This window comes from Methanosarcina sp. UBA5, assembly GCF_002505485.1.
Lineage (GTDB): Archaea > Halobacteriota > Methanosarcinia > Methanosarcinales > Methanosarcinaceae > Methanosarcina.
On record NZ_DAVG01000130.1, the window covers coordinates 1 to 42,535 of the forward strand.

The following is a 42,535-nucleotide window of genomic DNA, read 5'->3' on the forward strand; positions in this document are numbered from 1 at the left end:
TAAACATGGGAAACAGATACCAAACAATAGATCTTGAAACCTGGAAAAGAAAAGATTATTGTCAAATATACAGGAATGCAGTGCAGCCTCAATATTGTGTGAGTTTTGAACTTGATGTAACGAATTTTAAAAAGCGCGTTAAAGAAAATAACTGGTCATTTACGATGGCATTCATATTTGCTGTTACGAAATGCGCAAATGAAATCGAGGAGTTTCGGTATCGTTTTCTTGACGGTGAAGTTGTGTTATATGAGTCCATTGATACCTCATTTACATATCTGGATAAAGAAACAGAGTTATTTAAGGTAGTAAATGTTCCCATGCAGGATACGATTGAGAAGTTTGTACAACTGGCAACCATAACGGCAGAAAATCAAAAAGAACATTTTACAGGACCTGTAGAAAACGATGTTTATCAATTCTCTGCCTTGCCGTGGATAACGTTTACGCATATTTCGCACACGGATTTGGGAAACAAAGAAAAAGCGCAACCCATATTTGATTGGGGAAAATATCAGGAAAGAGAAGGCAAATTTATGATGCCGTTTGAAGTCCAGGTTCATCATGCATTTGTTGATGGTATTCATATTGGCAAACTTGCGGATAAGCTGCAGAGATACCTAGATGAAGTGTAATTAGCACTTCACTAATTTTTACATTTCTTAAAGTTATGTGTTCAGAATTCATAGGTTTTATAACTTTATTGAGATACAAAGGTTCCTCTCTATTCTCTAAAACCAAAAAGGAAAATTTTTAAACACCAACTTGATATGATTTTACGGTGTTTGGTAGTTGGTCGACCAAGAGAAAATTCATAATCAATGTCTAAGTGATGATCCAAAAGAGCGTATACATGCGCTAGAGCAATTAGAGAATTTCTTCTCATCTATGCCAGATAAGCAACAGGCATGGGATGATTTACTTAGACTNNGATTTTTTTATTAGGTTTGGTGTTACCTCTGTTCTTGGTTCTGCGTTTTCTCAAATACCAGATAAACAACAGGCGTGGAATGATTTACATAGACTGACTAATGATGAAAACAATGTTGTTAGGTTTGGTACTGCCTCTGCTCTTGGTTCTGCGTTTTCTCAAGTACCAGACAAACAACAGGCATGGAATGATTTACATAGACTGACTAATGATGAAAACAGCTCTGTGAGATCCTCTTCAAATCATTCTCTTGGAAGAGTTTCAATATTCATGGCTTCCCAAGCAGAAACAGATGAAGATTACAAAAAAGAATTAGAGAAGGCAATTGAATTTTTTGAGAATGCAGCAAAGGAAGTGTCTCACAATAATCCTGCTCAATTTTGTCTTCCTTTTTATCGCTCGTTTCATTCAATAATTTTCAAAAAACAGGAAGCTAGAGAAGAAGTGAACAAATATCTGGAAGAAGCTAAATCTGCAATTGAAGGCTCAGAGAGCAAAAAACAGCTTTTTGAAGCTGTTCAAAACCTCGCAGAAGCATTAAAAGAAGTTCAGAATTTGGGCAATCTAGATTTGTCTGGGATGAAAGATGAGCTTAATTTCTATAGGAAATACTGTGATCATGCTGCAGAAATAATGAAATACACTGACGAAAAAGCACCATTTGCGACAGAAGTTCTGAGAACAGGGCTACCCATTTTAGATAGAAATCTAAAAGAGCTTATTGAAGAGATCAAGGAAAAAGCAGAAACTGCATGTAAGTTATCTCAAGGAACTGCTACCAAAGAAATTGCATGCACTGTTAACAAAGAAATCCAAAAATGGGAAATCGGCAGTCAGGAAGAAATGAGTTGGTATGTAAACAATCTTGTTACAGTTCTTAAATCAAAGATTCCTCATAATACTGAAAACAAAGAAATTCTTGATATGATTGAGTACATGAAGTTTGAAAAAAATATTATAAAACAGTATAGAACTCTATCTACCGTTATTGGGCTAATACCTACAGTTAACGTGGTTGCAGTAGATCTTATTATTGAAAATATTAACAAAGTAGGTCACGAATTAGGGACAAAATTAGATGATATTTCACAAGAAATGAATGAGATAAGGATTAGCTTAAGCCCTGGCATAACACAAGAAATTGAAATTTCTTCAGGAATTGAGATTTTAGGAACAGGTGCAGCGCTAATAACAACAATTCCGTTACAAGAAATTTCTTACGCTGAACTTAAAGAAGACTTGCAAAGCATAAAAGGAGAACATATTAGCAAATTGTCTGAACTTCCAACAAGATTAGCTAACAAAATTAAAGGACATTTGTTACTGAAAGATAGAGGAGGATATCGTTGAGCAGTAAACTTGAAGTGGTTAATCTCTAATGATCAGTTAACGAGGTATCTATTTAATGAGCTCATTCCAAAACCTATTTTTAATTAAATTCCAAAGATATCTTTTAAGTTTCCTCTGAGCGTGTTTCCTTCACTTATGATATTGAATTTATCAGGAGCTGTAACAGCGATTGCATACCCTGCATACGCATCTCTATTAAAAGAAGCCACAGTATTCTTTATTTCATTGCTTGTAAGACGCACAACATACCCGGATCCTGCAGAAGTAGTTATGTAGGTTCCTATTCGGATACCGTTACAGTTACCATCCAGGACATTTTCCTGAATGTCAACCTCTGTCCATCCATCCAGGCATATTCCAGCGACGGCTGAAAGTCTATCAGCAGTTTCTTTGTCTGCAAATACAGGCATCTGCCCACAGTTTGTTATGGTATTTCCTTTAATTGTAAGTCCTGTTGCTGCATCTAAAGCAGGTGCAGTATGACCAGCCGCCCAGATTCCCGGACCCTGGCACTCATCAATAACATTGTTGAGTATCTGGACATTCGATGTAGTTTCGTTTGCCCTGGAGTTTTCAACCTGAATACCCGGGCCTGTACGAGGTTTGTACTTCTTAGTGCTCTTTATTATGTTGTCGTGGAAAATTACATTTCTGGAACCTTTAGAGCGCAGACCTGAATTGATCCTTGTATAGATCTCATTTCCTGAAGCTTCTACGTCAATACACCTTTCACAATAGAAACCGTCATGCCCGACGCCATATATTTTGTTTCCAGCGAAAGTTACATCTCTTGAGTCCAGAATCCTGACACCATCACCCATTGAATTTTGAATTTTCACGTTCCGGATTGTGACTTTTGAAGCCCTGTTTCCTCCAAATAGATTATGGTAACCTTTCCCATGAAGCACATTCTGCTTATCAGCCAGCCCATCAAACGTGAACCCTTCAAAAAGATAATTTTCGCCAGAGAAACTGAAAACTGGTACCTTAGGCTTCCAGAGGCATGTCGAAGCATATGGTATTAGCTGGATGATTGCTTTTTCATCTCCGGTTATGGTCGTGCCAGGATGTAGCTGAATAGGAGTTTTGGCCGTAAATGTTGTCTTCGTTCCTGTTGTTTTGAGCTCTACTTCTTCGTATTTCCGGCCATCGCCTACTTTATCAAAACTACTCTGAAGAAATGTTCCTGGTGTTAGAGTCAGTACGTTTGTCATATGTTATGCAGGTTCCCTTGATGTTGAAAAAGAAAAGTTGAATTCTTATTAAGGTCTTTTAATTTTAAGACATTTATTATACATGATCAGTTACGATAGATCTATTTATTATATAATTTAAACTGATAATACGAAAGTTGTTAAATCTGCTTTTCGATGTATTACCTATCAATAGTTAAATTAGTAAAAAAATTAAATAAGTTAATCTGTTAAGATATACATAGAAAGTAAATATGGAAATAAGTCCAGAAATAAAAGAAATGGCATTGTATGTCACAATTGCCTTAGCTTTAGTAATGATAGCTCTATGTATAGGACCAATAATTTCAGGATTAGCAGGATATATACCAGGAGTAAAAATAACAAGTTCAGAAGCAACAAGTTATTACATACAAGCACTACTTGCCGTAGTGATTGCTTTTATTACCCTCAAAAAAAGAGAAATAAGCTAAACCAATAAGTAAAAAAGAGAAATATAACTATTATAGGACTTACGCATTTGGTGTACAAAGCTCAGTTAAACTGATATAGGTTTGAAATTTGCTTTACGTTTTATCAAAGAAAGTAACATTGAGAATAATCACTTTTCCCTCTTTCACACAAGCCGGAATAAAAAGGAATTTTCAGGCACAATTGAACTTTTACAGGACAAAATATCAAAATATTTATCCATTTAACCAGATACTTCCCTCTTATGAACAATCATAGCGAAACAAACAGTTCAGGTCATAATTCAGTTCACTATGACGTCGATAAAATTCCAGGATAGAATAAAGATCTTGAACTGGCTTTTTCTGCCTACAAAGGTCCCTACACTCCCGGAAGAGTTGCATCAAGGCATAAAACGGTCTGCGAAGTCCTTGTCCCTGGAGCTGTCGTGCAGGCTGGAGTCTCCGGTGCACTTCAGAAAATTGGGAAGCAGCCGGTTGTAGGGGATTTTGTCGTTTTGCTTGACCAGCCTGAACTGGGCTCACGCATGGTTGTGAATATTCTGCCCAGGAAGACCTGTCTCTCAAGAGGAGCAGCAGGAGATGCGGGCGGGGAGCAGGTAATTGCTACAAATCTTGATACCATTTTTATCGTGACTTCCGTTGGTAAGGATCTCAACCTTCGAAGGCTTGAGAGGTATCTTGCAATTGTGTATTCTTCAGGGGCAAACCCTGTAATTTTACTTAACAAAATCGACCTTGAAGATAACCCAACCCGGCTGGTAGAGAAAATCCGGTCCATTGCAGGTGACGTGCCGGTTATTCCATTAAGCGCCCTTTCAAAAACAGGGCTTGATGAACTTAGCCCTTACCTCAATCCGGGGGAAACAGTTGCATTAATAGGTTCTTCAGGCGTTGGAAAATCCACGCTTATCAATGCTTTTCTTGGAGAAGCCATCCAGAAAACCGGAGATATCCGGAAAGATGATAAAAAAGGAAGGCATACAACTACAGTCCGCCAGCTGTTCCTGCTTCCAAACGGAGCAGTCCTTATAGACAACCCGGGGGTAAGGGAAATTCAGCTCGGAGACTCTGCAGACGGGCTTGAAAAAGCTTTTTCCGAGATCGTTGACGCAGCCCGCAATTGCAGGTTTAAAGACTGCACTCACCGCGACGAGCCGGGCTGTGCTGTACTGAAGGCGGTTGAGGACGGGCTTATTCCTGAAGAACGACTTGCCAGCTATCACAGATTAACTGGAGAACTCATATTCCAGTCAAAAAAAGCAGAAATTGGGCTGAAACGGCTTGAAAAGGAGAAATGCAAGAAAATAGCGGTGGATATTAAAAAATATAAGAAATCTACGGGGAAAATATGAAATAAATCGTATATTTTCAGGCAGGATTTTATCAGGATTTTATCAGAAATTTATCAGTCTCTTAGCATTCGTTTTTCAGCATTCGTTTTTCGTTCTCTCCAAACAGCGCAATGCCTAAAAATAAACAACACTTTTTTAACTGCATAGTTTTCGTGGATTAAAGCATTAATCCAGATTTAGGAGGCACTTACATGGCAAGTAAAGTTTATTTTGCAGATATCAGAGCGAGAAATCCGCAGGAGAACACGATCAGCAAGATTCAGAGACTTTTTGATGAGGCAGGATTTGCTGAACTCCTTGGAGAAGGTGATCTGACTGCGATTAAGATCCATTTTGGAGAGTACGGAAACGATGGATACATAAATCCTGTTTTTGTGCGGCAGGTTGTGGAAAAGATCCGGGAAGCAGGAGCAAAGCCGTTTGTTACGGACACGAATACTCTTTACTCAGGCAGCCGGCATAATGCAGTTGACCACCTGACTACTGCGATTGAACACGGTTTTGATTATTCTGTTGTCCGGGCTCCACTAATCATATCTGACGGTTTGAGGAGCCAGAACGCTGCAGATGTGGAAATAGGGAAGAAGCATTTTAAGTCCGTAAAAATAGGGTCGGATATTGCTGCTGCCGATTCTATGATTGTGATGTCTCATTTCAAGGGGCATATAGTAGCCGGTTTTGGAGGGGCTATCAAAAACCTTGCTATGGGCTGTGCTCCTGCAGTCGGCAAGAAGGAACAGCATTTCAGGACAAGCCCGCATGTTATTCAGGATAAGTGTATAGGCTGCCAGAAATGTGTTAAAATCTGTCCTGTCGGAGCTTCGTCTCTTCTTGGAGAGGTTTCAATGATTGAGCCCACTATCTGTATAAGCTGCGGACAGTGTATGGAAGTTTGTCCTGCCGGAGCTATAACTATAGATTGGGAACATGACATTCCGGAGTTTCTGGAGAGTCTTACTGAGTATGCTTATGGGGCAGTAAAAGGAAAAGAAGGAAAAGTAGGTTACATAAATTTCCTGCTTAAAGTTACACCTGACTGCGACTGTGTGCCCTGGAGTGATGCTCCTATCGTGCCGGATATAGGGATTCTAGCTTCAAAAGACCCTGTTGCCCTTGATCAGGCAAGCTACGACCTCGTAAATAGGCAGAAAGGGCTCATCGGCTCATCCCTTCAATGCAATCATGAAGCAGGAGCCGATAAGTTCAGGGGAGCGTGGCCAATGATCGATGGGACCCACCAGCTTATGTATGGAGAAGAAATCGGGCTTGGAAGCCGTGAGTATAAACTTGTTGAGGTTTGAGCTAATATAAATACAGATTGAGGCAGATTGAGGTTTTAGTTATTTTAAAGACCGGTTGAAATTTGACCTCATTTAAAGAAATTAACTCCAAAAGAAGTTAACTCTCAACAACTTTTATATTTTATTTTATTTTATTTTATTTTATTTTATTTATTCTTTACATAAAAAGTCCTGAATACAGATTTAATTATAGTTTGAACTAAGTCCATTTTCAGGTCAATTTTTAAATCAATACACAAATCAACTAAAGTTGATTTAATCGCAAATTTATTTTTTAAAAAGATAAATATAGCAGATGTCACCACTTAATATATAGGTTAATCTTACCCAACTTTACTGGAGATGAATTAGAGTGACCATCTGGGAATATGATGTTAAAGAGATAAGATTCAGTGAGTGGTCAAAGGCAAAAGAAGATCTTAACAGCCTTGGGACTGATGGCTGGGAGCTAATCAAGTTTGCGGACGAGATCGACGAAAACGGTATGATAGCAGCTGTTTTTAAAAGGCCGGTCGATTACGTTGACGCATCCTTTTAAAGTTCTTTTTTTAATTTATTGTTTTTTTGCCCTTTTTTCTATGAAAAGCATCTTTTTAAGTGTTGGGCCTACAGATTTTTTAGGTTTTCTCAGTTTTTTTTCATTTTAACTTTGGCCTGAGTCTAAAATATACTGTCTTTTGCTATGAGTAATAAATCTTTTTTCATGAGTAGTACAATTGGTTAACAATGTTTACCGATTTTGTTATAAGGTAAAACTTTAACCATATTAAATGTTACTATATTTTAGAAAATTAGTATCCAGACCGATAAAAACCAGAGTGAGATATGGAAAATTAAGAATCAAGAAGTAACAATCAGGAGCCAGGAAATGGAAAATCGAATTGGAAACAAAATAAAACCTGACACGGAAGTTCGTACACAAAAAATAGAACCTGATACAGAAATTCGTATACAAAACAGAGAGATAAATCTGGAACTCAAAAAACAAAATAAAGAGACAGACAAAGTAGAAAGCCAGTTAAATGCTGAAATAGGAATTAAAGACGGCAATAGAACTGAGAAAGCCACTGAATTGCTGCAAAAACCTGAGATTGATTCTGACCGCTTTTTCAAATTTATCGATTCTTCTATTCAGGGTTTAAAGGAGTACAGGTTGATTGTCTCGGCTCTTGAGCTCGGAGTTTTTGAAGCGCTTAGAACTCCTTTGCCAGCAGGGGATCTGGCTGAAAAGCTTGGCTGTGACCCTGTGCTTATGCCTCATTTCTGTGAAGCTCTCCTTAGTCTCGGGTTCCTTGACAGATTTGAGGAGGGAATAGACAAGGAAGGTGAAAAGGCGCAGATTGTAAAAAGAGATGAAGCCGTCAGTCAAGACAAAGGAAAATCCGAAATCGGATCTAAGAGCCATGATAACAGAAAAAAGAATGGCGGAGCAGTATACTTTGTTTCGGAACTCAGTGCAACTTATCTCCTGGAAAGTTCTACGTTTTCTCAGCAGCATTACCTTGCTGAAAGGCTCAGAAATGTTGAACGCTGGGCTCGCCTTCCTCAGATTATGAAGCAGGGACCCGATATTGTCGAGAAAGAGCCTTTTTTCGGGGAAATTGTCCACTGTATGGCTGAAAACGCACGCTGTGGTCTGCTTCAGGAAACTGTAAAGGTTGTCATGGAAAATGTTGATTTTACAAATGTCAAAAGGCTGCTTGACATCGGGGGAGGGCACGGGCTTTATGCAATCGCTTTTTCAAAGCTGAACGAAGACCTTCAGGCTTTTGTTTTCGACCTTCCTCCTGTTACTGGAAAAACAAGATATTTCGTAGATAAGTATGGGGCTTCAAGAGTGGATATAATCCCGGGAGATTTTTTTAAAGATGAAATCGGAAGTAACTATGACCTTATATTTTCTTCCTTTAACCCCGGAGGAAAAGTGCCTTCCCTTATCCCCAAGCTTGCTGAAGCCTTAAACCCTGGAGGCATTTTCGTAACCAGGCAGATGCCTGACGAGAAAATGAAATCCAGCCCGTTTCTCAGCCTTGACTGGAACCTCTGGACTTTTGAAGGTGTGAAAAAAGGAGGATCTGGTTACAGTTTTGAAAATAGCATTCCTTTCACCGAATATATCGAGGTGCTTGGCAATTACGGGCTTGAAGTCTTTCATCAACTTGATCTGAAGGATGGATCAAGAACTGTGTTTGCGCGGAAAACAACCTGAGCTTCTAGAGAGGTTTAACTTTTATTTATTACTCATTTATTGACTCAATTCTAAACTCTAGTGATAAAAATAAGTGTAACATCACTACATAGATTCATAATTTTGTAATTATGTAATGAGGTTACGGCACAAAAATGATAACTATAAATCTTACTCTTAATAACTTTTCGGAGCTTCCTTCCCTCTTAGACTTTTTTGATAGTTTTAGCAATGATTATGAATATACCACAAGAGGAGTTTTTCGTAGAAAAACTCCTCCAGCTTGTCCTATTTGTAGTACTTGTATGGTTCATAATGGCTATAATCCATACACCAAAAAAGATCTTGGAGGAATCAGCATTGGTCGATATAAATGCTTAAATTGTGGTAGTACACACGAAGAAGATCATAGTTTTTGGGAACATCTGAAAACTTTACTTTTTGATTCATTCAATGATTTTTACCAGATCCTCAGATACCATAACGTTTCATATGATGGAATTTCTGATATAATGGATTTCATATATCCAAGATCAAAAAGCACTATTTTAAGAGCATTTAACAAAAAAATGGAACTGGAAAATATTCCAATTTCAGAAAATATACGTATAGTGCATTATGACGAACAGCATCCAAAAGAAAGACGGTGTCAGAAATACCGTTTAACCTTATTGGATGCAAAAACTCAAAGAGCAATAGCGGATGAACTTTTCGAAGATAAAAGTCCAGAAACCATCACAAAATTTCTACGGAAAAATCTCGATGCATTAGAACCTGTGTTTATTGTTACGGATTTTGATAAGAGATATCCTGATATCTTAAAAGAAGTTTTTGGGGATAAGTTAGTGCATCAATATTGTTTGATGCATTTAAACAAGCTTATAGTTAGTGATTTCCCAAAGAAATCAACTATTGAACAGGAACTATTGAAATACAGGTTATTGAATATATTTTACAATCGTGAAAATGAGATCAAATTTCTGGAAGAACTTCTATCTGAAGAACTTTACGTAATTAATAATGAAGAAAAACATTTAGAATGGAGTAATAAGGCAAAAAAGGAATTTAATAAATTTAGACATAAATTAAAGCTGGAAAGAAGACGAAAAAAGGAAAATCTTCTGTTTAATAGTCTTGAAATGGCAAAATATAACTTCAATAAATTAATGGAAAGTATAAGAACATATGACGAAGTGATTCAAAAACGATTGTGGATGATTAATAAACACTGGTTAAATCTTACTTTGTTTTATCATCTTCCTGGAGCTCCAGCGACAAATAATCCTATTGAAAGTTACTATTCAAAAAGTTTAAAAACTGATAGCAAGAAGCAGTTCAGGACTGATAAAGGAATTGAAAATCAGATTAAACTTACTCAAATGAAAAGATTAAATTTACTTAAGAAACCACAAAAGTCATTTCTGGAATTGTTCAGGGTATTTACTCTATTTAAGCTGTAGTAGATGTTTTGATAACGGAATTCAAGTTAAAAAGTAGTGGAGTGTATCGATTTTAGTTAAAAAAGTCAGAAAAAATATCAAATGAATAAACAGATTCTTTGGCATTTTTGCCAAAGAATCTGTTTTTCAAGATTATCACAGCTTTTTGAGGTAGTTAGCAGAGAAAATTGTAGGTTTAAGGAAGCAACAATAAGAGAAATCACTAGATTATGGAATTGTGTCACCAGGATATTACATATATAAAATAATTCTGGATAATAGATCTACATTTGAACAAAGAGTAACAGCAAATTATGCAGCTAATTTAGGTGGTTCAGAAAAACTGCATCTCAATATCCGTGGCGATCCGGATAATCCTATTGAACGCGTAAGTGAAATTTTCTGAGTAAATATTTCTTTCTTCTCTCTTGCCGCAGTTGAAGAAAACTTTATTCCCAACACAAAGTTCCTTTATTCAGGAGTCCGAGATAATTATTTACCCTCCCTTATCCTATTTTTTCTCATGATTTTTGACCCTATCACTGTCTGCAACCTGGAACTCCAGAACCGCTTTGTAAGGTCCGCAACTCACGAATTCATGGCTGAAGAAGACGGGACGCCCACTTCCCGGCTTGGAGACCTTTATGAAGAGCTTGCAAAAAATGAGGCCGGGCTGATAATAACCGGCTATTCCTATGTTCTTCCGGGCGGGCAGAGTAATATCTACCAGCAGGGTATCTATGATGACCGTTTTATTGAACCCTACAAGAAGATAACCGAAAGGGTGCACAGGTACAAAAGCAAAATTGTGCTCCAGATAGTTCATGGAGGGCGCCAGGCAAGCGTTTCGGACGAATACCCGATTCCTATGGCTCCTTCGGAAGTAAAAGACAGCCATTCGGCAGTTGTGCCGAGGGAAATGACCGAACAGGAAATCCTGGAAATAATCGAAGCTTTTACAAAAGCGGCTGTCAGAGCGAAAAAAGCAGGTTTTGACGGGGTGCAGCTTCATTGTGCTCACGGCTTCCTTTTAAGTAATTTCATTTCTCCCTACACGAACAGGCGGACTGACAGATGGGGAGGCTCGATAGAAAACCGGGCAAGAATAGTCACGGAAATTGTCAGGCGCATAAAAGAGGAGGCTGGAGATTCTTTTCCTGTTCTGGTTAAACTAAATTCTACAGATGGTTTCCAGCCCTGTTGTTCAAAGGCTGAACTAGGACTTGATATTTTTCAGGCAGTAGAAATTGCAAAGCTCCTGGAAAAGGCTGGAGTCTGTGCAATTGAGGTAAGTGGAGGAATCGGTGAGGCAGGTGGGGTAACTATAAGAACCGCAATCAATACTCCTGCCAAAGAAGCTTATTTCAGGGATTGTTCTAAAGCAATAAAAAGTACAGTAGCAATTCCAGTCATTCTTGTAGGCGGAATCAGGTCTCTTCCGGTTATTAATAATCTCCTTGAAAACGGGTTTGCGGACCTGATTTCAATGAGCAGGGTATTTATCAGCGAACCCGACATTGTTTTGAAATTCAAATTAGGGAAGGTTAAAAAAGCAAGATGCGTATCCTGTAATCTGTGTTTTGATCCTGAGGGCATAAGATGCAATTTCCAGTTTGAGTAAGGATTAAATCCAACTTTTGGACTGGTAAAATCCTTCACTCCTGTATTCTTTACAATTCACGCTTTACTGTCTCTATTCTACCTTTTTCACTTTCTTTCTTTTATCTGTTTTACTGTTTTTATTCTATCTATTTTGTTTTCTCTATCCATATATCTTGATTTTATAGATATTTAAATCAAAGATTAACGTATATTTTTTATAATAGATAGATACAAAAGAGATAAGCCTTCTAGGCAATCAACAAGACTCTGGTTTATATTTTTGCCGGGTCTGCTACCTTAAAACATTCGTGAGGAAAATAAATAATGTCAGAAGAGAACCGTGTCGGTAGTAAGATACGCCAGCTTAGAGAAGCCAGGGAAATGACCATTGAAGAGCTGGCTGAAGCCAGTCAGAGCAGCGAGGAGTTAATCCAGCAGCTAGAAAATGGAGCACTTGTTCCTTCCTTAACACCTCTTTTAAAAATTGCCCGGGCTTTAGGCGTCCGTCTCGGTACTTTTCTGGATGATATGCCCCAGAGCGGACCTGTAATTGTTAGGACAGGGCTGTCAGATAATGTAGTTCGTTTCTCTGGGAAGACTGAGAGACCCAGGAAGAGTGCTCTTGAGTTTTATTCCCTTGCCTCCGATAAAGCAGACCGCAACATGGAGCCTTTCATTATTGATATTCATCCGTCTCCCGAGGAAAGCCACCAGCTCTCTTCTCATGAAGGAGAAGAGTTCATTTATATCCTTTCCGGGGAAATCGAGATATTCTACGGAAAGGATGTCCACAGGTTGAACGCCGGAGACAGCATTTACTATGACTCTATTATCCCGCATGATGTTCATGCAGCAGGAAAAGAGGACGCAAAAATTCTAGCTGTAGTCTATGCTCCTCTGTAAAGCCGAAGTCAGGCAGAGGAGAGAGTGAGCACTTAATTAACTGGCTGGAAGCTTCAGATTTTCAGTAATTTAAACACAAGTACTTGAGAGTTAAGGAATCAAAAATGTTCAGTACAATTGTTAGTCCACGTTTTGGGGACATAGACGGGCTTGGACATGTGAATAACACTGTTCTCCCGGTCTGGTTTGAAATTGGAAGAAACTCAGTGTTCCGGCTTTTTTCACCGGACCTTGATCTTAGCCCTGATGTATGGCATCTGATTCTTGTCAGGACTGAGTTTGATTTTCTGCACCAGATGTATTTCAGGTCGGATGTGGAAATAAGAACTTTCATTACAAGAATAGGGAACAGTTCCTTCACTGTCGGACATGAGGCATGGCAGGAAGGCGAGCTCAAGGTAAAGGGTCAGGCAGTGCTGGTTTATTATGACTTCAAGCTCCAGAAAGCAATGCCCCTTCCTGATCCAATCCGCGAAATTCTTACAGCGCATATGCTTCCTGCGTTGAATAATGCTGAAACGGATACGGATTTCCCTTGCTCGATTTGAATTTACTGACTGCCCACAAACCGAATTTTGGAGCATAAGAGACATTTCTGTTCGCAGTCCAGCAGCTCTTAATAAATGATAACGCAAGTGAGAGGCTAATACCATGCATCTTATAGAAGAGTCCCTCGGGAAATACTTTGAAAAACAGGTGTCTGTAGACCCTGACCACGAATTTATAATTTATCCTGACCGCAATCTTCGTTTTACTTATGGGCAGTTCAATGAAAGGATCAATAACCTTGCAAAAGGGCTACTAGCTATAGGAATAAAAAAAGGAGACCATGTAGGAATCTGGGCAAAAAACGTTCCTGACTGGCTTACTTTCATGTTTTCCACGGCAAAGATAGGAGCAGTTCTTGTTACTGTGAATACTGCCTACAAGAGCCATGAGGTCGAATATGTATTAAAACAGTCCGATATGAAGGCCCTGGCTATGATTGATAGCTTCAGAGACGTTGATTATCTTGAAATAATAAATGAGCTGGTCCCTGAGCTCAAAACCTCTGAAAGAGGAAGATTGAAAAGCAAAAACTTTCCCTATCTTAAGAGTGTAATTTACGTAGGACAGGAAAAGCACCGGGGTATGTATAACACAAATGAGCTTATGCTTCTTGGTAGCCATTATCCCGATAACGAGCTCCGCGAGATTATGGATAGTGTCCACTGTGACGATGTTGTCAATATGCAGTATACATCAGGTACAACCGGATTTCCTAAAGGAGTCATGTTGACCCATAGAAATATCTTGAACAATGGGCTTTCTATCGGAGATCGCCAGAGGTTCACCTATGTAGACAAACTCTGTTTTCCTGTGCCGCTTTTCCACTGTTTCGGGATAGTGCTCGGAGTTATGGCCGTTCTGACTCACAGAGCAACGCTCGTTATGCTTGAGGTTTTTGACCCTCTATTGGTACTTGCTGCAGTCCATAAAGAAAGATGTACAGCTCTTTACGGTGTGCCTACAATGTTTATTGCCGAGTATACGCATCCCATGTTTAATATGTTTGACCTATCTTCCCTCAGGACAGGGATTATGGCAGGTTCGACATGCCCTGTGGGAGCAATGAAAAAAGTCGTAAATGATATGCACTGCTATCAGATTACCAGTGTTTATGGGCTTACGGAAGCATCTCCTGGTATGACCCAAACTGCTGTGGATGATCCTGTGGAACTCAGGGTCGAAACTGTCGGTAAGTGTTTCCCGGGCGTAGAGGTCAGGATTGTTGACCCTGACACCAATGAGCCAGTGCCCCCAAATACTGTAGGAGAGATATGCTGTCGCGGATATAATGTAATGAAAGGCTACTATAAAATGCCTGACGAAACGAAAAAAATTATCGATGAAGGCGGCTGGCTTCACAGTGGAGATCTTGGAACCTGTGACGAAAACGGTTATTACAGAATCACAGGCAGGATTAAGGATATGATTATCCGGGGAGGGGAAAATATCTATCCAAGGGAGATTGAGGAACTCCTGCTTACCATACCCGGAGTTACAGACGTCCAGGTTGTGGGTATTCCTGACAAAAAATATGGGGAAATTGTAGGTGCCTTTGTGATTATCAAAAATGGTGCAGACCTTACAGAAGCTGATATCAGGGATTATGCCTTAAGCAAGGTCGCTCGCTATAAGGTTCCAAAGCATGTATTCATTGTAGATGAATTCCCGCTGACAGCAAGCGGTAAAATTCAAAAGTACAGGCTAAGGGAATTGGCTGTGGAACTTATTAATAAGCAGGATGAAAACAGTTGATTAAAAACAGTAGCTATTGGCTTTAGTATTATCGGCCATTCAGGTCGATTTTCTTTTTTGATTGAATTTTAGTTCGTTAATTCTTTTGCTTTAATATTTTTAGGACTTACGCACTTGAGGTATAAAATCAAGCACAAAGGAGTTGGTGTTAAATAAATGATTTAGACAGTTGATTGTTTAATGCTATTGATTTCTTGTTTCAACCGCGTAAGTTCTACTTTTAAAGCCATTAAAAAATTAGATGTTAGCAAATTTTAAAGATTGATTATATTTTTGAAGGACATTTCAATTTGTTCCCATATTAAAAAGTTTGTGATAATACAAAACCTATGGGCAATTGAATATTTGACGTAATTTATTATATATACGATTTCAGCATTAGAAGGAAGTAGTTGTAAGAGAAGCGCAATAGTACACCTTTGTGCATAGCGTATGGGGAATTTTTCTGTAGGGGTTTCATCGATTGAGAGCTCATGGATCACTAAGGAGCTCTCAATCAATCACCACAACTAATTAAATGTCTGCACTGCTCTCTTGCAACTAAGAGAAGAATATGGGGGAGTATTCTTCAAGGGGGTTTCACCGATTGAGAGCTCAGGGTCATCAAAAAGGGCTCTCAATCAATTACTAACTTTTAACTTAATCTGAACATTTTACGTAAACTATTTTTGACTATAAACTATTTTGACTAAACTCTCAGCGCAATTTATTAACTTAGGTAAATCATGCAAACAGCGTAATTTTTATTAGATTTAAAGTTAAACTTTTGATTTTTCCCCAATCCTGACCTTTACAAATCTTTCAAACAATCAATAACTGTCCTATTCTATTTAAGTCCTTTGATGAGTCACTTATATGAGTTCCTATTGATTGTATGAATACTATCAAAAACTCATTTATTCCTTAATTGAACGGATTTTTGTTCAATAAATTTTCATACTCATATTCTTAAAGCAAGTCAAAAAGTTTTTGATTAATGTCAAGGTTACAAGTTATGCGTATCGCTTTATGGATTACTCTTTTCCATATTTTTCTTGTCTTAGTACACAGTGTAATGTTCCCATTTTAGAAACCAGCTCGGATATCAGGCGCTCATGTGTTTACTTACCCGGTTGGTAACTGCTGCATTCACGCCTGTATGATCTCGGACATCTCAGAGTTACTTTCTGCTTCTAGAAAACAAAGATTTAATAACTGGTTAAATTCCAGTGCCATGAATTTTTTAAGAACACGGCTAACAGATTTCAAGCTTTTCAAAAATCAAAAATTATCTGCTGCCGGACAAAGATCAGAGCGGCAGAATTCCAGGATTAAGGTGAAAATTGTAAAGGGCAGGAGATTGATTCCGATAGGAAAACTAATCTGGAGTAAGAACAATAGAATTAACAAGGACTATTGTGGGGTCTGGTATATCGCCGGTGAATGTAAACGAGCTGGATGTGGTCAGGACTATTGAAGAAGGATTCAAAAAGGCGTATAGTGGGGACCTAAAAGGAACAGTAGAAGCTATTGACAAACTCAAGGGTTTCGCATTCCAGTTGATTCACCTGGATGCCGATGCTGAAAACGAGTTGGATATAAAAGCACTGATCATCTCGATAGGGGATATAGCGAGAGTAAGTGCTGAAATGAAAATGGAGCAGGCATGTTCAGTTTCAGGTCGCGTTCTTGGAGATATAGCACTTGAGGCTGCTGGTCAAAAGAGGGAGCCGCTTGCTATAAAGGCTTTATCGATTGTCGGGAGCCTTACCCTGGAGTTTGCCGGAAAAGGCCTGGATGCGGCAGCTAGAAGTACAGTTGAATCGCTCGGAACTTGCGGAAAGGGCTCGTCAAGAATGAAAATGGAAACGCTGACAAGCCTTTCTGAGGCTTACCTTATGCAGGTATCGCTGAAATCCATAGAAAAAGGCCTTGATAAGGCCGGAATTGCTGCTATAGGCTACCTTGGGGAGATAGGAATTGCTTCGGCCGAACAGGCAATAGAGACCAGTACTCTGGAAACTGCAGTCATTCTTGAAGATCTTGGTAATGCCTCTGTAAGGGAAAATAACGAGTCCTACGCAAAGACAGTAATTGAGGCACTTGAAAACCTGGGCACCGAGGTCTCTCAGCGCGGAATGAAAAATATACTTGTCCAGATTGCGTGGTCTCTGGAAATGATCAGGGTTCTTACTCTTGAACGGGGCCTGAAAGGAGCTTGCTTTGCCGCAAAGGCTGCGCTTGAATCCATTAACACGGCAGGATTGCTTGATGCAGAACAGAACCTGGAAAAAATCAGGGAAATAAAGGAGTTCCATTCTTTTATTCTGAAAAAGAGTTAAAGAAGCAGTTGGGGAAAGTTATATTTAAGGAAGCAGAATAGGGGGAGTTAAATACTTCAGAAACTTAACAAACCGGAAGTAGAGCCTGAAAATCTATTTTTTCCGCATTTAAATATAAAAAAATTCTAAAAAAATAAATAGTTAGAGAAAAATCATAAATCACTATAGAAAATCATTATAGAAAATTCATGGATCACTGTAGAAAAATCACTATAGAAAAGAAGTTCAGTGTGGGAAATTAAACATGGTGCTCCGGCCGGGATTCGAACCCGAGTCTTCGGCTCGAAAGGCCGGAATGATTGGCCGGACTACACTACCGGAGCACATTGCATCTCACAGCGAGACCTTCAATAGACTTAAGTAATATATATACCTGTCCCTTATCTGTCCTTTCTGGTGTAATCTATTAACCAGATAACCTTTTATGCAATAACTATTTTAATTAGTTTATATTACTTTTTATAGGTAAAATGCAACTTTATAAGAATAATTATAATTTATTAAAACTAATTTTTAAAATCTCAAAAGATTTTCTGAAAAGGACATTCTATTTAGGGGGATCTGGGAGGACAGGTCATAGATCATGAACTTTCGCGCTCAACCTCAGTACTTGCACTTGACAGCGTTAACTTTGCAAAGTAGCAAGTTAAAAAATAGTGAGCATTTTTAATAGTAATCTAAAAGAACAGTTTAGCCAATGCGATATGAAAAAGTATTTACAAATAAGTACAACGAAAAAGTGAATTATGATAAATACTATAAAAAATGATATGATGCTCCGGCCGGGATTCGAACCCGAGTCTTCGGCTCGAAAGGCCGGAATGATTGGCCGGACTACACTACCGGAGCTTTTGATGTATCTTATTTTCCCCTCATTGAAGGGGTTCTTCAATAAGAGGTTCTTCTATATATAGTTAGCGGCTGCCGATACTTTTTAAAACGTTATTGATTGTTGAATTCAGAAATCTCACAAACCTTTTAAAAAACTGCATAAGCGCAAACTTTATCAAAAAAGGTTTAATCGAAAAACCTAGCAGCGGTGTGATCAACCGGCGTAACGGTTTACGCAAACCTTTTAAGAAAAGTCTTGACTGAAAACTGTTTTTGAGAATATTATTGGCTGTTGAATTTAGAAATCTCCTTATTAGATTTCTTCTTCAGCTTCTTCCTCATCTTCGATATCGGCTTTGATTTCACCGGTCTCTTCTGATCTTTCAGCTTCTTGAATGAGGCTGCCAATCCATTCACTGAGTTTCCCGCAGTATTCGGGTTGACAGTCACCGGTGCAGTTTGTACAGGCCGAAAACAATGTTCCTGCAAGCAGGAGGTCATATTTTTCCTTAACCTCTTCCTTTGCTTTCAGTAGGTATGTTCTTGCCCCGTTTGAGACTCCAACCTCTCTTATTATTAGGTCTTTATCCAGAAGCTTTTTTATGATTCTGGAACATTTTCTGCTGTCGATATTCAGCTCTTTCCAGATTACGTTCTGGAAAACGCCTTCTTTATGTCTTTTTATTATATTGTAGGCTTCTTCTTCAAGATCCATGATTCCACACTAATAGGGTTCCTTATGAAGTTTTTATTCTTCTATAGGAGTGATAAGTATAATGTTATTACCACGCAGTACTACTGAACCAAGAGAACGAACTTTTTCTCCTTTTACGATCTCCATGGTGTCCACAAGATGAAGGTTCATATAGTCGTCCACGCTCTTAAGAGTGCCTTCAAGCAGATTAAGATCGCCTTTCATTTCTACCTGGATTTTTGATCCAACAATTTTCTGAACTTTTTTATTTGGGAACAAATTTAAACCCTCGCTGATTTATTTTGAATTCTCCCCGTACTCGTTTCTGTTTTTTAGTCCCAAGCCAGTGCGGAGCAAGTCGCATCAGAAGCACATCCACACCTGCGGTCTGCTTGCTGCCTGTATCAGCCGCCTCATGCCAGCGACTGAGAAATTTCTTTATATTGTCACTCCACCGGCTTTTAAGAAAACTGAAAACTACATACCCTTTACAGAGATATATAACCATCGATCTCCATAGCTCTCAAAATACCTCTTGGATCAAATCGTTCCTTCGCAACCGTTGCGCCGGTTGATCACGCCGTATAGGGTTTGGGATCAGTTTCTCAAATTCAAACATTTCCTCGTTTTCGATCAAACCTTTTGAGAAAAGATTTGTGATCAAGCCTTTTTTGAAAAACTTGTGCGGCTTACAGGTATTTTATCCAATTTTTTATCCAGACCGGATGAAGGATTAGATCTAATAAGTCAGATGTAACCCTGGAGATCCGTACTTTCGTCAGCAAGCTTTGCAGACTCCTTTTTTGGTCTCGGGATTGCTCTTGCAATAGGCCCAAAAACGGATTCGTATTCATTTATATGCTGGGTCAGCCAGCGGGAAAGCTCAAGTGCAGCTACCGGAGAGAGTATTACTTCAGTTTCTACACGTCTCTGAATAACCCTTGACTCTGAGACATCCCCGAACAGTTTTGGAGTGTCATTGTAAAAACCAATCCTGAAATCATAGGGGCTGTGTCCACCTGCAGCTCCGATAGCATATATCTGCCTGAAGTTTTCAGGCTTCACAAATTCGACTGTAATGCCTTTTTTAATCTTTTTAGAAGCTATGCTTTCGATATTTTCCCTGGATTCAACATCCTCGGTCATGAAATTACCTCTACTTTTACTCTCAGCGTATACGATCAGGTTATGATCTCATATACTGACCGACTATTGAAAAACCGGTCAATCCTCTCATATAAACGATGCATTCCCACATAAGCAGGAACATTTTAACTCATCATACAATGTTATCTGCAAAAACGTTTTTGATCTTTTAACCCTGGACTTTCTTTTTAAGCTTTTTTGCTTCTTCTGCAACTCCCTTTTTCGAGTGCACCTTTGCTATTAGTTCCACGGCGTCAAGGTTTCTGACTGCGTTGTCCAGGTACCCGAAAACGTCGCCCTGGTAAGCCGAGATCCCGTACTTATCTTCAAGTTTCTTTACAATCTGTCTAGGCTCAAGCCCTTCTGTACGCAGCTTGATTATTTTTTCCGAAAACTTCTGTTCTGCACAGCCGCAGTAAGGTGAATCTTTGCATTTACAGGTTAAAAAGTCCGAAGCAAAGTTCAACAGGAGCTCCTGGATTTTTGCATCAAGCTGGGAAAGAGACTCCCCGTCAAAAATTATATCAAGAGTAGCTCCCTGAAAAATCCTTGAAGGCATATTCACATGCAGTGAGCTTCCTATCTGGTTTGCGTACTTGAAATATGCTGCATCGAAAAACTCCAGGTTCGTTGCGATCTTCAGGGATTCGTTTTCTCCAAGCACTGCATCCCGAATTAGAAAAGCTTTCGATACCGGAAGGAAATGAGCTGCAATAATTTTTCCAAAACGCGTAAGCGTTATTCGTTTTCCCTTTCTTTCCACAAAACGATAGCTCTGAAGGCGCAGAATCAATTTATCCAAGTCGTAGCTTCCAAACATCCAGTTATGGATCATTCTGAGGTCCTGCACCGAAGAGGTGACTGCAACCGATGCAAGCACTTCCTCAAGTTGCTCGGCTTCTCCATAATGTACGCCTGCTGAGAGCATTTCTCCCTGGAGCAGTTTAATTGCAACCTCTTCTTCGGTGTCGGACTGGGAACCTGAATAGGATTTCCCAGGCACGGGCATAAGCACAACAACTCCTCTGTCGTGGTAATCAGGTCTCCCTGCTCTTCCACTCATCTGCAGAAAGTCCTGGACTGAAATCCAGTCTATTCCCATTGCCAGGGACTCAAAGATCACCTGGGAAGCCGGAAAATCCACACCCGCTGCAAGAGCAGCCGTGGTCACAACTACCGGAATCTCTCCTTTTGCAAAGCGAGTTTCAACTTTCTTTCTCTCGTACTGGGAAAGTCCGGCATGATAGGGCGCCGCCTGAATCGAAAGGGCTCCTGCAAGTTTGTGGCAGTTTCGGCGGGAATTTGTAAAAACAATTGTCTGTCCCCTGTGCTTTTTGGAAGAAAACATTGAATATTCTTCTTTCGCAAGCTGGGAAATCAGCTTTGCCTTTTCGTTTTCCTGGCAGAAAAGGAGGTGCCTGTCTATTGGAACCGGTCTGTGTTCGTAACGGACAAGCCTGGCTCCAAGTTTCTTTGCATAGCCTTCGGGATTTGCAACGGTTGCGGAGAGATAAATGAATTGAGCTTCAGGTGCCACATACCTCAGCCTTCCTATCAATCCATCAAGCCTGTGCCCTCTTTCTTGGTCTTCGAGGGTATGAACTTCATCCACAACCACAGTCCCGATTTTGCCCAGAAAATCGGCATTTCCCGACCGAAGCATGTGGTCTATGCCCTCGTAAGTCCCTACAATGATATCCGCACCCGGGCTTGTCTGCATCTTCACGCGCTGAGAGGTTTTTATGAGAATTGCCCCGATTTTTATGGAGGTGGTAAGCCCGAGTTTTGAATAGCGCTCGTTGAACTGGTCATACTTCTGGTTTGCAAGTGCAACCAGGGGAACGAGGTAGAGCATTTTTCCTTTTTTGTTAAAGAGGTTCTGGATTCCTGCCATCTCCCCTATAAGGGTCTTTCCGGTTGCTGTTGCCGAGACTACAAACTGATTTTTTCTTTCCAGAAGCCCGGCTTCTATCGATAATGCTTGAACAGGCAGCAGGGTCTCGGATTTTTCAAGCAGCATTTCCTTAAACTTCTTTTGAAGGGGCAGGCTCTTTACCCTGATTGTAACACTGGCGGGTTTTGTCCTTATAGTATCGTAACGTGTGAACTCAGGATCCAGCCTCTCAGGACTCAGCATCCGGATAGTCCTGTCCAGGTCTCGGGTTTTTGAGAGCACCTGCTCCAAGAAATCTATGGATTTTTCCCCATACTGCACGCCAGCCGAACGGACTGCACGCAAAAGTTCTTCTTTTGCACATTCCAGGCAGATGAGTTCGTTGTTATATTTAATGGATTTACTATTTACAAAGTTGAAACGTTTATTTATCCAGCAGTGTTTACAAATTTTTACTTTGTCTGCATCAAGTTGAAAACCTTTGAGCATTTCCAGAAAAGCAGCCTCATTTGCAGTATCCCCTCCCTCTGCGAGCATTATCCGGTTTGCACTGCGCAGGAGTTCTATAAACTGCTGGGGAGGTATAAATTCTTCTTTTTTCTTGCCGGTGAGTAGCCTTATTTTATGGGGGCGTGGCCCTTTATAACTATCCTTTATTAGGAGCTCGGCCATATAAATCGGCTGTTTCATACGGTCCTTTATAGTCATAACTCTTATCTTCGATTTTTCAGCGTAGCCTAGGACCCAGAGCATGATTATTTATCCTGATATATATGAGTGGTATGAGTAAGCTTCTTTAAAAGCCTGTATATTTTCCTCCAAAGCTTAAACTTCGAAGTTTGAAAAATCAACATTCTGTTGTCTTATTAACTTTTAGCAGCGCAATTTGCGTTTACAGGTGAAAGTCTATTCAAATATTAGTTACACTTTCAGCATTGTTCGGGGAGTACTATTTATTCTTCCTTAGCACACCTTCCGGACTTCTACCTTTCCATCTTATTTGCAACCTCACTTTATAGGTAACTATTATATAAATATTTTATTACATAATTATTATATATTTAAACTTTTAAAGGGTTTCCTCGAATATCAACAGTATTAAATGTACCAGTTGAAAAATTTTTTTAAAATATTTGTTGGAGGAAGATATCAAGGAATTATTTTAAGATTGTTTGGGGGAAGTAACTAGAGAAACTACCTATCGAAAATACTAGAGTAAAAACTCTTTACATAGAAGCTGCTTATATATTGCTTCCTAAAGTACTGTTTTATAAACAAGCTCCTTCCTTTGCAAATTTGCACCTGCAGTTTCGAGTTTCCGGAATATTTTCTATCGTGCCCGAAATAATCTCAAAGATTGCATCCTGAGCTTTTCCCACGACCTCAGTAACTTCATCAGCGGTCAGTTTCTGTGTAGTCATTCCACATGCCTGATTTGTGATAATGGCAAGAGAAGCGTAACAGAGGCTGAGTTCTTTTGCAAGGCTCACTTCAGGCACACCGGTCATGCCAACAACATCTGCAAACTGGCTCATCATGCGGATTTCAGCCCTTGTCTCAAAACGTGGGCCTTCCGTACAGGCATAAATTCCTTCTGTATAGGGAAGTCCTCGTTTTTCCAGAGCACCTTTAAGGGCTGTCCTGAGCTCCGTGCAGTAGGGCTCAGAGACATCAACATGTACGGTCCTGTCATCATAAAAGGTAGAAGGCCGGTTCCGAGTGAAATCTATGAAATCGTCAAGGACTACAAAGCTGCCCACCGGATGCCCTCGCATTGATCCAACGGAATTCGTAGATATTACACGTTTTGCCCCGATGGAATATGCGGCCCAGACATTGGCCCTGTAATTAATCCTGTGAGGAGGAATATGGTTTTCTCCTGCATGTCTGGGGATTACTGCAACTCTTTTCCCTCTTATAGTAGTAAAATAAGCAGTAACTTCTCCATATGGAGTATGTACTGACTGACTTTTAAATTCTTGGTATGAATTAAAACCGACGCCACCGAGCACCGCAACTTCAACGTTTTCAGCTACTTTTCCCATTTTTATCTTCCTGGTGGTTTTTATTGTTACCCCAATTTCAATTTCATCTGGCTTTATTGAACCTTAAATCCTCTCGCAGGCCGCCTGCGGTCAGGCAAGTTTTTTCTTTCTTCTATCTCTTCCTTTCTCTTCTTTTTCGGGAGCCTGGTTTGACACGCTATATTTTATGCCTGCAAGAGCAATAAGAATAGCAACTGCGACCGAATACACAAAGTACTGGAGGGCAAGGGCTGCATCATTAGTAATGCCTTCCGAAAGGGAGGCTTTCGCTAAAATGTATGTACTTGCGCCCCAAAAAAGCAGCCCTGTTGCGATCACAAACAAAGAAATCGCGACATTTCTATAAACGGGCTTATTTTCCATCCTTAAATCGAAGATTTTCCCAAGATCAGCAAGCAGCAGGGCTCCTGTATACCACCAGACTGAAGCATTAATAAATACTGAAACAAGCGTAAGGGTTCCTTGATACCATACTCCTTCTGCCGAATAAAGCTTCCATACTTCCGTAGCTCCGTACGCAGTTGCTACAAGGATTGTAAGCAAGGAAGCCGTATAGCTGATAAAAACCATCCTCTGTTCAAGAAAAGCGTCCCAGAGCTTTTCTTTTTCAAGAGCAACAAGGTCGTCCAGCCCAAAACCCCTGTACAACATGTAAAGCCCTACGGCTGCAAGAATTCCCACAACTGCACCTTCGGGATAGCGGGCAAGTAAGAATATTGCATAAATGAGAAAAGCAAGCCCTAAAGGTACAAAGAAAGTCTGGGAGATTTTCGGGTCGCTGAAGACATGTTTCAGGATATAGTAAGTGCTTTCCAGATTTTGACTCTGCATTATTACGATTCTTTTCACGGAGTCAATTTTCATACGAGATTGAACAATAGGCACAAGCGTTTCGTCCTCTGCCCCATCTGAGACGAATATTGCCCTCTGCACATCATTCATATTGAGGAACGTTTCGAGCTGCTCGGCAATTTTCTGGTCTGAGATCACTCCAACGTTTTTGTCTCCTGCAAAAGAAACTATCTCAGCATCGACTCCTTTTGACCGCAATTCATCAAGAATTTTGATTCCGCCAAAAATCGTATTGGTATCAGAATCCTCCGGGTCTGCGATCCCAAGTGCGACGGCAGCCTGAACATTTGCCTCCCGTCCCACTATTGGGGTTTCGAGTTTTGCTTTTTCGCCCAGATCGTTATCTCTGTCTATGCATATAACTAAGGTCTGCATATCTCCTCTATAGCCTTCAATGGCTTACTCTATCGCAGAGAGCTGGTTTTTCATGAATACGGTATCTGATTTGGCTATTGGCTCTTATATCTTTCCTGCCGGAGTTTTACATAAACTCTTTTAATCAGTTAAGTTGCTTTACTTTTTACAAGCATACTATTTTAATTTATACTTTATAAGCTTGTAGCGTAACAGAATCTATTTTTTAAAATTTTGTTTTGGCAGTGGAGGGTTTTACTGTGCGTTATATAGTAGTTAAGTAATTAATAAAGTAATTTGTAAATTAATTTATAAAGTGGTTCCTAAATTAATTCGTTATGCAATTGATTAAGCAATTCGTATTTAACTTCTAAAGATACTTTTATAATTTTGAAAAACCATAATAAGTAAATGTTTACAAAAAAGGCTCTCTTTCTGAGAGAAATCCATTATCTTCATCAAAAATAAAAAGGGGTTTATATGGCACAAACAATGGAAAACGAAAGTAAAGGGACTGAAGCTGGAAAAAAGAGCAGAATACAGGATAAAGTTGGAAAGCTTGGCAACGACATTGACACACTTGCAAAGAAAACTGGGGACGAAGCCTTTAAACTTGCAAAGAATATAAATACTGAAATAAAATCAATCTCGGAGGAAATAAAATCAATTGATGTAAAGGATGAGGTAAAGAGCATCACTACCAGGGTTGAAAAACTGGTTGATACGACAGGCGATAACGCAAAAAAACTTGCTTCAGATATCAAGACCGATGTAAAGAAATTGGTGGATAAGATCGAAAGCCCTATTTCAAAGAAAAAACAATAACTGCAAAGTAACGAAAGTGAACAAAGTAACAGATAAAAAGGTAATAATCTTCCAGGTGAGAAGTAACTGTCTTCTAGGACTTACGCACTTGAGGTATAAAATCAAGTTCAATAAGCACTGTTGTTTAAATTTACATTTTAGACCGTTAAAGGTTTAATGCTATTGATTTTTCAGTTCAGATACGTAAGTCCTATCTTCTTAACCTTCTCTTTTATTGTCGGTTTTACTTCTCAATGCATATTCATCGAGTCAGTTTTGATCCCACATTCCATGCTTTTAATGTTTTTTTCAATTATATAATTTATTTAAAGAGTTAACTTTATTATTCAGTACGACGTCTGTATAAATTAAATTTGGGAGATCAGTATGCAACCATACTCTGGCATTTCCAGGAGGCTTATAGCCTCAATAATCGATACTTTCGTAATTATTTTCTTTTTTATGTTTTTAGAGCTAATCACAAAACCCCTAGATGAAACTCTTTTCTATATTCTGTTCTTTCTCATGATATGGGCTTATTTTGTCTTTCAGGAAAGTTCGACCCTAAAGTCAACAGTGGGCAAACAGGCTGTGAACATTATTGTTACTGATCTCAACGGAAACAGAATTTCCTTTATGCAGGCAACAAAGCGCTTTATTCTGAAAATTCTAGCTGTAATTCCCTTTTTTACAGGGTTTCTGCCGATTTTTTTTACTTCAAAAAAGCAGGCCTTTCACGACATTGTTGCAAAGACCGTGGTATTTATTCAGGAAGACCGATCTTAATCCAATTCCTTTCTCTTTAACTTTTTATCTTTTCTTTTTAACTTTCTTATTTCTTCCTATCTTTTTCCTTTTACTTTTTTCGTTTTCCATCCTTTTTCCTTTTTATTCCCTTACTTCCCTCATTTTCCTATTTTTTCCTTTTACTTTCCCTTGTTTTTTCTATATTTTTCCTTTTATTTCCCCATTTTCCTTGTTTTTATCTTTTTCCTTTTATTTCCCTATTTTCCTTGTTTTTATCTTTTTCCTTTTATTTTCCCCATTTTCCTTCCTTTCCCCTCTTATTTATCAACTCTTTCTCCTCCCTCTTATTTTATCAATTCTTTCTCCTATTTCTTTCCCCATTTTACTCTCTTTCCTTTCATTATTATCCTTTTCTCCTCTTCTTACTTTCACCCATTATATCAATTTTTTTACTATGAGTACTTTTTTTTATTATGATGTCTTAATGATTAATGGGAAGTCATTTGCTACCAGAGCAATAAAGGGAAGTCTATTATGCCTATTTCTTTCAATCAGCGCAATTCTATCCAGAACAGACCGATAAGCTTTCAGAGTCCTCTCTCAAGCCGTTCTCCTGAGATCTCTTTTTCTTCCGGGCCCGTGGAAGAAATAAAACTCTTCCTCGATATGGATGGAGTCCTTACGGATTTCACCACCGCCTGTGAAAAGCTTGGTGACAATATGATGTTCTGGTACAGCAACGACAGAGAACTCTTCTGGAAAAAGATTACATCTGCAGGAATCGAGTTCTGGTCAGATATGTCCTGGATGCCCGGAGGACGGGAATTACATGGGTTCCTTAGAAGCTCGGGCCTTTGTCCGACGATCCTTTCTGCGCTCCCCGGGCCTGAGAGGAAAAAAGCCTTAATCAATGCTAGAGAGGGAAAAATCAAATGGCTCAGAAAAGAACTCGGGCCCTCTTACGCAGAGGCTGCAATTCTCTGTTACCGCCCGGAAAAAGCCTTACAATCAGGAGTTTCAAGAGTTCTTATTGATGATAACTCCGAAAACATCCGCGAATGGGAAGAAGCAGGAGGCATCGGGATCCTGCATAAGAACACCAGCCGGACAATCCGGTGTTTCACTAAAGTTCTTGAAGTCGAGCAAAAGTTCTGATCTGCTAAATTTTACAGGGAAAAAATTCAGGCTTCTTGATTACAGGCTACTATAAGAGCCACAAGGTTTTGCCTGTGATTTTTGATATCTTCCTCCTCCACACCCTTTAACCACTTTTTCCCCCCGTGAATTGCGTGATCTCCGCAGATAAAGAAAATCGTTCCTTTTTCCGCATTCCGGTAGATCTTGCCCAGGTTTTCATCCACGACTTTTGCAGCCTTTTTCAATTCTTTCCAGTTTTCTGCCCTGTGGGAAAAACGGTCAAGGGTTCTGAGGTGAACCGCCAGAATATCGGGTTTTTCTTTGAGTGCAAGTAACGCATAATTTGTTATCTGAAGGTCATAATCCAGGATATCCTCGGAATCCGGAACTCCATAATATTCTTTTATCCTTCCCCTGAAACTTTCCGCACCTTCGGACTCTATGACCGCGGACGCTTTCATGCCTGCCCTGCAAGCCCATTCCATAATGCTTTTCAGTCTCGGGTTTTCCGAGTCTTTTGTCCTTTCTGTATAAATGTCCGCGGTTGAGTAGATATTATGCTCTTCAGGCAGGTATCCTGTGAAAATCGACGCAATCGCAGGAGATGTTATGGTTGCTGGGGATCTGCAGCTGAAGAGAAGTCCTTTTTCGGCGATTTTGCTCAAATTCTTCATTATCGGAGAAAAATAGTTATAAAGAGAATACCCCAGACTGTCAATCACAATAATTACTGCTCTTTTGCAGCTTCTTTCCTTTGCATAGCTCTCTACTTCCGGAATTGACCTGCCAGTAGGCGGAACCATAGGGATTTTCAGCAGTTTCGAGATCGTAGGGGCAATATCAATAGTGTTACACTCTAATATTTTCATGTGCTCTCCAATACATTATCTGGCAAGCCGCTTATATGTTTTTCCTGTGTTCCTATTTTAAACTCATATGACTTACGCGGTTGAAACGAGAAATCGATAGCGCTAAACCTTTAACCGTCTAAAGCTCATATTTAGCTATAACGTTTATTGTGCTTGATTTTGTATATGAAGTGAGTACGTCCTATCAGATAACTGTAAATAATTATATCGGAGTGGTATGAATTTCCAAGGGATAGAATAGAGTATCCGAGGGGCAAAATGAACGCCAAAGATGGAGAAGTCTCTGAAGCAGAATCACCTGAAGACGGGGAAGGGTTTTCAGAATTGATCAGGTATACCCTGCCAGGCTACCTTTTAGGGCTTCTGGCAGGAATCTTTCTGGATTCTCAGGGATAGCAGCGAAGCTCTTTTGGCAGTGGTTTATTCGCACGCTTGCAGGCGAAGGGGAAAGCATCTTTGAAGGAATTTTTTCAATACAGAATAGCGGAGAGCCGTAAAATTGTTACACTTTATTTACCCAGGCCAGTGACTCCTTTGAATCTAAAAATCGTATATCTTTTGGCAAGTGTTTTTGGTTTTTCAACAGGAATATATTCAGGTGCACCATAATATTCTTCGGGGATTGGTATGGTTGGTGCAATTGGTAAGAGTATAGAGCTTTCAGAAACTATTCTCAAAGAAATACTCGATTTGTATAAGGACATAAGGGAACTCTCTGATGAAGAGATTCTCTCCTGCTCTTCGGACAAGCCCGAAAAATTGTTCCTGAGGCTGGATGCTTTAATTACTCTGGATTTGGGAAGTGATGTAATTTCTATTCTCCTGAACAATCAGGAGCTGGAACCAATTTTCGCTCACATTAATCGATTCAGAAATTTATATACAGTAAGGCTGGAAACCGGATATGCAAAGGAAATTCTTGCGAGCCAATCGTCCTGGGATGTCCTTGAGAAATTTCCCTTTTACAAAAATTATCTCAAGCTGGTTCGGACAGAATACGAAGGTTTCGAGCTAAAAGCCGGAGACAGGATTTCTTTCCTCGGAAGCGGGCCCCTTCCCCTGACACTTATCATTTTCTTCAAATATTATGCGGTAAAGGGCAAAGGGATAGAGCAGAATCCTGAAAGGACATGGCTTTCAATAAAAACGCTTGAGAAGCTGGGGCTTTCGGAAAATATCACTATAATTACCGGGAATCATCTATCTATCAACCCAATTGATTTTCTAGATCATGGCACCGGGGTAAAGGCTCTCATGATAGCTGCCCAGGCTGAACCTAAAAAAGAAATTCTCGATTATTTACTAAAAGTAATACCTCCGGGCTGCAGGATTTCTTACAGAATCTACGAAAAAGGCTTAATGAAACTGCTAAATCGGGACTCTCTGCTTAATTTACCTGAAGGTTACAGGGAATATAAGAGAATCCGGCCTGAGCCTCCCGTATATAACACAGTCATCTTTCTGGAGAAAAAAGAGTAATTGCTCCGGAATTCCGGAGTAGTAACAGACTATCTTAGTAGTAACAGACTATCTTAGTAGTAACAGACTATTTTAACGAATTACTTATCCCTTACCGGGACCTGAATTTCAGTCATAAGCTCTTCTTCAGGAACTTCTGCAGGATCATTGAAATACAATTCTCTGCTCGGGCTCAGAGTTTCCAGGTTATTCTCCCTAGCATACGAGAAAATCTGGTTATAACCGGCTTCGACTCCAGGATACGGCCCTCGGTAGACCACCGAGACGGCTCTTATAGCAGGCAGGGTTTTTACTTCCATTTTCGGGTCTTCGACTGAGATCCTGCCCGATACCGGCAGGGCGATCTCGATATCAGCGCCGGTTTCTTTGTACTCTTCGTCATGGCAGAGGAATATGACCGGACCTGTAACTTTTACACGGTTTCGCTGATTTTCAGGACTGTCGACGCTTGTGCAGATTTCGCCTATAAGTTTTCCAATAGTTGCCACAAAAGCTCCTTTTTCACGCTTGCTTATTACTCGCATCTCGGGTATTTCCTTTATAACGGGTTCTGTAACAGACATTTTGAATAACTCCATAACTTTTCCATTGTGTTTGCAGGCGCCCTGCAAGATCTCTTCGATCCTTTGCAGCTGTCCTATTTCCAGCCGGGTTTGTTTAAGTTTTTTCCTGAAGCCTGCTCCTATATACTCGAAGTCTCCTTTGCTTTCCGCATCCAGAAACAGGGAGATTTCTTCCAGGGAAAATCCAAGGAAGCATAGAGTTTTAATTTTCATTCCCTGTTCCAGCTGGGAAACGGTATAGTACCTGTATCCCGTGAAAGGGTCCTTTGCTTCCGGTAAAGCTCAGAAAATGTTGCTGTTACTAACAGCTGTTTAGGATGGATTTTTATGTAAAAATTACATAAAGTAAGTGTATGGGGAGAATAGAACCAATTGATAATTATGCCCACAGATTAATTAAGATTTTCGATACTTCTGAAAAGCCTGCTGAAAATCTAACTGCTTTTAGACTTTTTATTAGAAAAGAGGGTAATACAGGCTTAAGTGATGAAACACTAAAATCTTATTATAGTGCCTTCATTGTTTTTTCACGTTGGTGCTCTAAACCTTTAAATGATTTAACAGAGTTGGACATATTAGATTTTTTAGATTATTTAAAAGCCTGTGGTTATGCAGCAACGTCTATGCATTCATATAAGGGTGTATATAAAAAATTCTTTAATACACAAAACAAAGAACTTGCTGAGCTATTCAAGGAGAGAAGACCACCTACCAACAGTGAAAACAAGAAACGGGAGAACCTGCTTACCAAGGAAGAAGTAGAAAAGATGATAAACACGGCTAACAATTACCGCGACAAAGCTGTCATTGCAACTCTGTATGAGAGCGGTGCCAGGCGAGGAGAGCTGCTATCCTGTAGAATCAAAGATGTAATTTTTGATGCTAACGGTGCCCGAATTACACTTAAAGGCAAAACTGGCACTAGGATCGTACGGCTTGTCTTCGCTGCCTCGTTTTTACGAGATTGGATTACAAACCACCCGTGCAGGGACACAAAAGGTAAACCTGATAAGGAAGCTTTCCTGTGTACTTCACTCCACTCTAAGATAATAACTGCACCTAGTGGCGAACAAATAAATTTTATCGAGCGTCTCGCCAACCAAGGACTAGACAAGCAATTAAAACGTATAGCTAAACGCTGTGGTGTAGAAAAAGCCGTAAATCCCCATGCATGGAGACATGCAAGAGCAAGTGATCTGGCTGAGCACCTGACTGACCAGCAATTAAAAAGAGTTATGGGGTGGAGACCGGACTCTAGAATGGCTGCAGTTTATGTGCATGATGTAGATACTGAAATGGCTCTTTTAAAGCTCAATGGTATCGAGATAGAGGGTACTTATACAGATGGTTTAAAGGTAGGAAGATGTCCAAGGTGCAAAGAACTCAACCCAGAGACACAAGGATATTGTGGAAAATGTGGGCTGCCTTTAAAAGATGCGACGGCGGCGGAAATAGAAAGAGGCAAACAAGACCTTGATATGGCTGTCATGCAAGCTATTGCAGCAAATCCTGATGTCCTGAAGGAATTAACTGAAAGTGTTGCAAGACTTCAGAAGAAAAATTAAATAAGTTAAAACATTTTATATATTTTGTGAAACTTTAGTTGTATGGGAATGGTGAAGACCAAACCGCTCTGCGGACTATGGCTGTCCAAGAACCATACACCCGAAAAATAAAAACAGATGAGTCTCCATTGAAATTCTCTGAATTCATACAGAGCCATGAAGCTACACTGAGATACCTGCTACAGTGGGGCAGCCCCTTGGAGCAGGCGAAAGTGTCGATAATTTATGAGTTAGCAAAAAGTGAAACCTGAGCTTCAAAACTCAGGCTTAACTTATGCTTCTGTTCTAATCAAAAACAGGTGAAACTGCTTACTTTTTTGTGTTTGAATCTACAACGGAACTCCGTTAAACGGGGCAAAATATGCCTCTCCATTCTGTTTTACAGATCAATGATACCTTCCTTACACACGAAGGGCTCTTTTGATTCAAAGGAGGCATATAATGAAGACAAATATCAAAATTCAGACACATGTATCCGAAGAGATGATGAAAAGGATTACAAAAGCACGTGGAATTGCAAGTACTAGTGCGTGGGTGCGTGCAGTGATTGAACAACATTTTAATAACAATCCTGACGGCAGATTTGATCAGGAGGGACAGCATGACTGAAAAATTTGACAGGAGTTATGCTGCTCAGTTCCTTGGCAAAAATGCGGAAATTGTCGCAGCATGGGAGAAGTCATCTGACCCAATAAGAGCAGCACTAGCAATTTTGCTGAAACAAACAGCGGGAGATGTAAACTGCCTCGGATAGTTATTTCAGGTCTCTTTAGTATTATTAACTGCTTTGATTTTTTACTAGTAAGTTTTAGGGAAGACTTGGGGCAAAGTGTATATAAACAAAAATTCTAAAATTTAGAGTTTTTATAAACTTTTAGGAAGACTTATATATGTATAGGACAGTATATAATATAACAAGTTTGAACATATATCAACAAACTGTAAAATTAAACAGACGGTGAAGAAATGCATATTCGTAATGGAAAAATAGGCGTAGAGGTTTTTCTAGATCTTGAGACTTACTATGCCCTCGAAGCGATGAGAAAACCAGAAGTACCTCGTGGGACTTTTTTCGGAAAAGCTCTAGGAGAAGTAGTAAATTTTCAAAAAACTATTGAAACCGGAGAAGTGTAAAGAAGATCATAGACCACTACAAGGACCCCTTCTTCAAAGGTTCCCGCCTGTGAAAAGGTCCTGTAGGGCTGTGTACCTAAATCTATAAGAGATTCAGGAAGTTCTTAACAATGTTTGCTATAGATTATTATGCTGTTCAGGTATATAAAGATCGCGTAGGTATACCGCAGTCACGTGTAACGATTTTTGATAGCAGTGTAAAGAAAACTTTACATTTTACACGGGTCACCGCAACAGGTAAAGTAAAAAGTTACTCTAGAATTAAGGCGTTGACTTCGGCTTTTGGAAGGAGGGCTTAAAAATGGAAGAATTTAAAACAAATCCTTCGGAGCTTCTACGGTTTCACCAACTACTCACAAAGGACCGGAAGGGATACATGCCTTACTATTTCCCCCTCCAGCGAGAAGGAAAAGACCCGTGGGAGAGGGTAAGCTGGAAAGCTAACAGAAAAACTTTGAAAGAGGCTCTCTACCTGATGCAAAGAGGCTGTAACATTGGAATTGCGGCAAAAGCTGACGATCCTCTAGTCATTATAGATATTGATGACATGGAGCAAGTACCAGACATTAAACCTACACTACAAACTATTTCAAGAAAGAGAATTGGCAGGCATAATTACTTCTTCGCTAAGGATGAAACGGCTAAAAGGAATATAGCGGCTGACACTGCAGGTGAAGTTAGGGCGTGCTGGCAGTATGTAGTTGCTCCTGGGTCATATGTGCCTTGTGGTGAGAAAGATTTTGCCAAGATGCCTGAAGAAGAGAAAGTGAATGCAGGACACTATACAGTGTTTAAAGAGCTGCCTGTAAGTGAAATAACTTATGCTGAGTTCCCCCAAGCATATAAAAATTCTGACATGGCAAGAAAAATTGTAGATACTGAAGCAGCTATCAGGAAAATAGTGCCTAAAACAAGCACAAAAAAGAGTTACAGAAGCAGCGCTCTCTGGGATTTAAGTATCGAGGACGTTTCAGGACTTTCAGACACAAAAGGAAAAAGGGTCCCAATGCCTTTTGAGATTCATGATTCAGGCACTTATAAAAATTGCAGTGTTTCACAGGGCTTATTACATTGTTGGAGGCATGAAGTTTCTCACAATGCATTCAGCTACTTGTGCATTTTAGCAGGCGTGATGACCTGTGAAAATGCAGGGCTACAGCATGGAGGCAGGCACTACGGTGCAGATGCGACAGATGGAGAGACTGTTTTCAGGGTATGGAAGTATGCTAAAGAAAAGGGCATGATACCTAATAATGACCCAATACCCCTTTCGGCTCTTAAATACTTTGCAAGGTCTAAGGGAATTTGTAAAGAGATTAAAGATGGAAAATTAACTTCATTGCAATATCAGATTGCTGTGGCTATGCTGAAAAAGGAGGTGTATTAGATGCCAGAATTTAAAACTCTCTATAATGTTGCAGAGTATGCTGTCAAGAACATTGAGCCGTGTGACATTGAAAAATTCATGCTTGATGAGAATGCTAAACTAGTCGAACCTCTAAACAAAATCGAAGGAATTATTAGAAGCACTGTAGAACAGGCTGAAATCCTTAAAGCACGAAAAAACCAGGAAGAAAAAAATCAAGCTCGTGGCCAAAGTTACTATAAAAAATTATGGGAAGATGCAATCAGTAAAAAGCCTATAACTATAGAGCTAGCTAAAGAATTTTTAAAAGAAAATATGTTAAATGAAAACACAAATTTTGCTGAAGAGTTCATAGTTGAAACTATAAAAGAATCTTTCAACACGAAGAAAATAAATGTAATATTAAGCTACTACAAAGAACAGAAAAAAGCATTTGATAAAGGTGTAGCACAGAGCACAAGGGAGGCTGCAAGGCTTACGAAAAGCATGAGTAGCCAGTGCTACGGTGCATTTTCTATAAAGGATGAAGGTATTTTTAAAGAGAAAGAGATTCTTTTAAAAGACGGTAGCTACGCCACCATAGACGAACTAATCACAACCACTAAGTGTAATGTCGAGGCACTAGGAAAAAATGTAGATGATAATAATATACTCTATAAACTTAGATTTAAAGACAACTTTGGCAACGAAAGAGTAATCTGGAGAGCAAATCATGAGCTTATGCAGAAATCAGGTGTTCTAGGTCTGCAAAAAGAAGGCATGTTCTTTACGGAAAGTAATGCAGGGAACATATCAGCCTTCTTTGAAGCTGTGATTAATGCAGAAAAGGCTATACTGCCAAGGGAGACAGCAGCCTCAAGGAATGGTTGGAAACTAGACAATGAGCTTTTTGTCTGTGGTAATGTCGGGTACACTGCAGAGGGAGAGAAGGAAATTTTACAGGTAGGAAACCCTCTTGCTGACTTTTACACTAAAAAGGGAACCTTAGACGCTTGGGTTAAAGGCACAGAAAAACTGTGGGAATTCCCTGTAATGCATATGAAAATGTACCTGGCTTGTACGCCTGTAATTCTGACACTACTTGGTATTCCTTCCTTTGTGGTAGAACAAAGACTACACTCAGGTAGAATGAAAACGGAGACCTCCAGAGTCGCTGCTTCAGCTTGGGGAAGTCCTGTAGAACTACAACTAACAGCAGACTCAACAAAGTGCGGCGTGCTTGCACATGTTGAATTCAACAACAATTTAGCTACATATATTGACGAAGCAAAAATATCACCAGAAATAAGAGACCTTGTTTACATGATTGCTAACGAAACAGGCAGGTCAAAATCAAACAAGGACCACGGATTAGAAAGAGGAAAAAATTCAACAACTGTCGCAATTATGACATGCGAAAATCCAATACTGCCTGACAATGCACACACAGGGGAGCTTGTAAGAGTTGTACCCCTTTCGTGGGGTGTAGAGGAACTTTTACCTCAAGATGTAGTATCAGAAATTACAGAGACTTACACTGAAAATTATGGGTTATTTGGTCCTTTATTCATAGAGAAAGTTTTCGAACAGCATCAAGAACTTAAAATGAGATTCAATGAAAACCTTAAGAAGCTACCTAACAGTGAAGACAAGACAGGGGATTATGTCACCAGTGCAAGAGCAAAGCGTTTTTACGCTGCTATAGCCACTGCAGGAGATATAGTTGAAACAATTTTTAGAGAAATTGGAATAAAAAGTATGGACAGCACTGACTTGTGCTCAAAATTGTACTATCAAAATGTTATTGCGTCATCAAGATTTGAGCCTACTTATCTGAAGGCGTACAAGGCAGCTATAGCTATGTATGCCCGAAACATGGTTTACTTCGTTAATGAAGACGATGAGGAAAACCTGGAAGAAAATGAGGAAGACCTAGAAGAAAACAAGAAAAACGAGATTAACCACGAAAAGTATGGATGGATTAAACAAGTAATACAAAAGAATGAAGATGGTTCTGAGTACTCAAAGGGCTTATGTGTCTGTTTTGACCCGAAAGTTTTGAGGAAACTGTTAAAAGAAGAAGAGTATGCTGTAGAAGGAGTACTGAAGGACTGGAAAGAGCATGACTTGATTTACTATCAATGGGAAGGTAACAAAGGAAGTAAGTATAAAAGTGCAACAGTATCCCTTAAAGTGAAACAGGATAACAAAGCAGCAGCAACCTCTACGCGCGTATATGCACTTCCTTTTACGAAAATGCAGGAGATCAATGGAGATATGGAAGAGGAATTAGAAAAGAACGATAAGCATCCAGGCAAAAAAGAAAAAGAAGATATAGATGATATTTTAAAAGCGCTAGGTAAGAAGGAAAATGAGGTTAATCTTGAAAACGTACGTAAAGTACGAGAGAAGGTGCTCAAAGTATGCAGAGAACAGAAGGGACCTGTAGACCTTGAGGAGCTTGTAAAAAGTGTTATAGAGCCAGACTTCACCATAACACTAGACACAGCAAAAGTGCTAATTTCAAAAATAGCAGAAAGAGGAGGTGTAGTACTGAACAAAGAAACCGATGAGAGAGCAAGGCAAGTACAGAAACCTTCTGCAGAAGGTACAAACGATACTACTAAAAAAGCCTGCAACGCATAAGCAGGTTTTCTTTAATTTATCTTTTCAAGTTCCTCACTACGAGGAACCGCTTTTCTACCTTCTAACTATCTTTCTTTTCCTCTCGTGGGCTACAGCTTTTGAGCAAGCCACTCTTTTTCTCTCTGTTCTTTCTCAACATGCTTTTCTCAAGCCTATCTTTCTTAAAGCAACCTCACAATTAAACAAGTGTGTCACAAAAAGGTTATTTTTTACCCGTAACCGAACAATTCTCTATTCTAGACCACAAGTGCTAATGAAAAATGTGGAAAACAGTTCACTTCTAAATAACTTGGTTACGGGTTTGGTTACGGGTTAACAATAAGAAGAAACGTTATCTGTAGAATACTTTCACTTTAAGGTTACGGGTGTTACGGGTGTTTTGAAAAAATCTCTCAAATATTTTCACGTTATTTCACACACACTTCTATAAAGTTTAATAAGCGTGTGAAAAAAGAAAAATTTCTATGGATGAGCACAATTTTACCCGTAACACCCGTAACCTAGACAAACAATATGGCAGTAAGTAACGTTTTTGTTTCAAAAGCACCCGTAACCAAACCCGTAACTTACCCGTAACCACCCGTAACCAGTAGAGGAAGACTAACCATAAAAAATAACAATACAATAACTATACTATCTATCTACACTAATCTATTCTGCTTTTACGGTTTATTGTTAATTGCATCTCTATTTTTCCCTTCGTGTTTTATCTTTAGCTATGCCTTAGTCCCCCGAATGCTTTGCTTATGTGCCTGTGTGCTTTTGTATCTTTTAAAATTGCATTTTTGTCTCTAGGTACTCTAGGCACTCTAGATCAACTTTCACTCAACTTTCTTTATAAGAGTTTTGAGTAGAACTTTGCCTAGAATGCCTAGAATCAGTATTTTTGCCTAGAGAGGGAATTTTTAAATATAAGACAGTTTACTTATTTTGCTTTAAACTGCTTCCCTCGCGTGATTTTGACTATTTAGATAAGATCCTGTGTTTTATGTGTTTTTACAGTTTTGAGGCTTCTTCATGTGCTCTGTAGCTTTCTTTTCTCCTTGTAATTCAAATAATTTTTTCTTACACACTGTAGTACTTTTTTACAATCTGCCTCAGCCATCTGTATTTCGTAATTTACCTTCTTTATTTTTTCAGTAAAATGACGAGAAGCTTATTGAGAGGAATAAGAGTTGAATCATTAAAGGAATTAAAGGAGAGAATTAGTCAATATATAAACCAGATTAACGAAAAGCCAGTCATTTTTAAATGGAAATATAAAGTTAAAGAAAGGGACGAAATGCCTGGCAGAATTATAATCTAAAAAAGGGGAATTAATTAGGAATCGATGCACTAGTTTTATACTCCGTCCTAAAAAGAGAAGAGTCTTTAGCCTTAAGTTTCAAGCTGAAATATTATACAAATAGATATCACCTTCTTCCGGATATTTTGGAGTATTGCGTGAGTCCATATATACAATCTTATCATCGTAAATTGCAGGCTCTCTTGCATAAGTGCTGTTTGTAATACGAGTTGTCCCATTGGTTGAGATATTGTACATATAAATGTCACTCAACCATTTTTCTCCTTCTCTGTATATTTTTTCCAATACTATTCTATCACCATATACATCTGGATTCTTTGAATTGCCGTCAAAAGTGACTTGACGTGTTTTATGCTTAGCAATATCTCGCATATAGACATCCATTGATCCATTCTGGTACTCTACCCACACAACAATGTTTCCGTAAATTTTACCACCACTTGCTGTACCAGTTCTGCGAATGTCACTTACTCTTTTTGTGGGTATGTCGTATATGGAAATGTTTGTACTCCATTCACCTGAATTTACCTGATTTGACCAGCTCCATACAATTTTATTCCTATAAATAGAAGCACTGCAGGTTGCATGCTCATACCGAGTTAGCTGAGTTTCTTCATTTGTGCTAAGATTGTATAAGTACAAACTGTTATACTGATCATTTTGATAATCTGCAGGCTGGCCGTCAACAGATTTTGACCTTACATACACAAGGTTATCACCATAGATCGCTGGTGTGCTTGCGTTAACGATTTTAATCTCTTTGCCAGTGGAAATGTTATACACAATTACGTTTTCTTCATCCCACCATGTAACTTTATCTCCCTGAACAGATGGGCAATCTCCCGCATGTCCTAACCCGGTTATGTTTCCAGTAGTCAGGTTATACATGCCCGCTGAGTCAGTAACAGTCTCAGCCCATGTAACAGTGTCGCCATAGATTGATGGATTAAATGTTAGACTCGACTGTACGACCATAGTCTCTTTGCCAGCTTTTGCTATTGATGTAAAGCTTATGAGAAAAATCAAAACAAGTGACAGATATATTATTTTGTTCCCCAAATTAACCCCCATAAAGAATGTAATACTGGAAAACTACATCAACATTGCTGCTCATTAGCAATGTGGGGGAAAGGGAACTAAGAACGAATACAGGAAAATACTTACTTTTTCAGCTTACATGCAATATGCTCGGAGCGAAAACAATAGTGTTGCAGAAGAACTGATGAAAAACAGCTCTCAACAAACATTCGGGAGTTGTTAACAGCTTTAGGCAAGAATCCCCCAGGGCTTTAACCTAGTGGGATGAATGCCGTCCTCTTTCTTTTGCAAGTATGTTTACAAAGTCATCACGTTCAGAGTAGTATGGAAGCCTATTGTCAAGTCCAAAAGCGTAAATCATTCTTTTGAGTGACTGAGTTGTTACAGTTTCTAAATAAGCACGCTTATTGATAATTATCTCTCCTACTGCTTATCATTACTCATATGTATAGGCTTTGACACATAAATAAATTTTTGAAAGTAATTGGCTAAAAATATTTTTTCTTGTTATTGTTCGTGTGTCACGCTTCAGGCACTATCCCTGGAACTCCCGCCCTGAACTGCACGAATCGTAGTACGTGTCACAAAAGATGAAAAGAAAGATAAAAGTAAAAGAGATCAGAGATGTAAGAGCAAGAAAGGCATTAAATAAAAATAGAAAGGGAGTTATCCATTTATTACTTTACAGTTACTTTTTTGCAGCTTTTATCGTAATGGCTGACTTTTTAGTCTGCTGTACGTGACAATTTCCAGCACCGTATACAGTCACTTTTGCATCATAGGTCCCCGGCTTTTTTACAGTAAGCGAGCAATTACAGATGTGTTTTTTCGTGCAGTGTGTACAGTAAGATCTGCAGGAAGCGACTACCTTTCCACTTTTATCCAATATCTGATATTGAACAATTTTGACAGTGCCTGACGTGTAAGTTGTAAGCCCAATTTTAGCTGGTGCGGTTCCGGTTGGATTGTTTACTGTAAACTTGACAATTTTTAAATTGCACGCAGGACTAGCTGAAGCGCCTGCGGTGGCAGTACATACTGTCAAAACCAATAAGGCTAGTACAAAGAAAGTTGTTGTTCGTTTCATCAGTTCACATAAATACACAATTGTGAATATATAATTTTGTATATGGTCTAAATAACTATAATTAAATATAAATATATATTAAGACGTGGCTTTCAAAAAAATACAGCTATTTATAATTCTAATAATTTGACGATATGTTCACCTTTAGGCAAAATCACTCGATTGTTAACCGCGATGATCCACTTCGTCGTAGATGGAATCCTGATACTAGCCAAGGTTAGAACTTACACACTTAAAGCACAAAGATAATGGATTAAAAAAGAGATTCTTAAGGCATTTTGCCCTACTTTTTAATAATTTCTATATATTCTTCCAACAATATAGTCCATATCAACAGGTCTATATTGAGTTACATCAACTGATGCATTTACGGTCTTATTCTCAAAGTTTATGAATGGGTATTTAACCAAATTATTATTATGTTGATGCCCATGGATTACCCATTCACTCCACCTTGCTGGCACATCTTTTGGGTCATGAACTATGTAAAAGCTCCTGCCTTTATATTTAATAACTCCAGGTTTATCAAATTGAATTTGGCGCGAAGGGTCATGGTTTCCTTGAATGAATATAATCTGACCATTTAACATTTTCAACCAATCTACAAGTTTTATATGTTTGGTAAATGCAAGATCGCCCAGGAAATATACTGTATCGTATTTAGATATGGATCTGTTCCAGTTCCAAATTAACGCTTGATTCATACTGTTTAATGAATCAAAAGGGCGATTACAGTATTTCATTATGTTGTAATGTCCCAGATGAAGATCAGATGTTACCCATGTTTTCATATTTATTCTAACCAGTAATGTGTCTTCTCTATCGTATGCTACTTTAAGGTATACACTAATATCGGGGTAGAAGATCTGATCTACCCCTCCTCTCTATGTTTTATTGCTATCTCGCGTAGTCAGAAAACATGGAATTTGTTCTTTTTCCTCACTATACGGAGGTCTGTGACAAATCACTTCTATATCTTCCAGCTGACTTGCCGGTTTTGAATACTTTCCTCTACTGTGCCAATATAAAGGTATATTTAGACATTCATGCATCTCAGGAAGTCGGTGATCAGCACAAAGCGTTTCACCACATCTGTGGCACTTGAAATGTAATGACGGTATGCGGTCGCCACAAAATTCACATGTTGCTATAAATATTCCCCCTATCAAGTTTTTTTCTATTATATGTCCGTAGTTGTTATTTATAGTCCAGATCGCTTATATAACTTATTGTACATTTATAAAAAGATACGTAAAATCCACAGTTTTTTACATTAGGATGAGTCACAGACGAGTCAAGAATTGTTATGTATATATGACCCTGTACCCCAAGCAGACAAAATAACTATTCAAAAGGACTTTTTAATAGAATGCAACTGCCAGAAAATTTTATACTTTTTTACTGTTGTGTCAAAAACTTACGAGACCCGAACAATCCTTCATAATAATTCCGTCCCAATTAATGATAGGAAACGCAGGGTTGAAAATATGGTTCCGTTGCAAAAAATCTCAGAATAGCATGTAAACCTATGGATAATAAATAAAAGTTAAAATATTTGAGAAAATGTACCAATATTATGGAACTATTCAAATAATTGATTAATATATTTAGCTTCATTAAGACCAGAGTAATTTAGATTCTTGAT

General features: G+C 39.1%; 37 protein-coding genes and 2 tRNA genes. 24 read left to right on the plus strand and 15 right to left on the minus strand.

Translation table 11 applies throughout. The features are described from left to right. Positions 1-635, plus strand: a 635-nt coding sequence (locus BP621_RS16390) for a CatA-like O-acetyltransferase (protein WP_292391769.1), incomplete at its 5' end; no start/stop codon positions are given. 1,729 nt (positions 636-2,364) lie between these two features. Here the strand turns inward: BP621_RS16390 and BP621_RS16395 are convergent. Further along, on the minus strand, positions 2,365-3,495 hold the full coding sequence (locus BP621_RS16395; RefSeq protein ID WP_292391770.1) for a right-handed parallel beta-helix repeat-containing protein: 1,131 nt from the start codon (positions 3,493-3,495) through the stop codon (positions 2,365-2,367). A gap of 233 nt (positions 3,496-3,728) precedes the next feature. Here BP621_RS16395 and BP621_RS16400 point away from each other — a divergent pair, with 233 nt between their 5' ends. The 11 genes from BP621_RS16400 (at position 3,729) to BP621_RS16450 (ending at position 17,354) form a co-directional block, all read left to right on the plus strand. Beyond that, positions 3,729-3,947 (plus strand): hypothetical protein, encoded by a 219-nt coding sequence (locus BP621_RS16400; RefSeq protein ID WP_292391771.1) that lies wholly within the window; start codon positions 3,729-3,731, stop codon positions 3,945-3,947. A 425-nt stretch (positions 3,948-4,372) separates the two neighbouring features. Beyond that, entirely contained in the window at positions 4,373-5,299 is a 927-nt protein-coding gene (rsgA, locus tag BP621_RS16405) for a ribosome small subunit-dependent GTPase A (RefSeq protein WP_292391773.1), read from the plus strand. 191 nt (positions 5,300-5,490) lie between these two features. Next, positions 5,491-6,600: a DUF362 domain-containing protein gene (locus BP621_RS16410; protein WP_292391774.1), complete on the plus strand. Its 1,110-nt coding sequence runs from the start codon at positions 5,491-5,493 to the stop codon at positions 6,598-6,600. 352 nt (positions 6,601-6,952) lie between these two features. Next, positions 6,953-7,138 carry a hypothetical protein gene (locus BP621_RS16415; protein ID WP_292391776.1) on the plus strand — a complete coding sequence of 62 codons (186 nt, stop codon included), beginning with the start codon at positions 6,953-6,955 and terminating at the stop codon, positions 7,136-7,138. A 330-nt stretch (positions 7,139-7,468) separates the two neighbouring features. Further along, positions 7,469-8,809, plus strand: coding sequence for a methyltransferase (locus BP621_RS16420; RefSeq protein WP_292391777.1), 1,341 nt, complete (start codon positions 7,469-7,471; stop codon positions 8,807-8,809). A 134-nt stretch (positions 8,810-8,943) separates the two neighbouring features. Further along, a complete protein-coding gene (locus tag BP621_RS16425) occupies positions 8,944-10,248 on the plus strand; it encodes an ISNCY family transposase (protein WP_292391779.1) in 1,305 nt (434 codons plus the stop codon). Between the two features lie 502 nt (positions 10,249-10,750). Then, positions 10,751-11,848 (plus strand): NADH:flavin oxidoreductase, encoded by a 1,098-nt coding sequence (locus BP621_RS16430; RefSeq protein WP_292391781.1) that lies wholly within the window; start codon positions 10,751-10,753, stop codon positions 11,846-11,848. A 305-nt stretch (positions 11,849-12,153) separates the two neighbouring features. After that, positions 12,154-12,732 (plus strand): helix-turn-helix domain-containing protein, encoded by a 579-nt coding sequence (locus tag BP621_RS16435; RefSeq protein WP_292391784.1) that lies wholly within the window; start codon positions 12,154-12,156, stop codon positions 12,730-12,732. 104 nt (positions 12,733-12,836) lie between these two features. Continuing rightward, on the plus strand, positions 12,837-13,280 hold the full coding sequence (locus BP621_RS16440) for an acyl-CoA thioesterase (protein ID WP_292391820.1): 444 nt from the start codon (positions 12,837-12,839) through the stop codon (positions 13,278-13,280). A 103-nt stretch (positions 13,281-13,383) separates the two neighbouring features. Next, positions 13,384-15,033 (plus strand): AMP-binding protein, encoded by a 1,650-nt coding sequence (locus BP621_RS16445; RefSeq protein WP_292391786.1) that lies wholly within the window; start codon positions 13,384-13,386, stop codon positions 15,031-15,033. A gap of 1,397 nt (positions 15,034-16,430) precedes the next feature. Continuing rightward, on the plus strand, positions 16,431-17,354 hold the full coding sequence (locus BP621_RS16450) for a hypothetical protein (protein ID WP_292391787.1): 924 nt from the start codon (positions 16,431-16,433) through the stop codon (positions 17,352-17,354). A gap of 245 nt (positions 17,355-17,599) precedes the next feature. Here BP621_RS16450 and BP621_RS16455 read toward each other — a convergent pair. The 9 genes from BP621_RS16455 to BP621_RS16495 form a co-directional block, all read right to left on the minus strand. After that, positions 17,600-17,677 (minus strand) — tRNA-Glu (locus BP621_RS16455). Positions 17,678-18,128: 451 nt separating this feature from the next. Beyond that, positions 18,129-18,203 (minus strand) — tRNA-Glu (locus BP621_RS16460). 295 nt (positions 18,204-18,498) lie between these two features. After that, positions 18,499-18,900: a helix-turn-helix transcriptional regulator gene (locus BP621_RS16465; protein WP_292391789.1), complete on the minus strand. Its 402-nt coding sequence runs from the start codon at positions 18,898-18,900 to the stop codon at positions 18,499-18,501. Positions 18,901-18,933: 33 nt separating this feature from the next. Beyond that, positions 18,934-19,158, minus strand: coding sequence for an LSM domain-containing protein (locus tag BP621_RS16470; RefSeq protein ID WP_292391790.1), 225 nt, complete (start codon positions 19,156-19,158; stop codon positions 18,934-18,936). Further along, positions 19,145-19,387, minus strand: a complete 243-nt coding sequence (locus tag BP621_RS16475) for a hypothetical protein (protein ID WP_292391792.1) — start codon at positions 19,385-19,387, stop codon at positions 19,145-19,147. Before BP621_RS16475 ends, BP621_RS16470 begins: the two co-directional genes overlap by 14 nt. 239 nt (positions 19,388-19,626) lie before the next feature. Beyond that, on the minus strand, positions 19,627-20,025 hold the full coding sequence (locus BP621_RS16480; RefSeq protein ID WP_292391793.1) for a DUF3467 domain-containing protein: 399 nt from the start codon (positions 20,023-20,025) through the stop codon (positions 19,627-19,629). Between the two features lie 169 nt (positions 20,026-20,194). Next, positions 20,195-22,675 carry a DEAD/DEAH box helicase gene (locus BP621_RS16485; RefSeq protein ID WP_292391821.1) on the minus strand — a complete coding sequence of 827 codons (2,481 nt, stop codon included), beginning with the start codon at positions 22,673-22,675 and terminating at the stop codon, positions 20,195-20,197. 512 nt (positions 22,676-23,187) lie between these two features. Continuing rightward, positions 23,188-23,964 (minus strand): S-methyl-5'-thioadenosine phosphorylase, encoded by a 777-nt coding sequence (mtnP, locus tag BP621_RS16490; protein WP_292391794.1) that lies wholly within the window; start codon positions 23,962-23,964, stop codon positions 23,188-23,190. A gap of 90 nt (positions 23,965-24,054) precedes the next feature. Further along, positions 24,055-25,191, minus strand: a complete 1,137-nt coding sequence (locus BP621_RS16495; RefSeq protein WP_292391795.1) for a DUF373 family protein — start codon at positions 25,189-25,191, stop codon at positions 24,055-24,057. A gap of 459 nt (positions 25,192-25,650) precedes the next feature. Here BP621_RS16495 and BP621_RS16500 point away from each other — a divergent pair, with 459 nt between their 5' ends. From BP621_RS16500 to BP621_RS16510, 3 genes are all read left to right on the plus strand, one after another. After that, complete coding sequence (locus BP621_RS16500; RefSeq protein ID WP_292391796.1) at positions 25,651-25,995, plus strand: hypothetical protein; 345 nt, start codon at positions 25,651-25,653, stop codon at positions 25,993-25,995. Between the two features lie 366 nt (positions 25,996-26,361). Continuing rightward, a complete protein-coding gene (locus BP621_RS16505) occupies positions 26,362-26,760 on the plus strand; it encodes an RDD family protein (protein WP_292391797.1) in 399 nt (132 codons plus the stop codon). Positions 26,761-27,255: 495 nt separating this feature from the next. Beyond that, positions 27,256-27,876: a hypothetical protein gene (locus tag BP621_RS16510; protein WP_292391799.1), complete on the plus strand. Its 621-nt coding sequence runs from the start codon at positions 27,256-27,258 to the stop codon at positions 27,874-27,876. Between the two features lie 26 nt (positions 27,877-27,902). On the opposite strand, the gene BP621_RS16515 is transcribed toward BP621_RS16510, so the two are convergent. Then, positions 27,903-28,727, minus strand: coding sequence for an alkaline phosphatase family protein (locus tag BP621_RS16515; RefSeq protein WP_292391801.1), 825 nt, complete (start codon positions 28,725-28,727; stop codon positions 27,903-27,905). Positions 28,728-28,985: 258 nt separating this feature from the next. On the opposite strand from BP621_RS16515, the gene BP621_RS16520 reads away from it, so the two are divergent. Further along, entirely contained in the window at positions 28,986-29,123 is a 138-nt protein-coding gene (locus BP621_RS16520) for a hypothetical protein (RefSeq protein ID WP_292391802.1), read from the plus strand. Positions 29,124-29,354: 231 nt separating this feature from the next. After that, complete coding sequence (locus BP621_RS16525) at positions 29,355-30,206, plus strand: nicotianamine synthase family protein (protein WP_292391804.1); 852 nt, start codon at positions 29,355-29,357, stop codon at positions 30,204-30,206. Positions 30,207-30,286: 80 nt separating this feature from the next. Here the strand turns inward: BP621_RS16525 and BP621_RS16530 are convergent, their stop codons facing one another. Continuing rightward, positions 30,287-30,982 carry a MerR family transcriptional regulator gene (locus BP621_RS16530; RefSeq protein WP_292391805.1) on the minus strand — a complete coding sequence of 232 codons (696 nt, stop codon included), beginning with the start codon at positions 30,980-30,982 and terminating at the stop codon, positions 30,287-30,289. A gap of 140 nt (positions 30,983-31,122) precedes the next feature. Here BP621_RS16530 and BP621_RS16535 point away from each other — a divergent pair, with 140 nt between their 5' ends. The 7 genes from BP621_RS16535 to BP621_RS16565 all read left to right on the plus strand — a co-directional run bounded on the left by BP621_RS16535 (position 31,123) and on the right by BP621_RS16565 (position 38,765). Further along, positions 31,123-32,334, plus strand: a complete 1,212-nt coding sequence (locus BP621_RS16535; RefSeq protein WP_292391807.1) for a tyrosine-type recombinase/integrase — start codon at positions 31,123-31,125, stop codon at positions 32,332-32,334. A gap of 441 nt (positions 32,335-32,775) precedes the next feature. Then, complete coding sequence (locus tag BP621_RS16540) at positions 32,776-32,943, plus strand: hypothetical protein (RefSeq protein ID WP_292391808.1); 168 nt, start codon at positions 32,776-32,778, stop codon at positions 32,941-32,943. Continuing rightward, complete coding sequence (locus tag BP621_RS16545; protein WP_292391810.1) at positions 32,936-33,088, plus strand: hypothetical protein; 153 nt, start codon at positions 32,936-32,938, stop codon at positions 33,086-33,088. Before BP621_RS16540 ends, BP621_RS16545 begins: the two co-directional genes overlap by 8 nt. 212 nt (positions 33,089-33,300) lie before the next feature. After that, the gene (locus BP621_RS16550) at positions 33,301-33,468 is read left to right on the plus strand and encodes a hypothetical protein (protein ID WP_292391812.1); all 168 of its coding nucleotides are present in this window, start codon (positions 33,301-33,303) and stop codon (positions 33,466-33,468) included. A gap of 301 nt (positions 33,469-33,769) precedes the next feature. Beyond that, a complete protein-coding gene (locus BP621_RS16555; protein ID WP_292391814.1) occupies positions 33,770-34,855 on the plus strand; it encodes a bifunctional DNA primase/polymerase in 1,086 nt (361 codons plus the stop codon). After that, entirely contained in the window at positions 34,856-37,459 is a 2,604-nt protein-coding gene (locus tag BP621_RS16560) for a DUF927 domain-containing protein (RefSeq protein ID WP_292391815.1), read from the plus strand. A 1,159-nt stretch (positions 37,460-38,618) separates the two neighbouring features. Continuing rightward, the gene (locus BP621_RS16565) at positions 38,619-38,765 is read left to right on the plus strand and encodes a hypothetical protein (RefSeq protein ID WP_394339319.1); all 147 of its coding nucleotides are present in this window, start codon (positions 38,619-38,621) and stop codon (positions 38,763-38,765) included. A gap of 78 nt (positions 38,766-38,843) precedes the next feature. Here the strand turns inward: BP621_RS16565 and BP621_RS16570 are convergent, their stop codons facing one another. From BP621_RS16570 to BP621_RS16580, 3 genes are all read right to left on the minus strand, one after another. Continuing rightward, positions 38,844-39,824 carry a TolB family protein gene (locus BP621_RS16570; protein WP_292391816.1) on the minus strand — a complete coding sequence of 327 codons (981 nt, stop codon included), beginning with the start codon at positions 39,822-39,824 and terminating at the stop codon, positions 38,844-38,846. Positions 39,825-40,491: 667 nt separating this feature from the next. Beyond that, complete coding sequence (locus tag BP621_RS16575) at positions 40,492-40,890, minus strand: hypothetical protein (RefSeq protein WP_292391818.1); 399 nt, start codon at positions 40,888-40,890, stop codon at positions 40,492-40,494. Between the two features lie 290 nt (positions 40,891-41,180). Then, positions 41,181-41,681, minus strand: a complete 501-nt coding sequence (locus tag BP621_RS16580; RefSeq protein WP_292391819.1) for a metallophosphoesterase family protein — start codon at positions 41,679-41,681, stop codon at positions 41,181-41,183. Positions 41,682-42,535: the final 854 nt, after the last annotated feature.

Coding starts and splice junctions, on each gene's coding strand:
- BP621_RS16510 (WP_292391799.1), top strand. CDS start 27,256: ATGCCTATTTCTTTCAATCAGCGCAATTCTATCCAGAACAGACCGATA.
- BP621_RS16480 (WP_292391793.1), bottom strand. CDS start 20,025: ATGACCGAGGATGTTGAATCCAGGGAAAATATCGAAAGCATAGCTTCT.
- BP621_RS16560 (WP_292391815.1), top strand. CDS start 34,856: ATGCCAGAATTTAAAACTCTCTATAATGTTGCAGAGTATGCTGTCAAG.
- BP621_RS16545 (WP_292391810.1), top strand. CDS start 32,936: ATGACTGAAAAATTTGACAGGAGTTATGCTGCTCAGTTCCTTGGCAAA.
- BP621_RS16500 (WP_292391796.1), top strand. CDS start 25,651: ATGGCACAAACAATGGAAAACGAAAGTAAAGGGACTGAAGCTGGAAAA.
- mtnP (WP_292391794.1), bottom strand. CDS start 23,964: ATGGGAAAAGTAGCTGAAAACGTTGAAGTTGCGGTGCTCGGTGGCGTC.
- BP621_RS16505 (WP_292391797.1), top strand. CDS start 26,362: ATGCAACCATACTCTGGCATTTCCAGGAGGCTTATAGCCTCAATAATC.
- BP621_RS16525 (WP_292391804.1), top strand. CDS start 29,355: ATGGTTGGTGCAATTGGTAAGAGTATAGAGCTTTCAGAAACTATTCTC.
- BP621_RS16530 (WP_292391805.1), bottom strand. CDS start 30,982: ATGAAAATTAAAACTCTATGCTTCCTTGGATTTTCCCTGGAAGAAATC.
- BP621_RS16535 (WP_292391807.1), top strand. CDS start 31,123: ATGGGGAGAATAGAACCAATTGATAATTATGCCCACAGATTAATTAAG.
- BP621_RS16465 (WP_292391789.1), bottom strand. CDS start 18,900: ATGGATCTTGAAGAAGAAGCCTACAATATAATAAAAAGACATAAAGAA.
- BP621_RS16580 (WP_292391819.1), bottom strand. CDS start 41,681: ATGAAAACATGGGTAACATCTGATCTTCATCTGGGACATTACAACATA.
- BP621_RS16520 (WP_292391802.1), top strand. CDS start 28,986: ATGAACGCCAAAGATGGAGAAGTCTCTGAAGCAGAATCACCTGAAGAC.
- BP621_RS16420 (WP_292391777.1), top strand. CDS start 7,469: ATGGAAAATCGAATTGGAAACAAAATAAAACCTGACACGGAAGTTCGT.
- BP621_RS16475 (WP_292391792.1), bottom strand. CDS start 19,387: ATGGTTATATATCTCTGTAAAGGGTATGTAGTTTTCAGTTTTCTTAAA.
- BP621_RS16430 (WP_292391781.1), top strand. CDS start 10,751: ATGATTTTTGACCCTATCACTGTCTGCAACCTGGAACTCCAGAACCGC.
- BP621_RS16540 (WP_292391808.1), top strand. CDS start 32,776: ATGAAGACAAATATCAAAATTCAGACACATGTATCCGAAGAGATGATG.
- BP621_RS16440 (WP_292391820.1), top strand. CDS start 12,837: ATGTTCAGTACAATTGTTAGTCCACGTTTTGGGGACATAGACGGGCTT.
- BP621_RS16435 (WP_292391784.1), top strand. CDS start 12,154: ATGTCAGAAGAGAACCGTGTCGGTAGTAAGATACGCCAGCTTAGAGAA.
- BP621_RS16445 (WP_292391786.1), top strand. CDS start 13,384: ATGCATCTTATAGAAGAGTCCCTCGGGAAATACTTTGAAAAACAGGTG.
- BP621_RS16575 (WP_292391818.1), bottom strand. CDS start 40,890: ATGAAACGAACAACAACTTTCTTTGTACTAGCCTTATTGGTTTTGACA.
- BP621_RS16550 (WP_292391812.1), top strand. CDS start 33,301: ATGCATATTCGTAATGGAAAAATAGGCGTAGAGGTTTTTCTAGATCTT.
- BP621_RS16495 (WP_292391795.1), bottom strand. CDS start 25,191: ATGCAGACCTTAGTTATATGCATAGACAGAGATAACGATCTGGGCGAA.
- BP621_RS16395 (WP_292391770.1), bottom strand. CDS start 3,495: ATGACAAACGTACTGACTCTAACACCAGGAACATTTCTTCAGAGTAGT.
- BP621_RS16515 (WP_292391801.1), bottom strand. CDS start 28,727: ATGAAAATATTAGAGTGTAACACTATTGATATTGCCCCTACGATCTCG.
- BP621_RS16555 (WP_292391814.1), top strand. CDS start 33,770: ATGGAAGAATTTAAAACAAATCCTTCGGAGCTTCTACGGTTTCACCAA.
- BP621_RS16400 (WP_292391771.1), top strand. CDS start 3,729: ATGGAAATAAGTCCAGAAATAAAAGAAATGGCATTGTATGTCACAATT.
- BP621_RS16410 (WP_292391774.1), top strand. CDS start 5,491: ATGGCAAGTAAAGTTTATTTTGCAGATATCAGAGCGAGAAATCCGCAG.
- BP621_RS16425 (WP_292391779.1), top strand. CDS start 8,944: ATGATAACTATAAATCTTACTCTTAATAACTTTTCGGAGCTTCCTTCC.